The organism is Bacteroides sp. Ga6A2, assembly GCF_000702225.1.
In the GTDB taxonomy this organism is placed as follows: Bacteria; Bacteroidota; Bacteroidia; order Bacteroidales; family Bacteroidaceae; genus Ga6A1.
On the sequence record NZ_JNKX01000037.1, the window covers coordinates 1 to 41592 of the forward strand.

Consider the following 41592-nt stretch of genomic DNA (forward strand, 5'->3'; position numbering starts at 1 on the left):
AGCGTTACTCCGCGGCTCCGAGTTTCATATGACTTGTCGGGTTGCCGCGTCCGTGAGACCTCCCCAGTTAAGAACATACTCTTTCCATCTTATCTCTGCATGATTTACCTTTGCAAGTTCCGGATAACTATTGGGCTTTGTCTTCTTGTGCAGACTCACCACACTTGCACCGGCCTTATATCATGTTCTTGTGCATCAGAGCAGATGTTTGACTCAGACTTCCTTCAGATTCCGCGTCGCCACGGACACCCTTGTCTTTGGCTGTAGCCTTCCCGTTATCAGGGCGGCTTGGGGACTTGCACCCGTTAGAGTATGCCCATGCTGGGCGAACACAAATAAGAGGATGTGCCTATTTTGACACACCCTCTTTCTTTTTACAACACTATTGCAGTCTTAGTTTCTTCTGAAGTTTATTGAAGCCGCTAAGCGTTCTTGCTCCAACAACAGACCATGCCGGCATTTTCTTGATTCGATGTCTGACAAGCGGACGGTCCCACAACACGAATATGGCAATGAACATCAAACATACCCATATTGTCCATCCGTAGAGAATCTTTACGGTTTGGGCAAGAAGCAACTCGACCATGCCTTTCATATACAAGCCCAAATCGAACGGAGACTGTGAAAAATCTACCAGATTTATATATCCGTTGTAGCGTGCAAAGCCATCGGCAACATAATAACCTATGCCCTTTGCAAGTATTGCTCCGCCAATAGAGCCTCCGCCAAACATGTGAAGAAAATTAAATATACACAATGCCTGAAAGAAATGCTCGAACGACATAACTTCGTGCAGACACCACATCAGAGCGATGCACAAAACGGCATATCCAAAGCCACGGCAAATAAGCGGCGGAACCAACTGATAATATCCAACTTCAGGACTTACAAGAAGATAAAATCCAAGGCAATACAGACAGATGAAAGTCATACCTATGCCGATGAGCCGATACTGACTCCACCGCATGAGTTTTAGCCATCCGAGGGAGAACAGGCAGCCTGCATAAACTCCTATGAGCGACCATTGGTTGAGCGTTTCGCAAGTCAAATCGCTATAGTGCATAACTTCCTCGTAATAAATCGTTTCCAGCACATGCTCGACCGACATTATACACTCGAACAAAGCCACGAAGAATATTATTGGCCGGAAGTATCTGTAACGAACAATCTTTGGCGAAATGAATGGCGACGGATGACTTTTCATGCGCATCATATTCACAGCAAGAGTAAGGCAAGCCATGCCAGACATAGCGCATATACGCGAAGAATGAAACCAGTCGAGCCAATCGCCATAATTCAGAAGCCATGCCACTTCGAGCCAGAACGACAGCCACAAAAAAGCTCCAAACCAATCAATTCCCCTAAACGGCACACGGCGGTCGGGTGGCATTGGACAGAATGGTCGCGTTAGCAGAGCCTGAATGATTAGCACGACAAACATCAGCGCAATGACAAGCCAATGCATAAGTCTCCAATGTCCGTAGAAAGCAAATGCAGCGGAAAGCCAGCCTGCTCCTTCGATGGCTGTGAGCAGAATGATGTGAAGCAACGGAAAGAACACGGCAAAATCACGCTTCGGAGTCATCCACAACTGAATGTTCGACATACACTCGAACGTGCCTTGAATTTTCGCCATTCCGCAGACAATACACACCAATCCCATCAACGGAAGCGGCAAGCGAAGCATCGTCAGCAGATTTCCGACGAGAATAACGGTTGCCGACGTCATAAGCAGAAACTTATTTGTGAACCGAAACTTGGTACGAAACAGGACTGGGAACCAGATTGCCATTCCGGCAAGATTGCAATACATCAGCATCGTAACATCCTCGCGATACCACGTATTCTCTCCAATCATATTGTTCATCGCCCCCAAGTAAATGCCTCCGCTGAACTGAAAGCAGAATGCAAGCACTACATAAATCCACGGACGAATAGGCTTTGGAACCCAGTCGTGGTACATTGGCATTGCAAAAGGCGGAATCTTCTCTTCCATCAGTACAGCACCTCACATTCTACATTCATGCCGGCGCGAAGTTTGTCGCGGCAATCATCCTTTGCAAACCTGATGCGAACGGGAACGCGCTGCTCAACCTTCACGAAATTTCCCGTTGCATTATCCTGCGGAATCATAGAATATGCCGAACCTGTGGCGTCACTTATGCGCTCCACCTCGCCCTCGAACTCAACATCAGGAACGGCATCGACCCTCATTCTTACCTTTGAGCCTACGGCAATGTTAGGCATCTGAGTTTCGCGGTAGTTTGCAACCACCCACATATCCGTTCCGTCAACAATATTGCACATTGTCTGCCCCGGCTGGACAAGTTGTCCCTCGTGAATATCTTTATGACCAATAACGCCATCGGCAGTTGCGATAATAACCGTGTATGACAGATTAAGTTCGGCCAAATGTACGGCAGCCCTTGCCGCATCGATGCCAGCCTGCGACTGAGACAGACGATGCCCCTGCTCGTTCTTGACCGATGCCAACGACTCTTTCTGATGCTTTACAGACTCGTAGCGAGCCTTTGCCGCCAGATATGCTGTATGCACACCATCGTATTGCTGACGGGTTACGGCATCTTTATCGAGCAGAGCGGCATATCTGTCATCTTCGCGCTTAGCATTTTCCATCTGCACACGAATTTCTTCGATGCCTGCCGATGTGGCACTTATGTTTGCCGATGTTGTTGATATTCCTGCTGTTGTTGCCGAACTTCCAGCCATTGCGTTGGCAAGATTCGCCTTTGCTTGGGCAAGAGCAAGGCGGAACTCAGCATCTTCGATTATTACAAGCGTATCGCCTTTACTTACATGCTGATATTCTTCGAAACGAATTTCCTTGATGTATCCCGGAACGCGCGAATTTACTGGCGTTATGTGCTGTTCTATATGAGCATTATCTGTAAACTCGACATTGCCAAAATGAACAAAATTCTTAACAACAAGGCACACTCCAACAACAATGAGCGCACCGATAATAAAATTATATGCTATTCTTACAAATTTAGTATTTTCCATAAAACTCGTATATTTTAAATATCTCCTGCTATGTACTTTAAGCGGTACAACGCGCTTACAACGCTTATCCTTGCATTTTCGTACTGAAGTTCGGCATCGAGACGAACGTTTGCAGCATCGGTCATGTCGGTTACAAGAGCCAAGCCCTCGTTATAGCGGTTTGCTATCACGTCGTAGTTCTGACGGGCCAGTTCCATGCTCTTCTCGCGTGTGCGAAGTTCGGCCTGAACGGTCAGCAAAGCAACATAGGCTGCATGAACGGCATCGCCAATACCTTCTTTAGCCACTTGCGTCTGTTCCTCGGCAAATTTTGCGGCAACATCTGCTGAGCGCACCTTCTTCTTGCCTTTGTAAAGCGATGAAATATCGTATTTGACGCCGATGCCAACAAACCAATAGTTAAAATTCTTATCAATTGGCGGAACCTCAATTAGGATTGGACCATTAAGATGATTCTCTGCCACAAGAGCGATTTTTGGCATCAATGCCGAACGTGTTATTTTCTGCTGAATACGGCTCATATCAGCGGCGGTGTAGGCCTTTTTCAGACTGCTGTTCTCGGCAGTTGCAAGAGTCTGCCAATAATCTTCGCATTGCAGAGAACTGATTTCGAAAGCCTCGGCAGGAAGTATCGAGCCGATGTCATCACCGTTATTTAACGCAGTCTTCATCTGCTTCTCAACAATATTCATCTGGTCGTCCAATACTGTTTTCCGAAGAATCATCTGCTCTCTCATCAGCTCATATCGGGTGATGTCGTTTTTCAGCACAACGCCAGCATCGTGTCGGTTTCGAGTGCGCATAATCAAAGTATCTACAAGCGCGATGTTTCGGTCTACCACATCAAGTTGGTTGGCAAGACTGTGACGCTGCAAAAACAATCCGGCAAGCAGCAAGTGAACACCCCGACGGTTTTCTTCTCCGTCAATCAGCGTCATGTCCCTGCCCTTTTCAGCCATGCGAATGCCACCCGAAAGGGCTCCGCCGCTATACACAATCTGCTGCGCTTCGAGCGAGAAGTTATTTCCGAAATGCGGCATATCAGCCTTGGTGTATTCGCCGAATTTTCTGTTCCACAACTGTCCGTCGCCAATATACGAGAACGAGAGCGATGCGTTTACATCGGGCAACCTCTGCGCCTTTGCCGACAACACATCAGCATCAGCCTTCTGCAATGCCGTGCGATAACTGTTTATACTTGTATTATGCTCGTCTGCCGTACGGAAAAGAGCATTCATACCATTCGTCAATGCCTGCGACTGTGCAGACATACCCATACAACGAAGCGTCGCCATGCCTAATGCAAAGCAACGTAACATTGTAGTTCCGCGATGTTTAAATGGGATTTTCTTACTGTAATACTTTCTATTATCTAATAACACAATCTTCAACTTTCCTATAATCTTCGGCATCTTCGTTGATACTTACGAATAAGAAAGCGTTTGCAAAATTACAATTCTTTTTTTTAATATAACAAACGCACATACCAAACTTTTAACATTTATTAACAATTCACAGAAGACAAGACTTACAGAAAAATCGGTAAAAAGTAACTTTCAGAATACGGGATAGGTTCGGGATAGGTTCGGAATAGCAAGATGGTAGCAAGAAGATACCAAGTAGGTAGGTTCGAGATGCATATATTGATACAATTACAAAGAATTCAACAATATTTATTTGGACAAGAGGCATAATATAATGTGAATTCTGCTACTGCAAGTCATTGTTCGTAAAAAAACAAACATTTTCAGCGAAAAGTTTTGCTGTCCGAAATATTGTTCGTATTTTTGCAAACAGAAATCAAAACCAATAACAATGGCGAAGAACAAATATTGCATAAAGGCAGAGACACTCGCACGACTTGCAAAGGCTCTGGGACATCCGGCACGAATTGGAATAATGCAGTTTCTGGCTAAAAGAAACGAATGTTATTTTGGCGACATCTACGAGGAACTGCCGATAGCAAAAGCCACTGTAAGCCAGCATCTGAAGGAGCTGAAGGATGCCGGACTTATTCAGGGCGAGATTGAGCCTCCGAAGGTCAAGTATTGGATAAACCGCGAAAACTGGGAATATGCCCGCGAGTTGTTCAACGACTTTTTCAGCATGGAACTTTGCAAAAAAAACGATTGCAGCGAATAGAACGATATTGTTCGTTATTTTATAAATCACAAACACTTTAAAAGAAATGGAAACTTTCAACAACGTTATTCAGAGTGACCAGCTTACTTTGGTCGATTTTTATGCAACATGGTGTCAGCCTTGCAAAATGATGCACCCGGTTTTAGAACAACTAAAGGAAGAACTCGGCGATAGCATCAGAATCATTAAAGTTGATGTAGACAAGTACGGCGACACGGCTGCACAGCACCACATTCAGTCGGTTCCAACTCTGATGTTATTTAGAAATGGCGAAGCGTTATGGCGACAGAGCGGAGCAATGCCGAAATCTCAACTGAAGCAGATTGTAGGACAGTTTTTGAACAGATGAGACGATGGGCAAATTTATAGCGTGCAACGAGAAAGACCGATGCGTGGCGTGCGGAGTATGCGTAAAAGCGTGTCCGCGCGATGCCATCTCGGTTTACAAAGGATGCTATGCCGTTGTAGATGAGGAGAAATGCATTGGCTGCGGACTCTGCGAAAAGGCTTGTCCGGCTGGCGTAATGCACAAAGTTGCAAGAACGGCAGAAAAATAAAGCATCGGTTTTATTAAAAAAAGGAAAAACTCGACAGACTAAAAAATGAAGAAAAAGAAAAAATGGAACGACTATCTGTGGATAGTCTCGGCAACATATTTCACGCTCGGATTCCTCAACATCGTATTTGCGTGGCTCGGGCTGATATGTTTTGCCATTCCGCTTGCCATGGCGATTTTTGGAGGTACGAAGGGATATTGCAACAACTATTGCGGACGCGGACAACTCTTTCTGCAAATAGGCAACTCGCTCGGATGGTCGAGGAAGAAAGTAGCTCCGAGATGGCTGTCGTCGAAATGGTTCAGAAACGGTTTTCTAGCATTTTTCATGTTCTTCTTCGTACAGATGATATACATCACCGTTCAGGTGGCGCACGGAGCACGCTCGCTCTCGCAGACAATCCATCTGCTATGGACGATGAACGTTCCGTGGCACTGGGCATATCCGGTAGAGATTGAACAGTGGAAGGCTCAGTTTGCTTTCGGACTTTACGGAATAATGCTCACGTCGCTCATCGTCGGAATTGCGCTCACCATCATCTATCGTCCACGCACTTGGTGCGTATTCTGCCCTATGGGCAACATGACTCAAATGATTTGCAAACTTAAAAACAAAGAAAAATAATATGGAAACAAGAAAATTCGATGCTGCCGAGAAGAAAAGATGCGGCTCGCACAACTGCGCACAGGCCGTTCTGTGCTCATACTGCGACCTCACAGGCATTGACGAAGAAACATCGCGCAACATGACAACCGCCTTTGCCGCAGGAATGGGCAACATGGAGGGCACTTGCGGAGCGATTGTCGGAGCTGGCATCGCCCTGAGCCTCATCACCAAGGACAAAGCCAAGGCCGTGAAGGGAATGCGCGAGATTATGACGCGCTTCGAAGAGCGCAATAAGGCTATTCAGTGCAAGCTTCTGAAGGGAGTTGAGACAAAGCAGGTGCTGAGAGAATGTCCCGACTGCGTGGCTGATGCGGCAGAATTTCTTGAAGACATTATAAACACAAAATAAAACATAACATACAAAATGAATTACATTGGACTGATTACGGCCGTGGCAACATTCCTCATCATCGGAGTGTTCCACCCTATCGTCATCAAGGGCGAATACCACTTCGGAACACGCCCGTGGTGGGTATTTCTGCTCCTCGGACTGGCATTCATCACCGGTTCGCTATTTATCGAGAATTCTGCGGCAAGCACTATTCTGGGCGTTATAGGATGTTCTTTTCTGTGGAGCATTCTTGAACTTTTCGAACAGAAAGAGCGCGTTCGCAAAGGTTGGTTCCCGATGAATCCTAAACGCAAGGACGAATACAAACCAAAGAAGCAAAAAGATGAAGATTAAACAACTTTTGCAAGGATTGTCGTTCAAGACGGGAGTGATTATCCTTGCGCTCTGCATTCCGTTCTACATTATTTCGTTCGCGCAGATGGCTCTGTCTATCAGCACCGAGATGAAGGGCGTGCTGTGGTTCGTATTCTTCGGGCTGGCAAAAACTTTCCAGTACGGCGGACTCACGATTCTCGGCGTGGACGGCTGGAAAAGGCTGAAGGCCTACTTCGGCAAAAACGAAGAAACAGAATGATATGCAGACAATCATCTTCATCATAGCCATCGTTTTGTCGGTTGTGGGCATCATCGGCTCGGTGCTGCCTGCCCTTCCGGGACCGCCGATAAACTTTGCAGCACTGCTTCTGGTCTACTTCGGAGCGGACGGAAGCATCGGTACGACAACGCTGATAGTTATGCTGGCTCTGACGATTCTGGTCGTAGCGTTCGACTATGTTGCGCCCGTGTGGTTCACCCATGCCGGCGGCGGAAGCAAACTGGCAACATACGGCTCAACTGCCGGACTGATTGTCGGACTTTTCTTCATGCCGTGGGGAATGATTGTCGGTCCGCTCATCGGTGCAATCATCGGCGAACTGATTGCCGGGAGCAACATCGGCAAATCTCTGAAAGTAGGGCTGTTATCATTCCTTTCGTTCATCGTAACAACCGGAATAAAAGTCGTTCTTTCGGTAATAATGACAATTTACATCGTAAAGGCAGCCATCGCTGCCATATAAACAAAAAAAACAGTTATGAAACAGATTGCAATTCCAACTCGCGACGGCATGGTAGACGACCACTTCGGACACTGTGCCTATTACACAATCTTTCAGATTAACGACGAGAACAAGATTCAGAAGAGCGAACGTCTCGACTCTCCGCAGGGCTGCGGATGCAAGTCGAACATTGCAGGCACTCTTCAGGAGATGGGCGTAAGCGTGATGCTTGCCGGCAACATGGGACAAGGTGCATTCAACAAACTGTCGGAACACAACATCAGCGTTATTCGCGGATGCAGCGGAAAGGTTGAGGACGTGGCGCAAAGCTATCTCAACGGCAGTCTGACTGACTCAGCCGAGATGTGCGACCATCACTCTTGCGGCAATCACGAGCACGAGCACGTGTTCAAGATTTAAAATCCGAGACCTAATGGACATTTTGTTGAGCGAAATGTGCATTAGGTCTTTTTTTTCTTTTTCTGAACGGCGAGTTATTGAAAAAATACACTAATTTTGCCAAGATAAAAAATTTGATTAACCATATTAAACCTAAGAAACAATGAGTAAAATAACTTATATCGGGGTTGACGACAAAGACCTCGACCTGTTCGAAAGTCAGTATGCCGTTCCCGAAGGCATGTGCTATAACAGTTATCTTGTTGAAGGCGAAAAAATTGCCGTGATGGACTCGGTTGACAAGCGCAAGACCAACGAGTGGCTCGACAAACTTGCTGCCGCCCTCAATGGACGCACGCCCGACTATCTGGTTGTACAGCACATGGAGCCAGACCACAGCGGCTCGGTTGCAGCATTCTTGCAGAAATATCCTTCGGCAACCATTGTATGCAGCGTTCAGGCACAGAAATTCATGCTTCAGTTTAACGATAATCTGAAGGCTGAAATACAGATTGTGAAAGAGGGCGACACCATCGACCTCGGAGCAGACACCGTGCTGAAATTCTTCACCGCACCGATGGTTCACTGGCCAGAGGTAATCGTTACGTATCTCGAGAGCGAGCAGACACTCTTCTCTGCCGACGGATTCGGAAAGTTCGGCGTTTACGATGCCGACCCTGACGACTGGGCCTGCGAGGCACGCCGCTACTACTTTAACATCTGCGGAAAGTACGGCAACAATGTTGCTGCCCTTCTGAAGAAGGCCGCCAACCTTAAAATCAGCCGAATCAGCCCGCTTCACGGTCCGGTTCTCGAAGGCGAGAAACTTGCCGAGGCTCTCAGACTTTACTCAATATGGAGCGCATACGATGTTGAGACTCCGGGCGGAGTGCTTGTTGCATACGCATCAATACACGGAAACACAGCCGTTGCTGCAAACAAGATTTCCGAGATGCTGAAAGCCAAGGGCGCAGCCAAGGTTGCAGTTACCGACCTCTCGCGCGATGACATGGCAGAGGCCATCGAAGATGCCTTCCGCATGGGCGCGCTCGTGCTTGCATGCGCAACCTACGACGGCGGAATATTCCCTCCAATGCACAACTTCCTTCACAAACTGACAATCAAGGGCTTCCAGCGCCGCAAGGTCGGACTCATCGAGAACGGCACATGGGCTCCGCAGGCTGCCAAGGTTATGCGCGGAATGCTCGAAGGATTGAAGGATGTAGAAATCGTTGAGCCTGTCGTAAGCCTTCGCAGCAGCATGAAAGAAGAGAACGTGGCACAGCTCGAAGCTCTTGCCGATGCCATTGTTTCAAAATAAACAGAGATGAAGATTTATTTTGCTCCGCTGCAAGGCTTTACCGAAGATGCCTACCGCCGAATCCACAACTCGATTGTTGGCGGCGTTGATGCCTACTACACGCCTTTTATAAGAGTCGAGAACGGAAAAATCCGTCCGAAAGATTTGCGCGACATCCGTGCAGAGTTTAACGATGGCGTGAACGTCGTTCCGCAGGTCATAGCATCGTCGGCGCAGGAGATGCGGCTCACTCTCAGCGCAATTGCCGAGAATGGATACAGGCGCGCCGACATAAACATGGGCTGCCCTTTTCCGTTGCAGACAAGGCACGGACGCGGTGCAGGACTTCTGCCCAATCCGCAGAAGATAGCCGAAATAATGGCGGTGGCAGAGGAGTACGATAATATCGAATTTTCAGTAAAGATGCGCCTTGGGCTCGACGGCAAGGACGAGTGGAAAGAAGTCCTTCCGCTGCTGAACAAGGCTCATCTTTCGCACATCACACTTCACCCTCGCATTGCATCGCAGCAATACAAGGGCGAAGTTGATTTGCAGAGTTTTGCCGATTTTGCAAGCCTGTGCGAGCATCCGCTCGTCTACAACGGCGACATCTGCACCACCGATGACATCAATCGGATAAACCAGTCATTCCCGAATCTGAAAGGCATAATGATTGGGCGCGGACTGCTTGCCCGCCCTACCCTCGCCCTCGAATATCGCAACGGCGAGGAGATGACGCCATCGGCACGAATCGCCACAATAAAGAAGATGCATTCGGCACTTCTGGCTCACTACGAGAGGATAATTCCGGGCGAGGCTCAATGCCTGAACAAAATCCGCACTTTCTGGGAATACATGGAGCCTGAACTGGGCAAGAAAGCGCACAAAAAGATTATGAAGGCAGGAAACATGAAAAACTATCTTGCCGCCATTCAAAATATCTGACTAAAATGAAAGCCGAAGACGTGATAGAAACCATGGAGTCGATGCTCGACAGCGACCAGCGCACCGTTCTGATGCGATTTTTCAGAACGGCGAAGGGCGAATATGGCGAGGGCGACGAGTTTCTGGGAATCAAGACTCCGCAGACAAGAAAGGTTGTGAAAGAATGTAAGAGTCTGCCGATGAGCGAAGTGCCCACTCTGCTGAAAAACAAGTGGCACGAGGTGCGTCTCTGCGGCTTGCTGATTCTTGTAGACCGCTTTGAAGCTGCCTGCAAGAAAAAAGTTGCCGACACCGACGAAGCCACAGCCACACGCGACGAGATTGTGCAGATGTATCTTGCTCACACCGACTTCATCAACAACTGGGATTTAGTCGACCTCACTGCACCGAAAATCATCGGTCAGTGGCTCACGCTGAAATCGAATCTTGGCGACGACGGCTACAAAATCGGCACGCTCGACAATTTAGCAAACAGCAATCATCTGTGGCAGCAGCGCATTGCGATGGTCAGCACCATGTGGACATCGGCAACGGGCAATCCGTTTTTCTGCATAAGATATGCCGAGATGCTTCTGCACCACAGGCACGACCTTATCCACAAAGCCGTTGGATGGATGCTCAGAGAGATGGGCAAGCGATGCGGAACCGACATTCTGCGCGATTTTCTGCGCCAGCACATCGACACAATGCCTCGTACAACGCTGAGATACGCCATCGAAAGACTAAGTCCAAAAGAACGGGCGATGTGGATGAAAATGTAAAACACGAAAAAAGAACGGAATGGCGAGGAAAAAATGAAAAAAACAGCCTCCGAAATTCGTTTAGTTTACGCAAATCATTATCTTTGCGCAGTAATATCATAAAAAAAACAGGTAAATATGCGATACGTACTTTACGCTTTGTTAGCATTTAACATACTAACGTTCATTATATACGGAATAGACAAACTGAAGGCAAAACAGCAATGGAGCCGCGTTTCCGAGGCAACGCTCATCTTGCTTGCCTTGGCAGGCGGAAGCATCGGAGCATGGCTGGGAATGAAAATCTGGCATCATAAAACGCTGCACAATCAGTTTAAATACGGCATTCCGGCAATAATCGTCCTGCAAGCAATATTGGTAGTTTACTTTATGTTTTTCAGGTAACGCACTTGCACAAAGCACCATAGAAGCATTTTATTTTTCGTTTAATCTATATCATCAAAACCAATCTAACAAAATACGAATATGAAAAAAAGCATAATCATCGCAATGATTGTATCCGTATTCGTCAGCATAAACGCAAACGCACAAATCGACATCGTTTCGGTAAACTGGAAGGAGGTCGAGGCGATAGCCAGACAGAAGCCAGACAGCATAAAGAGTCTGGTGAAGAAACTTACCGCCAAGGAACTCGACAACACAATGACGCTGCAACAAAAGGTTCTTGCATACTGCGGGCAGTCGTACATCAGCAAAAGTCAGGAGACGGCAGTTTTCAACGACATGATGCTTGCACGCGACCGAGGCGAAAACGACAAGACCATAACAATGGCGCAGAAGGTTCTGGAAACCAATCCACTGAATCTCACGGCAATAGATGCCATCGTCAGCACCATTCAGAAGATGGAAAAAGAGAAGAAAGACGTCAGTTCGTATGCAAACATAGACAAAAAGCATTACAGAGTTGTACTGAAACGCATACTCAGCACCATTGCCGTAACGGGCGAAGGCTCTAAGGACAAGCCGTTCCAGACAACATCGATAAGCGACGCCAAGGATTTCATGAAATTGCATCTCGAACTCGACACTCCGACATCGCACAGCATAAACACCAAAGGCAAATCGCCCGAGGTAATCTTCAAACTGAAGGAAACGAGCCAATATTACAGCGAGAAAAGCATCTGCTTTGATCTTACTCGCATTCAGGAACTTGACGGAACGGTTACCACACGAACCGAACTTTAATCCGTTCCGTAAATTTGGTAACTTTTACCGAAATACGGGTATAGTCGTTTTACTGATATAACATTACTTTTGCAGAAGAAAAAGAAACATTCTACGCTCATGCTCTTCTGCACACTTTTGGCTGTAAAAAAGCCAGTGCCCGAGTCTTTGAGCAGATGACATAAACCCATTAAAAATCATCGCACAATGAAAGAAGTTTATTTCGACTCGGTACAGAAATACAACGATTACTACGGATTCGAAACCCTGCATCCGCTGGTGAGCGTTGTGCGAATGGACAAACCGTACGTTCAGGAAGAAATGACGATGCGATGCGGATTGTACATGATATTCTTGAAAGAGAACAAAGGCTGCAAGTTGTCTTACGGCCGCACAAAGTACGACTTCGACGAGATGACAGTCACCTCGTTCGAGCCGGGACAAGTTATTCACGTTGAGCAGAACAGCAACATCGTTCCAAAGTGGACAGGACTGATTTTCCACCCCGATTTTCTGGCACGCACCAACCTCGGAAAGCACATCTCGCGCTACGAGTTCTTCTCGTACACAAGCAGCGAGGCCCTGCATCTGTCTGCCGCCGAAGTCGAGATATTCCGCGGAGTGCTCGGCATGATTCAGCAGGAACTAAATCATGCCATCGACAAGCATACGCGCGAACTTATTGTAAGCAATATCGAACTTCTGCTAAACTACTGCCTGCGATTCTACGACCGCCAGTTCATCACGCGCGAGGAGATTAACCACTCGGTGGTGCAGAAATTCGAACAACTCCTGAAAGAATACATCCAGACATCTGCTGAAAAGAAAGGACTTCCGACGGTGGCTTACTTTGCCGACAAATGCAATTTGTCTACCGGATATTTCGGCGAGTTGGTAAAGACAGAGACCGGACGCACCGCCAAGGATTTCATCAGCAGCAGAATCCTTTCGGCTGCGAAGGAATATCTTAGCAGCGACCTCATGACGGTTACGCAGATAAGTGCCCGACTGGGATTTGAATATCCGCAGCACTTCGTCCGTTTCTTTAAAAGATACACAGGAATGACTCCGAGCGAATTCAAGAAAGTTAGTTAGAAACACACAAAAAACATTAAATATGATTATCGAGAAAATAAAGTCGCCTGCCGATTTGAAGAATCTGAGCATCAGCGAATTGAATCAGGTAGCAGACGAGACACGACAAGCAATACTCAACCGCGTGAGCAAGCACGGCGGACACATTGGACCGAACCTCGGATTTGTAGAGGCAACGGTGGCTCTGCACTACGTTTTCGACGCTCCGAAGGACAAGTTTGTGTTCGACGTGAGCCACCAGAGTTATCCGCACAAGGTTCTGACTGGGCGCGCCAGCGGATTTCTTGGCGATGTTGACGACATGAACGCCATCAGCGGATACTCATCGCCAGCCGAAAGCCCTGTTTACGACAATTTTGAGGTTGGACACACTTCAACCTCAGTATCGCTTGCCACAGGTTTGCAGAAGGCGCGCGACATCAACGGAACAGACGAGAACATCATAGCCATCATCGGCGACGGCTCACTAAGCGGCGGCGAGGCTTTCGAAGGTCTCGACACAGCATCCGAACTTGGCACGGGCATCATCATCGTGGTAAACGACAACGAAATGAGCATTGCCGAGAATCACGGCGGCATTTACAAGAATCTTAGCGCGCTGCGCCAGAGCAACGGACAGTGCGAGCACAACTGGTTCAAGGCGTGGGGATTCGACTACAAATATCTTGAAGAAGGAAACGATGTTGAAAAACTCATCGAGGTTTTCAAGAGCGTGAAGGGAACGAAAGTTCCGACAGTCGTCCACATTCACACCGAGAAAGGCCGAGGCTTTGCACCTGCCGTTGAGCACAAGGAGCAGTGGCACTGGGGAATGCCGTTCAACATCGAGACGGGCGAAAGTCTGTTTTCTTCAGACAGAGAAAGTTACGAAGAACTTTTCTCTAACTGGATGCTCGGCGAGATGCAGAACGACAAGACTCTGATTGCCGTAACCGCCGGAACTCCAGCCGCCGCAGGATTCGGCCCGGAAAAGAGACTGAAGGCAGGCAAACAGCACATCGACATGGGCATTGCCGAGGAACAGGCCGTAGCGATGATTAGCGGAATGGCAAAGGGCGGACTTCATCCGGTTTGGACGGTCTATTCAACCTTCATTCAGCGAACATACGACCAGATTGCGCAAGACCTATGCATCAACTCAAACCCAGCCGTGATAAACGTTGTTGGCGGTGGCGTAAACTCAATGAACGACATCACGCACATCTGTCTGTTCGATATCCCTATGCTTACAAGCATTCCAAACTTGCTCTACCTAACCCCAACTACCTGCGAGGAATATTTCGCCATGCTTAGGTGGGCAATAAAGCAAGACAAGATGCCTGTTGCACTGAGAGTGCCAACCAACGGCGTGAACCACACAAGCGAGCCTCAGCCAGCAGATTTTTCGTTCGTTCCTGAATACAAAGTTACGAAGAAAGGCTCGGAGGTGGCGATTATTGCAGCCGGCTCGTTCTATCAGAAAGGCGAAAACGTAGTCAGACTTCTGGCAGACAAGGGCATTGACGCAACACTTATCAATCCGCGCTATCTGTCGGGCATCGATGCCAAGACGCTCGACGCCCTGAAAGCCAACCACAAACTTGTCGTAACTCTCGAAGACGGCTGCAAGGACGGCGGATTTGGTGAGAGAATAGCGGCTTACTACGGCACTTCGGACATGAAGGTGATGGTGGGCGGAATAAAGAAGGATTTGTACGACCGCTTCGATGCTCAGAAACTTTTGGCAGACAACCGTCTGCTCGACGAACAGATTGTTGAGGACATCACAAACATAATCACAAAATAAATCACATCCCTTATTCTGCTGGCAGAAGAATCAGAAAAAAGTTGGCAGATAAGGGATTTTCTGTTTTCAAAAAACAACTATGAAAAGAATTTTTTCTATCATCATCGGCTCGATGCTCGTTGCATCAGCAACATGGGCGCAGAGCAAAGTGTACGTTACGCGCGACCTCTCGCCCGAATCGCTCGTCAGAATCTACCAAGCCGTTGGCAGAAAGGCTGAAGGCAGGGTGGCTGTGAAAATCAGTACCGGCGAGTCGGAAAAGACCGGATATCTCCGACCACAATTCATAAAGCCGCTGCTCGACGAGGTTAACGGCACAATTGTTGAGTGCAACACGGCCTACGGCGGAACGCGAAACACAACCGACAAGCATTGGAAAACAATCAAGCAACATGGTTTTACAAAGGTTGCAAAGGTAGATATAATGGACGAGGAAGGCTGCATGAAGATTGCCGTTCAGGACACAACGCACATCAAATACAACATTGTTGGCAGCCATCTGAAGAACTACGATTTCATGATAAATCTCGCCCACTTCAAAGGCCATCAGATGGGCGGTCTGGGCGGAGTGCTGAAGAACGCATCGATTGGCGTGGCATCATCGTCGGGCAAGGCATATATCCACACCGCCGGATATACCGACGATGTTGGCATTATGTGGAGCCACGTTCAGAATCAAGACGGCTTTTTGGAATCGATGGCTGCGGCGGCACAAGGCGTTCACAACTTCTTCGACAACGGACAGAAAATCATCTACATAAGCGTTATGTACAAAATGAGCATTGACTGCGACTGCAACGGAAATCCGGCTCCGCCGCTCATTGCCGACTATGGAATCCTTGCCTCGCTAGACCCCGTTGCGCTAGACCAAGCGTGCTACGAGATTGTTGAGGGCATTCACAAGGACGAGCACAACAACCCTCAGCCGCTGCTCGACCGCATTGCAAAACTGCACGGCACTCACACTATAGAATGGGCTGAGAAAATTGGTCTCGGCAGCAGAAAATACGAACTTGTGAGCATTGACAAATAACAGCCTGAAGCATCCGCCCCATAAAAAAGAGCGGATGCTTTCTTTCAAAGAAAAGCAGTTATTGCAGGCGGAAAGTTACAGGTACTGTGTATTTTACTCTTACCGGTTTGCCTCGCTGCATTCCCGGAGTCCATTTTGGCATCATAGATATTACGCGGAGTGCCTCTTTGTCGAGATGAGGGTCAACGCTTCGGACAACAACGGGGTCTACTATCGAGCCGTCTTTGTTTACCACAAACTGAATAATCACCTTGCCCTGAATATTACTCTCCTGAGCAATAGCGGGATACTTGATGTTGTTAGCCAGAAACTTCAGACAGGCCGCCATTCCGCCGGGAAATTCGGGCATTTTTTCAACAATCTTAAAGATTTCATTGTCTTCTATCACCTCCTCCGTTATCTTCGAAGGCTCAACCACCTTCGGGGCTGGCGCAACAACCGCCGCTCCAAGGTCTTCAGACGAAATCATGTTGTCGTTCTCTTCATGAGAGTCATCGTCAACCAATATCAACTCATCGGATATTGATTTTGTTACGGCTGGCGGCGGAGGCGGCAACGGCTGCTCCATCGTAGTACTGACAATATCGGCATCGTCGTCGAAAATTTCAGCAAAGTTGTCATAAACGCGTTCAACCACTTCGCGATTTCCGAACTCAAGCGTTGCATAGAATGCGGCAATCACAATTACTAATCCTAAAAGGTAGTTGGTCAGTTTCTTGTCTTCCAAATCTACCACAGATAATTTCTTTACTTCCATGATTCTTATTTTTTTAAAGGTTAATGAATTTTATCGTTCACAGTGCAAATGTACGCACCTCTGTGCAATCGACCTTTATTTATTTTTTTACTATTTTTTTACAGCTTTTTTACTTTTGCTTTACCTTTTACATTTTTTTTGAGTAAGTTTGCGAACCGCAACAAAACGATATAACTGTAATGAACAGAGACAAAAGAATTTACAACATAACGCTGGTCGGAAGCCTTGTAAACGCTGTGCTTATCGTGTTGAAATTCGCCGCCGGAATCATTGGCAACTCGGCGGCTATGATTGCCGATGCCATACACTCGCTGAGCGACTTTATCACCGACATAATCGTCATTCTTTTCGTACATCTTAGCAACAAGCCTGCCGACGACGACCATTGCTACGGTCACGGTAAATACGAAACCATAGCCACATCAATAATCGGCATAACGCTTCTTGTCGTGGGTGTGAAACTCGGCTGCGACGGATGTCTGAAGATTGTCGACTTCTGCAACGGAAAGCCTCTGTCCTCGCCCGGCATCATAGCCTTTGCCGCCGCCGTTACGAGCATAGTTCTGAAAGAATGGATTTACATTGCCACCCGAAAAGTGGCTCGCGAGGTCGATTCTAAGGCGCTCGAAGCAAACGCATGGCATCACCGCAGCGATGCTCTCTCGTCGGTAGGAACAGCCATAGGCATTGGCGGAGCGGTTCTTCTGGGCAGCCAATGGGCGGTGCTCGATGCCGTGGCAGCCCTCGTCGTTAGCGTATTTATTGCACTTACAGCCATCAAACTTATCCGCCAGTCGGCAGGCGAACTTCTCGAAGAAAGTCTGCCCAAAAGCACCGAAAAACGCATAATGCAGATTGCCAACCAAGACTCAATGGTTTCGGACATTCACAACCTGCGCACACGCCGCATCGGCAACCGCATAGCCATAGAGATGCACCTGCGCCTGCCCGGAAAAATCACGCTCGAGGAGGCGCACAACCACGCATCGGGCATAGAGGCGGCTCTGCGACGCGAGTTTGGAGCAAACACGCACATAATGCTGCATCTCGAACCGGTAAAATAAAAGTAAAATGATTATGACACAACAAGACGAAAGAAAAATCCTAAAAAAGATTCGCGGAATCATTGTCTTTTTCATGATTGCCCTTGCCTTGTCGGGCATCACGGCATTTCCCATAGAAACAGAACTGAACACGTTCTTTTCGGTAACAGGCATAAATTCAGAATCAGTAAAAGACTATCCCGAAATTTTCAAATTCCTTCATTATATCAAGGAGAACGTAACAGAAACAAATCAGAAAGCACCGCAATTGGCTTACGGCTGCGACTGGCTGGCATTTGCACATCTGGTAATTGCGTTGCTCTTCATCGGTCCATATCGCGACCCAGTACGCAACAAATGGGTTATCCAATGGGGAATGATTGCCTGCGTATCAATTCTTCCGCTCGCCTTCATCTGCGGCCCGATAAGGCAGATTCCGTTCTACTGGCGACTTATCGACTGCTCTTTCGGAGTCTTCGGCATCATCCCTCTTCTTCTGTGCATGAAATATATCAAGGCTCTTGAGAAAGAAATTTAGAGTTGAGATTTCTTTAGTTGAAAATTGAAAATTGAAAAACCGTGGCAAGAAAGATTCAACATAGAGGCAAGGTACGAAGTAGCTACGGAGTAGGAACGGAGTAGCTACGGGCAAGGTACGTTATAGGTTCGGTGAAGGTACGTTCAAGGTACGAGGAAACAAGCCAAAAGATACGAGGTAGAATGGAGTAGATACGGAGAAGCAAGCCGATAGTAAAGGACAAGCAAGGGACAAGAGATTAAAAAGTCCCCCAAAAATTCGCGTCAAGGTTGATTCAATATAGATTTCCCCTCCAAAAAAATAGAACTCGCAGCCGCACAAAATCAGCGGTTGCGAGTTTTTTATTAAGTCAGAAAAGATTTTTTACTCTTCTCCAGCAAACATAGGGTCCCATGCAGGCAGAAGGATTGGCTTTGTCTTAGACAACTCAATCATCTTTTCTGTAGCATACTTCTTGTTTATAACCAAGCGGAACATATATTCGTTAAACCACTCGTCGGTCATAATCAGATAGCCTTTGTGACCAGACGATGCGCCCCAACTGTTCTCAACCTTCCACTTCTTTGAATTGCCTTTCTCGTCGAGGTCAACGGCAACAAGAGTCATGGCGTGGCTCGAACCGCTGTCGTGGCTCTTCACTCTCTTCTCCTTGTCCATGCCGAAGGTTGTGCCGAACAAAGAGCCGTAGTCGTAGTTGTTAAGGTCGAGCAGACCGCGCTCGCTGTCGAGGAACTTGCCAACGTCGCATGAGAAGTACATCGCCTTACCGTCCTTTATAGATGCAATGGCAGCCTTCTTAATCTCCTCGATTGGCAGATTGAGATAGAGCCAGTTGTGTCCGTCGTATGTGTGGCGGTCGTAGTCAATCTCGTAAGTCTTCCAATACTCGTGCGACGGGTCATTCATCAGCATAATATAGTTGCTGTTGAGATCGTCGCCAATCACCTCTTTATAGAATGACTGCGGAGTATAGTGCTTCTTCTCGCCCATCAGCTTGCCGTTCTTGTCCTTAAAGGCAAAGTCGAACTCAACAGGAGGCTCGCCGTATGCCATTACGAGCATCTTGTAAACTTGCAGAAGCATCTCTTCCTTGCGCTTTATAAGCTTGTCGGCCTTTGCCTTGCTGTCGCTTCTCAGTTCCATACCAAACTCGCGCAGCTTGCTCTTGAGCTGACGGCTGAATGCCGATGTGTGGTTGGCGATGTAAGTCTCGGGCATCACGCTCTGCGGAACAACGCCGTATTTTGTAGTAAGGTCGGCAACGCCTGTGAATGTTCCGCCGTCGCTCAGCGGATTGCTGAACAGCCAATCTACCATCTTGTCGGTCATCGGCTTCTGGCGAGTATCTATAACTCCCTGAAGGAAAAGGTTCGACTTCTCGAACTGATCCCAAAAGAAGAGGTAAACCTGCGAAAAGCGGAAATCATCGAGTTTATTGTCGGCAATGACCTTAGAACGGAGCACGTTCATGCCAGTAAAGAGCCAGCATCGTCCGCTGCTCTTCTGGTCGGTTATACCTTTTACTGAAACCTCATCACTAAAATAGGTATCCATCTCGGCTGCGTTGTCCTGATTCACCGCCAGTTTCTTAATCTCGGTGCTTCCCATCGCGTTGCGGATGGCTTTCTCCGAAGCCGATAGTTTCTGAGTGCGAGCCTTGTTTATAAGCTCTGTCGAAATAGCCTGAGCCGACGCAATCTGCGCCATGCAGGCTATGCTCAAAGTTAGTACTGTTTTTCTCATTTTTTACATTATAATACTTTTGAAAGGTGCAAATATACATAGTTTTTGAATATCGCCAAAACAAACAGTAATAAATGGCTGAGATTTGACCGTTTCTAATAAATACGCAGTTTTTTTTGAAAAAGTTACGTTTGAAACTATCTTGATTTGAAAAATATATTATATTTGCAACGTTTTTAGAAAAAATCAAATAATTTGAAGAAAACAAACGTAAAGTAAAAACAAAATGATTGAAAAATTCGTTTCTAAGGTAAACTTCGACTCGTACGAAGATTTTCTTCAGAACTACAAAGTAAACGTCCCAGCAGACTTCAACTTCGGATACGACGTCATAGACGCATACGCCGAGGAGCAGCCCGACAAAGAGGCTATTCTCTGGGTTAACGACAAAGGCGAAGAGAAACATGTAACATACCGAGCATACAAAAACATAACCGATAAATGTGCTTCTTTTCTTCAGGAGATAGGTATTGAGAAAGGCGACCGCGTAATGCTTATCCTTAAGCGACGCATAGAATGGTGGTACACAATGGTTGCCCTGCACAAAATCGGAGCGGTGGCAATCCCTGCCACTCACATGCTCACCGAGAAGGATATCATCTACCGCTGCCACATGGCGGGCATAAAGTGCATAATTGCATGCGGCGACTCGCAGATTCTAAACAATATTCAGAAGGCTAAGAGATTCAGCCCTACGCTGAGATGCTGCGTCTCAATAGGTCCGGATGTTCCAAACGGATGGTACAACTATTGGAGAGGTCTCGATGAGGCTGAACCGTTCGAAAAGCCTAAGCGCAACAAGATAACAGACAACTTCCTGCTCTACTTCACCAGCGGAACAACAGGAGAGCCTAAGATGGTAATGCACGACTATTCATACCCTCTTGCACACATCATCACAGCCAAATACTGGCACAACCTTCACGACGGCTCGCTGCACCTCACACTTGCCGACACAGGCTGGGGAAAAGCCGTTTGGGGCAAGTTCTACGGACAGATGATTGTCGGAGCAAAGGTTTTCGTATACGACTACGAAGGTCACTTCAAGCCAGAGACGCTGCTCAAGATAATGCAGGACTACAAGATTACTTCGTTCTGCGCACCTCCAACAATCTACCGCTTCCTTATCCGTGAGGACATCAGCAAATACAACCTGTCATCGCTCGAGTACTGCACAACCGCAGGCGAGGCTCTCAACCCAAGCGTTTTCAACGAGTGGAAAGAGAAGACAGGCATCACAATATACGAGTCGTACGGACAGACCGAGACAACTCTCGTTGTAGGAACATACCCTTGGGTTAAGCCGAAACCGGGCGCAATGGGAGTAAGAAACCCACAGTTCGACATCGACGTTGTTGATGAAAACGGCAAGCGCGTAAAGCCTATGGAACACGGCGAACTCATCATCCGCCTTGACAAGGGCAAGCCGCTCGGACTATTCAAGAGTTATTATCGCAACGACGAGATGACCGAGAAGCGCACGCAGAACAACATGTACTACACCAACGATATTGTATATTACGATGAAGACGGATATCTGTGGTACGTTTCGCGTTCCGACGATGTTATCAAGACTTCTGGCTACCGCGTAGGTCCGTTCGAAGTCGAGTCGGCTCTTATGACTCACGATGCTGTTGTAGAATGTGCCATCACGGCAGTTCCCGACGATATTCGCGGAAACATCATCAAGGCAACAATCGTTCTTTCTGATGAGTACAAGAGCAAGGCCGGCGACGCACTCGTAAAAGAACTTCAGGAGCACGTCAAGAAAGAAACCGCTCCTTACAAATATCCTCGAATAATTGAGTTTGTTGATGAACTTCCAAAGACCATCAGCGGAAAGATTAGAAGAGTAGAAATCAGAGACAAGGATAAGTCTAAGAAGTAAAAATAGCCCGAAAAGGTGATGCATAACATATTATTTTGCATCACCTTTTTTTATTTTTCGAAAAAAGACGAAACTTACTTGCATTTTTAAAATATTGAACATATATTTGCCAAACAAAAATACAATATCTTTAGAGATAAAAGAGACAAGATTTGAAAGTTAAAAAAGGATAAAATATTTTCCAATTTTTTATTGATTTATTAATTCATTAAAACATTTAGTAACATGATTAGATCTCTACTTTTCGCATCAGCATTTATTGCTGGAACTTTGACAGTATCTGCCCAGACAGAGAAGTTTATTGCCGTTATCAACGCTGGCACTCCAGAAGAGGCAATAAACGCAAGCCTTCTGGCAACAACAGAATCCGACAACAATATGATTAGCGAATTCAGTACAGCCAATCTTACAGGAAAAATGGTTGCAGGAAAGACCATCAAGACTATCACTCAGGATGCAACTGTTACAGAATGGAACGACGTCAACACAACCATCGTTGCCAGAGCAAACGTCAACTTCTATTTTGTCAACTCCACAGGAAACCCTTATGTTTCTTATGGTGCAGAAGAAGTTGTCAGCAGTTCAAACGAAGTCAGTTATAGACCAACTTACGTTCTCTATTCACCAGAGAACAAGGAACTTCCAAAGTCGGGGTTATACTACACCCTCACCCCTAAGAAAAACGGTACACTGAAGATTGGTGTTTGGGTAAACAAAGGAAACAGAGAGACTTTCCTCGTAAAAGAAAGTACGAAAGAGCCTATCGACTATACTGCTGAAGGCTATGTAAACGGGCAGAATAACGAAGACGGAACAATGAAATTCTTAAGCAACGATGATTTGCTCACATTACATGCCAACAGCGCGTCTGCAGCCAAGTATACTATCGGTCAAGGCAATCAGCCATTCTGGGGCTGGATCACAGCAACAGTAGAAGCTAACGAGACATACTACTTGTTTGTCAGCAGCGCACAGATTGGTTTCCAAGGCTACGAGTTCACTCCAGAGGGCACAACAGGCGTTGCCAAGACAAGCGCAGTTTCAGAAGACGAGGCTATTTACACTATCAATGGCATCCAGACCAGCAATTTGGAAAGTGGTAAAATATACATTAAGGGGGGCAAGAAATTCATTGCTAAGTAAAATCTGAAATTTTACAATATCAAGAAAAGGCAGTACGATTTTCCGTGCTGCCTTTTTTCACATAGAAACCTTACGTTTCAGTTTATTACTGTCCGCTAAACCTGTTTTATCCCCCATATTTACTGCTTTTGTCGCTTGACAAGCCCCCAATTTAAGAGATGACAACGGCTGTCCGCTTAAATTTTTCCCCTCACATGACATAAACCTAACCTTGGAGCGCCATATTTGCTATTTTCAGACAACTTCTGTCACTTTACATCATCCAAATGGATACTTATACGTCCGTTATATCGGCTGTCCGAGAAAAAAGGCGGCCATGTAATCACCAAAGAATTTTAGCGGACACCAATAATTGCAAAATTCAAAATCTGCAAACAAACAACAAAAAAAGCCAGCCCCCTTAAAGGAACTGGCTCGATCAGAAATACTATAAACTTATTTACTTTTTCTTTTTCTGAACAATAGCATCGATGGCTGCGATGGCTGTGATTGTAACAACCTCGCGAACGCTGCTCTCGAAGTCTGTGAAGTGGATAGGCTTGTTCAATCCCATCTGGATAGGGCCAATCACCTCAACATCATTCGTCATGCCCTGAATAAGTTTGTATGCAGTGTTTGCACTACTCAAGTTAGGGAATACGAGCGTATTTACATCCTGACCCTTCAGACGAGAGAACGGATACTTGCGGTCGCGCATTTCCTTGTCGAGCGCGAAGTTAAGCTGCATCTCACCGTCGATAAGTCTGTTGGCATCCTCTTCCTGAAGAATTCTGACAGCCTCGTGAACCTTGGCAGGACTACCAACTTGGTCTGCACCAAAGTTTGAGTACGAAATCATGGCTGTTACAGGCTTCTGGTTGAAGAACTTAACAGTCTCCTCGGCAAGACGAGCAACATCAACCAAAGTTTCTGTGCCCGGATGACGGTTAATAAGCGTATCGGCAATGAAGTATGTACCCTTCTTTGAATTAAGGATGTGCATTGCGCCAAAGTGGTCGTAACCCGGCTTGATGCCTACAACCTCTTTCGCTACCTTTATTGTATTGCTGTACTTTGTATAAACACCAGTGATGAAAGCATCCGCCTCACCAGTCTCAACCATCATCATACCAAAGTAGTTGCGCTCAAACATCTTGTCGTTAGCCTCCTCGTAAGTGTAACCCTCGCGCGCTCTCTTCTCAGCCAAAATCTTAGCATAGCGCTCGCGACGTGGAGCCTCACAGTCCTGACGAAGACTGATGATTTCGATGCCATCGAGATTGAGTTCAAGTTCGCTTGCAATCTCGCGAATCTTCTTCTCGTTTCCAAGAAGGATTGGCTTACAGATGCCCTCGCTCTTAGCCTGAACGGCAGCCTTAAGCATTGTCGGGTGGATACCCTCGGCAAATACAACACGCTGTGGATTGCGACGAGCAGTCTCGTAAAGTTGCTGAGTAAGTTTACTCTCCTGACCCATAATCTGCTTCAGGTGTGCAGCGTATGCGTCCCAGTCGGTAATCTGCTTGCGGGCAACACCGCTCTCCATAGCAGCCTTGGCTACAGCCATTGACACCTCTGTAATCAGACGTGGATCGACTGGCTTCGGAATGAAATAGTCGCGACCGAATGTGAAGTTATTAACGTGATAAACCTCGTTCACTACATCAGGAACAGGCTGCTTAGCCAAATCGGCAATAGCGCGAACGGCTGCCAGCTTCATCTCCTCGTTGATGGCCGTACTTGCAGTATCGAGCGCACCGCGGAAGATGTAAGGGAATCCGATTACGTTGTTAATCTGGTTTGGATAGTCGCTTCGACCTGTTGACATCAACACGTCTGGACGAGCATCCATTGCATCCTCGTATGTGATTTCAGGAACAGGGTTTGCAAGAGCGAATACGATTGGGTCTTTAGCCATTGAGCGAACCATATCCTTGCTCAACACACCGCCCTTTGACAAGCCAAGGAATACGTCTGCACCCTTAACAGCCTCTTCGAGAGTGTGGACATCTGTACGAGTTGTTGCAAACTCCTTCTTCTGCTCGTTCAATCCCGGACGGTCGGCTGTAATTACACCCTTAGAGTCGAGCATCAAGATATTCTCTTTGCGTGCTCCAAGTGCAACGTACAACTTTGTACAGCTGATGGCAGCAGCACCTGCACCGTTTACAACAATCTTCACCTCTTCAATCTTCTTGCCGTTTACGCAAAGAGCGTTAAGCAAACCAGCAGATGAGATGATTGCAGTACCGTGCTGGTCGTCGTGCATTACCGGAATATCAAGCTCTTCCTTCAAACGCTTCTCAATCTCGAAGCACTCAGGAGCCTTGATATCCTCAAGGTTGATACCTCCGAATGTTGGAGCGATAGCCTTTACTGCCTCGATGAACTTGTCTGGGTCTTTCTCGTTCACCTCGATATCGAACACGTCGATGCCTCCGTAAATCTTGAACAACAAACCCTTACCTTCCATAACAGGCTTTCCGCTCACCGCGCCTATGTCGCCCAAGCCCAGAACTGCCGTACCGTTACTGATAACGGCAACCAAGTTACCCTTGCTTGTATATTTGTACGCATCGTCAGGATTCTTCTGAATTTCGAGACATGGCTCTGCCACGCCCGGAGAGTACGCAAGACTCAAATCAGTCTGAGTGCTATAAGGCTTGGTTGGTACAACCTCTATCTTGCCCGGCTTGCCTTGTGCATGGTAAGCCAATGCTGCTTCTTTTGTTATTTTAACCATGGAATTAGTAATTTTTAAAAATTTCGGACAAATTTACAATCTATAATCGAAACAAACAAGAATATTTAGTTTTTTTATGTATCTTCGCAAAAATTATTACACTTTATCATAAATATGTGTTTTTTATGAACGAAAAGATGTTCTTATACATACCTGTGCGACTAATAAAGAAGGGCTGCATAACTTTCGGTCTGATAGTTTTCTTCAGTCTTTTGTTTAAAGGCTTTAACTTTTTTGAGAAGAAAAATCACTTTAAGATAGTAAAGAGCGAATGGATTGAAAAAGAAAAGAACAGCATTTTCCCTGCTGGCGAAAACGAAAAGCCGCTTGCCAACATAAGAAAGCAAATTCTCGAAGGAGACACGACAAACGTAAAAGACGAACTGAAGCCGTTTACACAAAAGGGCAGTCCGTGCTGCGACAAGGCTCAATGGCTTGAGGTTCTTAACTTGCTGAATGCCGAGGACGAAAAGCCGATGATGCAGAAACTGCAAAATCTGGCTGTAAAGGACGGCCCAAATGCCGAGAACGCCCAACAAATCATAAATGAGTTTGTAAAGCCTGAGATTCTGGATAAGAAAGACTGATTTCATTCTTCGGAACTGCGAATTTGCCCAAATCAAGTCCTTCGAGTTTAAGCAATGCTATTTTGTTCTTCATTCCGCCGCCGTAGCCTGTCAGATTTCCGTTTGAACCGACAACGCGATGGCACGGAACGATGATGCAAACAGGATTCCACCCTACTGCTCCGCCAACAGCCTGAGCCGACATCTTTGCCACTCCATGCCGCCTGGCAATCTTGGCTGCAATCTCGCCATAAGTCATGGTCTGCCCGAAAGGTATCTCCGTCATTATTTCCGAAACTTCCTTACGGAACGGGGTGAAGTTTTCTATCCGATAACGTGGCGTGAAATCGGGCTTTCTTCCGCCAAAATAAATATCGAGCCAGCGCAACGTTTCGCAGAAAATCGGCAAATCGCGTTCTTCACATCCTTGCAGAACGACATTCTTCGAGCCTTCGAACAACAAAGCCGTAAGCACCTCGCCGTCGGATTTCAGAATAATATCGTCGAAAGCCTCTGGCGTTTTATATCGGCAGAAATAATTCGGCATCACACAAAATTGACGATATAATGCTGCTTGTTCAGTTTATGGTCGAAATACACGATTCCTGCATCATAGAGGTCGAACGTAATGCAAACGCGCTCGTCATCTTGAAGACGATGCCATTTCTCGGTCACGCTTTTGTCCGAATAGATACCTTCGATAACCATTACCGTGCGCTCCGACGCACATGATACCACGGCATCGACCATCTCCCAAGCCGACGGCACAGAGGCGATGCGGACAAAACCGACACTTCCCCACTCATTCAGCAAACCTTTTGCCAGCGAAAGCATATCGCCTGTCCTATAATCAACCGAGTATGATTTCAGGACATGAGCGGCAGTCTCGTTGCTCTTGGCATCGACCGAGACCATCTCGGACTTCTTCTTTGCGCTCTTCATGTAACAAGCCGTAATGCCTGCGCCCGTTCCGTAGTCGATGATGGTTGAAGGCTGCGAGTCGTTAACCAAACGGAAAAGGAACTTATCCATCTTTACAGAATTACACTTAACACCCTTCGGAGTGAGTTTGCGCAGTTTTTTCAATCCGTCGAAGGCATAATACGGCGTTTTCTGGTTTATAACCTGAGTTATGAGTTGAAAGGCAAACGGCGAATGAACCCCGTAGCCCTTGCGCTTGCGAAAACGCTTAATCCAAATCCACAAAGAAGTAACGACCGACATATTCATTTGTATTGATGCAGATTAAACAAAAAAAGCCAACTCGCAGTTATATGCAAATTGGCCTTATCTCTTGTAGCGCCTACGGGAATCGAACCCGTATACCATGCGTGAGAGGCATGTATCCTAACCATTAGATGAAAGCGCCATTGGTTAGATTTTAAAAAGAATTGTAGCGCCTACGGGAATCGAACCCGTATACCATGCGTGAGAGGCATGTATCCTAACCATTAGATGAAAGCGCCGTACATAAGTGGCGGAAGGTGGGGGATTCGAACCCCCGGTACGGTAACCCGCACGTCAGTTTAGCAAACTGGTGGTTTCAGCCACTCACCCAACCTTCCTGAGCTTTATGTCTGTTGGCATTATTTTCAAATGCGGTGCAAAGATATGCATTTTTTTTGAATCTACCAAATTTTTCAGCTCTTATTTTACATTTTTCTTCATTTAAAGCTCAAGAACCAAGTTCTGTCTTGCTTTTAAAGTTATGTCGCCAGCAAGCGAAACGGACTTTCCGGTGATGACATCGTTGGCACTCTCCTTGCCGCCCAGTACTTCCTTATATCGGCTTGCAGGAATGGTCACTTCAGATGATGTTCCGTTGAGCATAACGACAACCTTTTTGCCGTTGTACGAGCGTGAATAGACGTAAACGCCCTTGAACGGGATGAAGTGTTTCATGTCGCCTTTCGCGATTATCTCGTTGCCAGCACGCCAATGAAGGAGTTTCTTCAGATAGTCGTACATATCGTTCTGTTCCTTGGTTCTGCCGCTGGCATCGAAACAGTTTGCCTTATCGCCCTGCCATCCGCCGGGGAAATCTTTGCGCACATATCCGTCGGATTTCTCCTTTGTGCCGTTCATCAGCACTTCCGAACCGTAATAAAGTTGAGGGATGCGGTGCGTTGTGAGCAGAAGTGTATAAGCCTGCTTCAGAAGTGCAACGTTCTGTCCGTTCTTCAGGAATCTGTCGGTATCGTGATTCTCAATAAATGCCATTATGCACGACGGATTAGGATAGAGATAATCGTAAACGAAATTGTTGTAGATTTTGTTCAGTCCGCCAGCCTGACCGACAGTCTCCTCGGCCATCGCCCTGTCGAGTTTGTCGTAGAAACTGAAATCCATAACGGTTTTCAGGTTGCTGTTCTTTGTGGCGAGTTTCGAATCTTTCTGCCAAGTGGCGGTATAAGGCGGCTCGACAACCCATGTTTCGCCAACCACATTATAGTTCGGATATTCGTCGTTCAACTCCTTCATCCATTTAGCCATGCCATCGGCATAGGCATACGGATAGGTATCCATTCTGATGCCGTCGATGCCTACGGTCTCAATCCACCAGAAACTGTTTTGGATAAGGTATCGCAAGACGTGCGGATTATTCTGGTTTAGGTCGGGCATCGACTTTACGAACCAACCCTCAACAGCCTCGCGCTTGTCAACATCCGAAGCATAAGGGTCGACAACCGGAGTAAGCGTGTACGATGTTTGCAGATAATTATTCTGATAGTCGGGATGATTGAACCAGTCGGGCGAAGGCATGTCCTTGAGCCAGACGTGGTTGCTTCCGCAATGGTTGAAAATCATGTCCATAACGATTTTCAGACCTTTGGCATGAGCCTCATCAATCAACTTTTTGTATAGTTCGTTGCTGCCGAAGCGGGCATCTACATTATAATAGTCGGTTGTGGCGTAGCCGTGATAACTGCTGTACTTACCATTCTCGGCAACCATGTCATTCTCGAGCACGGGTGTAAACCAGAGAGCCGTAATGCCAAGGTCGGTAAAGTAGTCGAGATGCTGGCGGATTCCTTCAAGGTCGCCACCATGACGCAGGCTTGGTTCGTTGCGGTCGCACACCTTGTCAACCATCGTCTTTACAACATCGTTCGATGGGTCGCCGTTGGCAAAGCGGTCAGGCATGAGCAGGTAAAGCACATCCGATGCATCAAAGCCCTTTCTGTCGGCTCCTGCCATAACTCTGTTTTTCAGTTCGTACTGCCATACTTTTTTCTTCTTGCCCTTCAGGAATGTTATGGGCATCTTGCCAGCCTTGGCATCCGAAGATATATTGAGGTACAGAATGACGTAGTTTTTGCTGCCCGGTTTCACAACTTCTTTCAAAGTCACGCCGGGATAGTCGATGCTGAATTGGTCGTACGAAGCCACATCTTCACCATATACCATAAGTTGAAGTTCGGGATTCTTCATGCCGACGAACCAGTTAAGCGGTTCGATTTTTGATACGCCTATAGCATTCGCACCCATAGTCGTGAAGAGCGACAAGCCGGCTATCAGTAATGTTTTCTTTATCATGGTTCAGATTGAATTTTTCAGATTAGTTTGCTTTTATTGAGATTGCGAATCCGCCGCCGCGAGCAGCCTTGAGCTTAAGAACGCTCTTTGACGTAACGACCTGCTTTTTGATTGTGTATGCCTGCGGATTGTTCTGATAATCGGCATTCTTGGCATCGGCATAGATTGTAGCGGTGTACTTCTTGCCCGGTGTTAGGAAGTCGAGTTTCAGTACAGACTGATGTCCGTTTTCGTCGCTTGTGTTGCCCACGAACCAGTCTTCGCTGCCCTTAGCCTTGCGAGCGATGGTGATATAGTCGCCCGGCTCTGCCTCAAGATAAACGCTCTTGTCCCAGTCGATAGCCACATCTTTTATAAACTGGAAGGCATCCATAAACTGCTCGTAATGCTCAGGCATGTCTGCCGCCATCTGAAGCGGACTGTACATTGTTACATAAAGTCCAAGCTGACGTGCGAGTGTGCTGTTCACCTTGCTCGAATTATCGGCAAACTTAGAAATATTCATCTCGAAGATTCCCGGAGTGTAGTCCATCGGACCGCCCTGCAAACGGGTGAACGGAAGGATTGTGGTATGGTCGGGAGTATTTCCGCCGAAAGCCTCGTACTCTGTTCCGCGCGCACTCTCGTTGCCCACCAAGTTTGGATAAGTTCGGCACAATCCGGTTGGGCGGACAGCCTCGTGTGCATTGACCATTATCTTATAGTCGGCAGCCTTCTTGATGGCATAGAGATAGTGGTTTACCATCCACTGGCCGTAATGATACTCGCCTCGCGGAAGAATAGGACCTACATATCCGCTCTTTACTGCATCGTAGCCGTATTTCTTCATAAGCTGATAAGCCTGGTCCATGTGACGTTCGTAGTTTCGTGCCGAGCCTGATGTCTCGTGATGCATCATCAGCTTGACGCCCTTCGAGTGGGCATAGTCGTTAAGAGCCTTGATGTCGAAATCGGGATATGGTGTCAGGAAATCGAAGACATACTCCTTGGTCTTGCCAAACCAGTCTTCCCAACCCTTGTTCCAGCCTTCTACCAGCACCTCGCTGAAGCCATGCTTCGATGCAAAGTCGATGTATCGGCGAACGCTGTCGTTGTTTGCCAGATGCTTGCCGTTAGGCTCGCACTTGTCGTATCTGGTTTCGTCAATCTTCACGTTCGGAAGGTCGGTATAAGCCCATGTGTTCTTTCCTGTAATCATAGCCCACCACACGCCTACATATTTTGTAGGATGAATCCACGAAACATCATCGAGGGCGCAAGGCTCGTTCAGGTTAAGAATGAGGCGCGATGCCAGAGCCTTTGTTGCGCTGTCGGTAATCATAATGGTGCGCCAAGGTGTATGGAACGGAGCCTGAATGTAACCCTTCATGCCTGTTGCATCGGGTGTAAGCCACGATGTGAACGTAAGGTTCTTGTCGTCGAGGTTGAGGTGCATACAAGGATAATCGACCAATGCAGCCTCGTGGATATTGACGTACAAGCCGTCTGGCGTCTTCATCTGGAGCGATGTCTGAACGCCGGTATTGCTGAATGTCGTAGAAGACGAGTTTCCTTCGTGAGCCTTCAGAACCGAAGGCATCTTGCCGGCAATCTCGCTAAGCTTGCACGTTGTATAGCTGTATTCCTGCGTATCGTAGTCGCCGGGAATCCACCACGCCATGTTGTCGCCAGCCATGGCAAACTCGCTCTTCTCTTCTTTTATGAAATAATAGTTAGTTGCCCCCTGCTGAGGAAACTCGTATCTGAAGCCTATTCCGTCGTTAAACACGCGGAAGCAGATGTTCATCAGTCTGCCGTCGTTGTGCTTCAACTCGAGCGTGAGCGAATTATAGTTGTTTCTGATTGAACTCTCCTCGCCCCACACCGGAGTCCAAGTCTCGTCGAATGTAGACGTAACTTCTTTCAGTTTCTCAAAATTATTCTGAAAATCGATTACTTTACGGTCTTGGAAATTCTCATAAAGTTCAAAACCGAGTTTGCTCTTTTTTACGACCTCTCTCTTGTCATAATTAACCTTATAGACAGGCGTGCCGTTCTGCAAATCGACCGAAACAACCAGACGGCCGTCGGGCGACTTTACATCTGTTGCACGCATAACTGCCGGGCACAGAGCAAGTGCCAGCAGAAAACTCTTGTAATTCATACTCTATTTATTCTTAAAATTTCAGTATCATAGCAGTCTGAGCAGGCACGCGGACTTTTCCGCCTAAACATGTTCCTATCTTGCCGCTCAGGTCTATTCTGTTCTCCATGGCAAGGATTGTGTATTCCTTGTTGTCGAGTTCGAGTTCGACGGTCTTCTTGTTGCTGTTCAATACAACGATGAGTTCTTCGGCTGAATCGCCGCCGGCATGACCGGAAATCTTGTAGGCAACAACATTCTTCTCGCCTACCGGAAGGAATGCAAGATGCTTGCGAACCTCATCGGCATTGCCAAGACGGAAGGCCGGATGCTCCTTGCGAAGCTGAATAAGTCCGCGAACATAGTCGAACGCTACCTTGTATTCTTTCTTCTGGTGCCATGGAATAGTGTTTATGCTGTCGGGACTTTCGAACGAATTGTGAACGCCCTTCTTGTTGCGCATCATCTCGTCGCCGGCAAAGATAAACGGAATGCCCTGACTTGTGAAAACCGCCGTCTGCGCCATGCAGAACAGAGAAATCTGTTCGTCGCGGCTTGCCTTCGGGGCAGTAGATTTTATGCGGTCGGCTATGCACATATCGTCGTGACAGCTTACATAGCTAATCATCTGCGTTGGCTGCAAAGCCCAAGGCACTTTTGAGTAGTTAACCTTCGAATAGTCAATCTGCGGATGCTCTATCGCGCCCACGATTCCGAACTTAACGCTCTCCTCGTTGCCCGGCTCGCCTACCAGAAATGCGCCTTCCGCATCGTTCTGCCAGCCGCCGCGCAGTCCGTCGCGCATCTCATCGCCAAAGACCGATATTCCGGGCATGAGATAGGCATTCGACTTCATGGCAAGCTTGGCATCGTCGTACAAAGGCGATGATGCAGCCCAGCCTTCGCCGCCCACATAAATAGTAGGGTCTATCTCGTCGAGTGCCTTACGCACCTCGTTCATCGTCTCGATGTCGTGAATACCCATCAGGTCGAAGCGGAATCCGTCGATATGATATTCCTCTGCCCAATGACGCACGCTCTCGATTATGAACTGGCGGTATGCAGGACGCTCGCTCGCCGTCTCGTTTCCGCAACCCGAGCCATTGGCCCATGTGCCGTCGGCATTCTTTCGGTAGAAATATCCGGGAGCCGTGAGTTCGAGCGGACTGTTCGTGGTATTGTATGTGTGATTGTAAACCACGTCGAGAATCACTCTTATGCCAGCCTTGTGACAGGCCATAACCATCTGCTTGAACTCGCGCACGCGGGCCGTAGGGTCGGCAGTCGTAGTGGCATACGAGCCTTCGGGAACATTGTAGTTCATAGGGTCGTAGCCCCAGTTGTACTGCGGAACGTCGGGCTTGCTCTCATCAACCGAGCCGTAGTCGTACGACGGCAGTATCTGAATGTGTGTAACGCCCAGTTCCTTCAGATGCGAGAGTCCTGACGCGAGGCTGTCGCTCGTAACGGTATTCTCCTCGGTAAGGGCGAGGAACTTGCCGCTGTTCTTCATTCCCGACTCCGTATCCATAGAGAAATCGCGATGATGAAGTTCGTAGACAATCATGTCGGCGAACGATTTCATAGGCGGACGCTTGTCGCTCTCCCACCCTTCGGGGTTCGTCTCGCTCATGTCTGCCACATAGCCGCGCTTGCCGTTTGTCCCGACCATCTTAACAAAGATGCCGGGCGAATGAAGGCGTTCTTCCTTGTCGCCTTGCTGCATCACTCTGAAGTCGTAGTAATAGCCGTGCCAGTTACCTTTCACGTCGGCCTGCCATGTGCCGTCGCTCATCTTGCGTAGTTTTACGATCTTGGGCTTGCATCCGGCCTCATCGTTCTTGTAGATGTAAACGCTCGCGCTCTTTGCCATTGGCGACCACACCGAAAAGTGGGTGGACTTTGGCGAATAGCACATCTCATTGTCGAGTTGCGCAGGCACAGGCCATTGCTGATAGTCTTGCGCCACAGACGAGAGAGAAAGTCCGGCAAGCATACTGAGGAACATTATTTTTGTTTTCATTATCAGAAAATCTAATATCTGCCACTATTGTCAACCATATTTCTCACGCGCTCGTTAAATGCCTTCTGCTTCATCAGTTCCTCAACGCTCAGGTGCATACGGTAACGCCAGTAATGCTTAGGGTTTGCAGGAACGTTGATACGCTCGCTTGCCACATCTTCCTTGCGCAGATTCTCGTCGATGCTGAGCCAGTCTTGGAACGACAGGATGCAGAGCATAGAAGGACTTGCCAGATGCTGGGCCACAACCTCGTTGCAAATCTCGCCTGTAGCCTTCTTCGGAGCATCGCCACCGCGCATCAGAGCCTCGTGATAGTAGTTGTTGGTACGGTTGTAATCTTCTTCCCACCAGCCGCGCAGGGTGCTCATGTCGTGAGTTGATATTGTGCAGACTGAGCGGTAAGGATACTCGCCAAGATGTCCGTAGTTGTAGTTCGGATTCTTTGGCATAGTCTGAATTTCGAGGCTGAGGATGCGGAGGTCGTTCATCGTCCAAGGCACACAGTCGGGCACCATTCCCAAATCCTCGCCGCATACCAGCATACGCGTTGCCTCTGTCAGCATCGGAAGTTTCTTCATCGCCTCGCCATACCAGAACTGATTGTGGCGGCGGTAGAAATAGTCGTTATACAATCGGTTGAAAGCATCTTTCTCGTGCCATACAAGCGTCTGATACACAAAGTCGAGTTGTGCCGAGATGCGTGGATGATACAAATCCTTATTCTTATGGTCGCGAACAAACAACACGTTGCTAATCAGCGCATAGAGTCCGTCTCTTATCCAGATGCTCTTATCGTCGGTCTTGCCCTCGAAGGCTTTTTCTACCTTTCGCTGTGTGTCGTACTCATCGCGCATACAATACAAATCGTCGTGACTCGGCTTGATGTACTTTGCCTTTACTTCATCAACGTTTTCGCCAAATATTTTGTCGAGAATCCAGTCGGTAATGAAAGGTTTTGTCATGTAATCCTCGCGCCACCATAGTCCGTAACTCTCAATCTCCGAAACGCTCATTGGCAGCGACGGAGAGAAATGTCCGAGCAGTCCGTGTACGGCATCGACCGGAATCTCCCAGATGCGGAAGAATCCGAGGATATGGTCAATACGATAGGCATCGAAATACTCCGCCATCTTGCGGAATCGGCGCATCCACCACTTGCATCCGTCGGCAAGCATGGCGTCCCAGTTGTAGGTTGGGAATCCCCAGTTCTGTCCGTTCACCGAGAAATCGTCTGGCGGAGCACCAGCCTGTCCGTTCATGTTGAAGTATCGCGGTTCGGCCCAAGCCTCAACGCTGTTTCGGTTTATGCCGATAGGAATATCGCCCTTTATAATCACGCCGTTCTTGCGAGCGTATGATGCCGCCTCGCTAAGTTGCAAATGAAGGTGATACTGAATGAAATAGTACTCGGCAATAGCCTTGTAGTTCTTGCCTCCAACGGCTGTGAGAGTCTCGACCTCTGCCTTGTTGAACGTGCTGTATTCAGGCCACTGGCTGAATACTGGCGTCCCGAACTTATCCCGAAGGAAACTGAAAGCGGCATAAGGCACAAGCCAGTCGGCATTGTCGTCGAAGAACTTCTTGAAGCCTTTAGTTCTCAGGGTCTTCGCGCCGTCTTGCAGATAGATGAGGTGCAGATATTCGCGCTTGACTTTGTTTACAGCCTCATAGTCAACCTGTTCAAGGTCGTTTAGTTTCTTCTGCTGAGCAACAAAATATGCCATCTTCTCCTTATCGTCGAGCACGCCTACCTTTACAAGATTGGCATACATTGGGTGAAACGCGTAGATGCTTATGCTGCTGTAAGGGTACGAATCAACCCATGTGTTCGTAATCGTCGTATCGTTTATCGGCAGAATCTGAAGCACTCTCTGATGCAGCGATGCCACCCAGTCTATCAGTTTCTTCAAGTCGCCGAAATCGCCCACTCCAAAACTGCTTTCGGTACGGATTGAGAATATCGGAACAACCATTCCGGCTCCGCGCCATGGCGACATCTGAAGATTGACCTCGCCGCCGTCAACAATACGGGTCTCTGTTCCGAACATCGCATATTCGTCTATGCTGTGGTTGAAGCCTTCTTCCCAGCATCCGAACGCGCCGTCGGTATATGCAGCAAACTTATATTCGAAAGGGAAACTGAGTTTGTCGGCATCAAGCACAACAGCCCACTCGTTTATGCCTGTGCAATGGAGCATCTGAGGTTTGTCGGTCTTCCACGCGCCCAGATGTTTCTGGTTGCTGAGGAGTCCGAGTTTCTGCCCTGCCCTGAGTTGAGGGGCTTTCACCTTTATTATAAGCGAATGTTTTGAATACTTAGGCTTTAACGTCTCTGCCTTGTGCGGCTGAATGCACTCGGTAAATGCCGAACTGTACAGATAAGATTGCCACGGTATGTCGCACCAGCGGTCGCTAAGTACATACACGCGCTTTGAATCATCGTCGAGAAGAAGGGTGCGTGTGTTTACCGCCCACTCTTTCCTTACCAACGCCGAATCCCGAAAAACTACATAATTATATTTAATGCTGCTGACATTGTCGCCAGCCTCATACTCCCGAACCCAATGCAATCCATCAACAGTATTGAGCCATGCTTCCTTATTACATACCGAGCCGTCGGCAAATGTAATCTGCATCTGAACTCCAATAATCTCGCCCCATTGGGTGAAATACTCTATATTGAACTGTACTTTCATGGTTTAGAAAATAATGTTTTTATTAATTCCTCTCCAAAAATACGAAATAAGCCAACTATCACAATAAAAATTATTTACATTTATGGCAGAGAGTTGCGGAAACGATTGCGGCGCAACTCTCACATCTGTCCCTACAATCTTTGTCCGAGGTGCTCGCGACACATTTTTCACAAAAAAAATCCTAAAAAGTAATCTGTCGTGACATTTTTTACTTATCTTTGCACCGGAATATTTTCTTAATGATAACTTTTTGATTTACAAATCAATTCAAAGTTTTAATAAAGAAATAGTTTAATATGAGGAAATACATCGTAGCGGTTTTGCTGCTCGCTCATCTCACCATTTCAAAGGCAAGCGAGAGAGAGGTACAGAACGACTCTATCCTGCGAGAGGGCAAGACGCTATACAAATACGAAAAGGCAACATGGCTGGTTTCGGACTTGGCGTACAAGTCGAGCATCAAGAATGAGATAAGACATTCGCTCACCTATGCCCAGAACGATACCATCGTTGTAATATATACCGACAAGGACAAGCAACTCATCTACGAGGGAATGGTGAACAAGGATGGCAAACTGATAAAATCGGGAATGCGATTCAAGCCGCTCACTCGCGAGGAGAGGCATCTGCTGGCGGTACGCAAGAATGCCATTGAGCAGATAAACAAGATGAACATCGTGAAAGCTCCCTCGGGCGGACAACTTAACATCGACATCATTCCGCACAACGGCGGCTATAAACTCTACGCTCTTTCGGGTACTCTTCAGGAGAACATCGTTCCGTTTGGCAACGACTACCTCTTTTATATCGACTACAACGGAAACGTGATGAGTTGGCAGAAATTCCACAACGAATACAATCCGCTCACGCTTAACCAAAAGTCGCAACTCTCAATCCCGGCAGCATCTTGCACCAACGACCCTTACATCACGGCAACGGACATCTGCACGTTCCAACTCTATGCCGACATGTATCCGCAACTGAAGTCGTTCGACGTGGAAACGACGCAGGGGCACAGTTTCCGGTTCGACCGCGAACAGAACAGAATAATGTATGTAAAGAAATAACTTCACAGCAAGGAAAACAAAGAATAAAACAATAAAGATGAACGCAAAAAGCAAAAAAATCTGTCTGTACACAGGCGGAACGACAGTCATTCTTATTGGCATAGTATACTTTCTGTTCTTCTTCGGAGCGTTCCGACCAAAGCAGACGGCAAAACTATGCATCGATGCCGATGACACAACCGACTCGGTATATACAAAACTCGACAAGCAGGCAAATCCCGTTTGTATGCTCGGCTTCAAGACGCTGTGCGTGATATTCAACTATCCCGGACACGTTCACACCGGATGCTACGAGATTCCAAACGGAACAAGCACAATAAGGGTATTCAAGAAACTGAGAAAGGGACAGCAGTCGCCCGTAAGCCTCACTATCCCAAGTGTACGCACGCTCGATAATCTGGCAACCACGCTCTCTAAGAATCTGATGCTCAGCAAAGAGGAGATTATGGCTGCCGTAAGCAACAACAGCTATTGCAACTCGCTCGGCTACGACACAACAACAATCGCGTGCCTGTTTATCCCAAACACATACGAGGTTTACTGGAACATCTCGCTCGACGACTTCATGAAACGAATGGTAAAGGAGAACAAGGCTTTCTGGACCGAAGAGAAGATTGCCAAGGCTGCCGAGGCTGGACTAACTACTAATCAGGCTTACACGCTGGCTTCTATCGTAGACGAGGAGACGGCAAACAATGCCGAGAAGCCGATGATTGCAGGCTTGTACCTTAACAGATTCCATCAGGAGATGCCGCTTCAGGCCGACCCTACAATTAAGTTCGCATGGCACGATTTCACGCTCACCCGAATATACGAGAAGCTGCTGAAGATTGACTCGCCATATAACACATACGTTAACAAGGGTCTGCCTCCGGGTCCGATACGTATTCCGAGCGTTGCCGGCATAAACGCGGTACTCAACCACGCAAAGCACAACTTCATCTATATGTGTGCAAAAGAGGACCTCTCGGGCACTCACAACTTTGCCGTAACGTACGAGGAGCATCTTGCCAACGCCAAGAAATATACCGACGCGCTTAACGCACGCGGCATTGGCGAGCACAAAAATTAGAATTCTTATACTGAATTTTTGACATAACAATGACATCGATAAAAGGCGTGGCACACAAGTCACGCCTTTTTCATTTCAAACCTTGCCAATGATTTTTGATTATTGCTGTCCAGTAAAACTCATGGTTTAGTCGAATATGCCGCCCGCTTGCCCCCTCACAAATGTCAACTGTCTCTATAAATTTAAAATCCCCACCGCTAAAACAAGTAATGCGAAGTCGAAGTGAAGCAAGAATTTCCTCACCGCTGAAAAAATCCGAAACGAGCATGTACCGTTTCTATGCGTAACCTCTTGTCGCTTTGCGACAATGCGAGTTGCAAACTCGCGTTTATTGATGCTGCCGAATTCGGAAATTCGGCAGAACCTAGAGAGTGGCAACAATATTACACATATGCAAATCCTTAACATATTAAAATTACGAATTTAAATCAGAATAAATATGGTCAACATTATAGCTAACCCCACTACAATCTGAAAAATAGCCATTAGAACTCAGCATTTTTATCTTTTCCCTTAATGGCTTTGTTTTGATTTTTAATATCCGATGCTCTGCTGACAACTTATAAAAGTTTATATATTCAACCAAAATATTAATAACTAACATAACATTATCGTCACAGAATTCGATATTCTGAAAAGTAGCATTAACGTCATCCGTACAAACAATGCCCTCTCTAACAATTTCAAACATATAATACACAAAGCCCTCTTTCCAATCAGATATATACATACCATAAATAGGTATATCCTCTTTATTTGAAGGTTTTGCATTCTTATAGGTATTTACAAACTCAATAAAAGCCTTGCCATCATGACATTCAAAAGCTTTTTTCAAGTCACATACATCAACCTTGGATAACAACAAATCTTCGTAAGCAAACGGAAGAACCTTTTTCCCTTCTAAACATTCGAGTTTATGATCAAGAATAACAACAAACGTCATATCTTCCAACACCTTCAAACGCTCATAGTTAGACATAAAAAGTTCTATTAATCTTACGTCAAAATTCCATTTTGGCATATCCTCATTTCCTTTTATTCCAGATATATTTATATATTGGTTCAATAAATCATATAACAAAAAGAATTCATGACTATCAACATCTTGCACTTTCAGAATTTTCACAAAATCACTTGTTACCTGCTCAAACATAACATCATATCCGTTCTCTCTTCCATATTCAAAAACCATAAGATAGTTTTGAACACGATTATGAAAGCCATAAAACGAATTATTTCTATATGCCCCAAGTCCATAGTAAAACTCTTTTGTTTTACCAGTGGTTATCGCTTGATGATATAAATTTACATACATTTTTTTATTTTATTTGTTTTACTTCTATAAAATTAGACAAAAAGTGGTCAACATTACGAAAATGTTTAATTTCCCTTGTTCTGCCGAATTTGCAATTTGGCTGAGAAAAAATCGGGAATTTGCAATTCCCACCGCTGAAAAACAAGTAATGCGAAGCCGAAGGGACGCAAGAATTTCCACCACAGACGCTGAAAGCGTCTCCGCTTAGTAACCGTAGGTTGGAACAACCTGCGGGATAAGTCACAATAAAGTGACAAGTACTCTGAAGGAGTGCCCCAAACTGCAAACAATTCTTCATATAATAGCAAAAATTGAGATTTTTTCACAAAATAAGAGATAAAATGCATTCTTCTGTGCATATTCAGCATTTTTAAGCGACAAATTCGGCAGAACTAAACAGGAGTCATCGACAACTGTTCAGAGGCTGGTTTTGGAACTCAACAAATACTTGTAGCAGAATACAGACTAACAAGTTATTTTTCAAAATCCGGAAAGATAACTCGCAAATTTGCAAAAATTTTACATATTTGGGAGTTTTCTTTCCGAATCTGGGAAGATAAGTCAAAATTGTGTTGCCATACAAAAATGAATTTTACTCCCCGTTCTGCAAACTACCATTTTATCTCACCCTTCATATCCTCAAAGTCTACGGCTTCGTCGGTTTGGAGATTTTCGGCAGAATAGTTCTCTACGGCTTCGGTATCCTCGGTATAGAAGAACATTTCGGCTTGGAGCATATCGGGTGTCCAGAGCGAGAAGATTTTGCCTTTTGCACCGCAGATTGGCAAGAACTCGTTGAAAGCCTTTAACAATGCATCTGTATCTATATAGTCGCTTCCGTCGGGAGTGAATTCGACTTTCTTTCTGCCTTTCTTCAGACTGATGCTGCCGCTCAACGTGTGCTCAACAATGGTGAACTTGCGGACATCGGCAAGCGAGAGAATATCGACAATAAGGTTGGAATAGTCTTCGAGGCTGTCGATGCACTCGGCATCGAGAACACAGGCGTGCTCGATGCGCGCCACCTGCTTTATTTCTTCGAACAACGGAATATCGCTATCTTCGTAGATTGGGGCTGGCTTCTTGTTGTTTACCTTCT

39 protein-coding genes and 3 tRNA genes are annotated in these 41592 nt (G+C 46.8%); 25 read left to right on the forward strand and 17 right to left on the reverse strand.

Translation table 11 applies throughout. The features are described 5' to 3' along the window. Window positions 1–267 (forward strand): hypothetical protein (locus tag T538_RS18945; protein WP_231497097.1); only part of this gene is annotated, 267 nt, incomplete at its 5' end. 115 nt (window positions 268–382) lie between these two features. Here T538_RS18945 and T538_RS0110175 read toward each other — a convergent pair. The 3 genes from T538_RS0110175 to T538_RS0110185 are packed head-to-tail and all read right to left on the reverse strand — an operon-like array spanning window position 383 to window position 4436. Further along, complete coding sequence (locus tag T538_RS0110175; protein WP_034538996.1) at window positions 383–1996, reverse strand: hypothetical protein; 1614 nt, start codon at window positions 1994–1996, stop codon at window positions 383–385. Beyond that, window positions 1996–3024, reverse strand: coding sequence for an HlyD family secretion protein (locus T538_RS0110180; RefSeq protein WP_031533676.1), 1029 nt, complete (start codon window positions 3022–3024; stop codon window positions 1996–1998). The genes T538_RS0110175 and T538_RS0110180 overlap by 1 nt, the downstream gene beginning before the upstream one ends. A 14-nt stretch (window positions 3025–3038) precedes the next feature. Then, a complete protein-coding gene (locus T538_RS0110185) occupies window positions 3039–4436 on the reverse strand; it encodes a TolC family protein (RefSeq protein WP_081834949.1) in 1398 nt (465 codons plus the stop codon). Between the two features lie 403 nt (window positions 4437–4839). On the opposite strand from T538_RS0110185, the gene T538_RS0110190 reads away from it, so the two are divergent. From T538_RS0110190 to T538_RS0110270, 17 genes are all read left to right on the forward strand, one after another. Next, the gene (locus tag T538_RS0110190) at window positions 4840–5166 is read left to right on the forward strand and encodes an ArsR/SmtB family transcription factor (RefSeq protein ID WP_031533678.1); all 327 of its coding nucleotides are present in this window, start codon (window positions 4840–4842) and stop codon (window positions 5164–5166) included. Between the two features lie 46 nt (window positions 5167–5212). After that, window positions 5213–5515 (forward strand): thioredoxin, encoded by a 303-nt coding sequence (gene trxA, locus T538_RS0110195; protein ID WP_031533679.1) that lies wholly within the window; start codon window positions 5213–5215, stop codon window positions 5513–5515. Window positions 5516–5519: 4 nt separating this feature from the next. After that, the gene (locus T538_RS0110200) at window positions 5520–5723 is read left to right on the forward strand and encodes a 4Fe-4S binding protein (protein WP_031533680.1); all 204 of its coding nucleotides are present in this window, start codon (window positions 5520–5522) and stop codon (window positions 5721–5723) included. Window positions 5724–5768: 45 nt separating this feature from the next. Beyond that, entirely contained in the window at window positions 5769–6347 is a 579-nt protein-coding gene (locus T538_RS0110205) for a 4Fe-4S binding protein (protein ID WP_031533681.1), read from the forward strand. A gap of 1 nt (window position 6348) precedes the next feature. Next, complete coding sequence (locus T538_RS0110210; RefSeq protein ID WP_031533682.1) at window positions 6349–6738, forward strand: C-GCAxxG-C-C family protein; 390 nt, start codon at window positions 6349–6351, stop codon at window positions 6736–6738. 15 nt (window positions 6739–6753) lie between these two features. Further along, a complete protein-coding gene (locus T538_RS0110215) occupies window positions 6754–7074 on the forward strand; it encodes a DUF4491 family protein (RefSeq protein WP_031533683.1) in 321 nt (106 codons plus the stop codon). Then, window positions 7064–7315 (forward strand): hypothetical protein, encoded by a 252-nt coding sequence (locus tag T538_RS0110220; protein WP_031533684.1) that lies wholly within the window; start codon window positions 7064–7066, stop codon window positions 7313–7315. The genes T538_RS0110215 and T538_RS0110220 overlap by 11 nt, the downstream gene beginning before the upstream one ends. A 1-nt stretch (window position 7316) precedes the next feature. After that, window positions 7317–7799: a DUF456 domain-containing protein gene (locus T538_RS0110225; protein ID WP_031533685.1), complete on the forward strand. Its 483-nt coding sequence runs from the start codon at window positions 7317–7319 to the stop codon at window positions 7797–7799. Window positions 7800–7814: 15 nt separating this feature from the next. Continuing rightward, entirely contained in the window at window positions 7815–8198 is a 384-nt protein-coding gene (locus tag T538_RS0110230; protein ID WP_031533686.1) for a NifB/NifX family molybdenum-iron cluster-binding protein, read from the forward strand. A gap of 142 nt (window positions 8199–8340) precedes the next feature. After that, window positions 8341–9498, forward strand: a complete 1158-nt coding sequence (locus T538_RS0110235) for an FprA family A-type flavoprotein (RefSeq protein WP_031533687.1) — start codon at window positions 8341–8343, stop codon at window positions 9496–9498. A 6-nt stretch (window positions 9499–9504) separates the two neighbouring features. Further along, entirely contained in the window at window positions 9505–10422 is a 918-nt protein-coding gene (locus tag T538_RS0110240; protein WP_031533688.1) for a tRNA-dihydrouridine synthase family protein, read from the forward strand. A gap of 5 nt (window positions 10423–10427) precedes the next feature. Next, a complete protein-coding gene (locus T538_RS0110245) occupies window positions 10428–11183 on the forward strand; it encodes a DNA alkylation repair protein (protein ID WP_031533689.1) in 756 nt (251 codons plus the stop codon). A 117-nt stretch (window positions 11184–11300) separates the two neighbouring features. Continuing rightward, window positions 11301–11567, forward strand: a complete 267-nt coding sequence (locus T538_RS0110250; RefSeq protein ID WP_031533690.1) for a DUF1294 domain-containing protein — start codon at window positions 11301–11303, stop codon at window positions 11565–11567. Window positions 11568–11648: 81 nt separating this feature from the next. Continuing rightward, window positions 11649–12368 carry a DUF4919 domain-containing protein gene (locus T538_RS0110255; RefSeq protein WP_031533691.1) on the forward strand — a complete coding sequence of 240 codons (720 nt, stop codon included), beginning with the start codon at window positions 11649–11651 and terminating at the stop codon, window positions 12366–12368. A 186-nt stretch (window positions 12369–12554) separates the two neighbouring features. After that, a complete protein-coding gene (locus T538_RS0110260; protein WP_031533692.1) occupies window positions 12555–13442 on the forward strand; it encodes a helix-turn-helix domain-containing protein in 888 nt (295 codons plus the stop codon). Window positions 13443–13464: 22 nt separating this feature from the next. Then, entirely contained in the window at window positions 13465–15228 is a 1764-nt protein-coding gene (locus T538_RS0110265) for a 1-deoxy-D-xylulose-5-phosphate synthase (RefSeq protein ID WP_031533693.1), read from the forward strand. Window positions 15229–15307: 79 nt separating this feature from the next. Further along, window positions 15308–16261, forward strand: a complete 954-nt coding sequence (locus tag T538_RS0110270; protein ID WP_031533694.1) for a DUF362 domain-containing protein — start codon at window positions 15308–15310, stop codon at window positions 16259–16261. 58 nt (window positions 16262–16319) lie between these two features. Here T538_RS0110270 and T538_RS0110275 read toward each other — a convergent pair whose 3' ends face one another. After that, window positions 16320–17018, reverse strand: coding sequence for an energy transducer TonB (locus T538_RS0110275; RefSeq protein ID WP_031533695.1), 699 nt, complete (start codon window positions 17016–17018; stop codon window positions 16320–16322). A 179-nt stretch (window positions 17019–17197) separates the two neighbouring features. On the opposite strand from T538_RS0110275, the gene T538_RS0110280 reads away from it, so the two are divergent. Continuing rightward, window positions 17198–18082, forward strand: coding sequence for a cation diffusion facilitator family transporter (locus T538_RS0110280; RefSeq protein ID WP_031533696.1), 885 nt, complete (start codon window positions 17198–17200; stop codon window positions 18080–18082). A 13-nt stretch (window positions 18083–18095) separates the two neighbouring features. Beyond that, on the forward strand, window positions 18096–18599 hold the full coding sequence (locus T538_RS0110285) for a hypothetical protein (RefSeq protein WP_031533697.1): 504 nt from the start codon (window positions 18096–18098) through the stop codon (window positions 18597–18599). 363 nt (window positions 18600–18962) lie between these two features. Here the strand turns inward: T538_RS0110285 and T538_RS0110290 are convergent, their stop codons facing one another. Further along, window positions 18963–20342: a C1 family peptidase gene (locus T538_RS0110290; RefSeq protein ID WP_031533698.1), complete on the reverse strand. Its 1380-nt coding sequence runs from the start codon at window positions 20340–20342 to the stop codon at window positions 18963–18965. Window positions 20343–20568: 226 nt separating this feature from the next. Between T538_RS0110290 and T538_RS0110295 the strand changes: the two genes are divergently transcribed. Continuing rightward, window positions 20569–22230, forward strand: a complete 1662-nt coding sequence (locus T538_RS0110295; protein WP_031533699.1) for an AMP-binding protein — start codon at window positions 20569–20571, stop codon at window positions 22228–22230. Window positions 22231–22455: 225 nt separating this feature from the next. Further along, entirely contained in the window at window positions 22456–23373 is a 918-nt protein-coding gene (locus T538_RS0110300) for a hypothetical protein (RefSeq protein ID WP_031533700.1), read from the forward strand. A gap of 439 nt (window positions 23374–23812) precedes the next feature. Here T538_RS0110300 and T538_RS0110305 read toward each other — a convergent pair whose 3' ends face one another. Beyond that, window positions 23813–26095 carry an NADP-dependent malic enzyme gene (locus T538_RS0110305; protein ID WP_031533701.1) on the reverse strand — a complete coding sequence of 761 codons (2283 nt, stop codon included), beginning with the start codon at window positions 26093–26095 and terminating at the stop codon, window positions 23813–23815. A gap of 137 nt (window positions 26096–26232) precedes the next feature. Between T538_RS0110305 and T538_RS0110310 the strand changes: the two genes are divergently transcribed. Next, on the forward strand, window positions 26233–26682 hold the full coding sequence (locus T538_RS0110310; RefSeq protein ID WP_155993112.1) for a hypothetical protein: 450 nt from the start codon (window positions 26233–26235) through the stop codon (window positions 26680–26682). Here T538_RS0110310 and T538_RS0110315 read toward each other — a convergent pair. The 9 genes from T538_RS0110315 to T538_RS0110355 form a co-directional block, all read right to left on the reverse strand. Further along, complete coding sequence (locus tag T538_RS0110315; protein ID WP_031533703.1) at window positions 26636–27208, reverse strand: methylated-DNA--[protein]-cysteine S-methyltransferase; 573 nt, start codon at window positions 27206–27208, stop codon at window positions 26636–26638. The genes T538_RS0110310 and T538_RS0110315 overlap by 47 nt on opposite strands. After that, window positions 27208–27885 carry a methyltransferase domain-containing protein gene (locus tag T538_RS0110320; RefSeq protein WP_155993114.1) on the reverse strand — a complete coding sequence of 226 codons (678 nt, stop codon included), beginning with the start codon at window positions 27883–27885 and terminating at the stop codon, window positions 27208–27210. The genes T538_RS0110315 and T538_RS0110320 overlap by 1 nt, the downstream gene beginning before the upstream one ends. 73 nt (window positions 27886–27958) lie before the next feature. Beyond that, window positions 27959–28030, reverse strand: a tRNA-Glu gene (locus T538_RS0110325). A gap of 25 nt (window positions 28031–28055) precedes the next feature. After that, window positions 28056–28127 (reverse strand) — tRNA-Glu (locus tag T538_RS0110330). Between the two features lie 9 nt (window positions 28128–28136). After that, window positions 28137–28226, reverse strand: a tRNA-Ser gene (locus tag T538_RS0110335). Window positions 28227–28329: 103 nt separating this feature from the next. Beyond that, a complete protein-coding gene (locus T538_RS0110340; protein WP_031533705.1) occupies window positions 28330–30195 on the reverse strand; it encodes a glycoside hydrolase family 13 protein in 1866 nt (621 codons plus the stop codon). Window positions 30196–30220: 25 nt separating this feature from the next. After that, window positions 30221–32341 carry a glycoside hydrolase family 97 protein gene (locus tag T538_RS0110345; RefSeq protein ID WP_051656022.1) on the reverse strand — a complete coding sequence of 707 codons (2121 nt, stop codon included), beginning with the start codon at window positions 32339–32341 and terminating at the stop codon, window positions 30221–30223. 13 nt (window positions 32342–32354) lie between these two features. After that, window positions 32355–34343, reverse strand: a complete 1989-nt coding sequence (gene pulA, locus T538_RS0110350; protein WP_031533707.1) for a type I pullulanase — start codon at window positions 34341–34343, stop codon at window positions 32355–32357. 11 nt (window positions 34344–34354) lie between these two features. Next, window positions 34355–37039 (reverse strand): 4-alpha-glucanotransferase, encoded by a 2685-nt coding sequence (locus T538_RS0110355; protein ID WP_031533708.1) that lies wholly within the window; start codon window positions 37037–37039, stop codon window positions 34355–34357. A 296-nt stretch (window positions 37040–37335) separates the two neighbouring features. Here T538_RS0110355 and T538_RS0110360 point away from each other — a divergent pair, with 296 nt between their 5' ends. Then, window positions 37336–38106, forward strand: a complete 771-nt coding sequence (locus T538_RS0110360; protein WP_031533709.1) for a hypothetical protein — start codon at window positions 37336–37338, stop codon at window positions 38104–38106. Window positions 38107–38143: 37 nt separating this feature from the next. Next, entirely contained in the window at window positions 38144–39178 is a 1035-nt protein-coding gene (gene mltG, locus T538_RS0110365; protein ID WP_031533710.1) for an endolytic transglycosylase MltG, read from the forward strand. 415 nt (window positions 39179–39593) lie between these two features. On the opposite strand, the gene T538_RS0110370 is transcribed toward mltG, so the two are convergent. Continuing rightward, window positions 39594–40493, reverse strand: a complete 900-nt coding sequence (locus T538_RS0110370; protein ID WP_031533712.1) for a hypothetical protein — start codon at window positions 40491–40493, stop codon at window positions 39594–39596. Between the two features lie 611 nt (window positions 40494–41104). Then, on the reverse strand, window positions 41105–41592 hold a 488-nt coding region (locus T538_RS18655), incomplete at its 5' end, for a hypothetical protein (RefSeq protein WP_031541165.1).

Coding starts and splice junctions, on each gene's coding strand:
- T538_RS0110175 (WP_034538996.1), bottom strand. CDS start 1,996: ATGGAAGAGAAGATTCCGCCTTTTGCAATGCCAATGTACCACGACTGG.
- T538_RS0110180 (WP_031533676.1), bottom strand. CDS start 3,024: ATGGAAAATACTAAATTTGTAAGAATAGCATATAATTTTATTATCGGT.
- T538_RS0110185 (WP_081834949.1), bottom strand. CDS start 4,436: ATGCCGAAGATTATAGGAAAGTTGAAGATTGTGTTATTAGATAATAGA.
- T538_RS0110190 (WP_031533678.1), top strand. CDS start 4,840: ATGGCGAAGAACAAATATTGCATAAAGGCAGAGACACTCGCACGACTT.
- trxA (WP_031533679.1), top strand. CDS start 5,213: ATGGAAACTTTCAACAACGTTATTCAGAGTGACCAGCTTACTTTGGTC.
- T538_RS0110200 (WP_031533680.1), top strand. CDS start 5,520: ATGGGCAAATTTATAGCGTGCAACGAGAAAGACCGATGCGTGGCGTGC.
- T538_RS0110205 (WP_031533681.1), top strand. CDS start 5,769: ATGAAGAAAAAGAAAAAATGGAACGACTATCTGTGGATAGTCTCGGCA.
- T538_RS0110210 (WP_031533682.1), top strand. CDS start 6,349: ATGGAAACAAGAAAATTCGATGCTGCCGAGAAGAAAAGATGCGGCTCG.
- T538_RS0110215 (WP_031533683.1), top strand. CDS start 6,754: ATGAATTACATTGGACTGATTACGGCCGTGGCAACATTCCTCATCATC.
- T538_RS0110220 (WP_031533684.1), top strand. CDS start 7,064: ATGAAGATTAAACAACTTTTGCAAGGATTGTCGTTCAAGACGGGAGTG.
- T538_RS0110225 (WP_031533685.1), top strand. CDS start 7,317: ATGCAGACAATCATCTTCATCATAGCCATCGTTTTGTCGGTTGTGGGC.
- T538_RS0110230 (WP_031533686.1), top strand. CDS start 7,815: ATGAAACAGATTGCAATTCCAACTCGCGACGGCATGGTAGACGACCAC.
- T538_RS0110235 (WP_031533687.1), top strand. CDS start 8,341: ATGAGTAAAATAACTTATATCGGGGTTGACGACAAAGACCTCGACCTG.
- T538_RS0110240 (WP_031533688.1), top strand. CDS start 9,505: ATGAAGATTTATTTTGCTCCGCTGCAAGGCTTTACCGAAGATGCCTAC.
- T538_RS0110245 (WP_031533689.1), top strand. CDS start 10,428: ATGAAAGCCGAAGACGTGATAGAAACCATGGAGTCGATGCTCGACAGC.
- T538_RS0110250 (WP_031533690.1), top strand. CDS start 11,301: ATGCGATACGTACTTTACGCTTTGTTAGCATTTAACATACTAACGTTC.
- T538_RS0110255 (WP_031533691.1), top strand. CDS start 11,649: ATGAAAAAAAGCATAATCATCGCAATGATTGTATCCGTATTCGTCAGC.
- T538_RS0110260 (WP_031533692.1), top strand. CDS start 12,555: ATGAAAGAAGTTTATTTCGACTCGGTACAGAAATACAACGATTACTAC.
- T538_RS0110265 (WP_031533693.1), top strand. CDS start 13,465: ATGATTATCGAGAAAATAAAGTCGCCTGCCGATTTGAAGAATCTGAGC.
- T538_RS0110270 (WP_031533694.1), top strand. CDS start 15,308: ATGAAAAGAATTTTTTCTATCATCATCGGCTCGATGCTCGTTGCATCA.
- T538_RS0110275 (WP_031533695.1), bottom strand. CDS start 17,018: ATGGAAGTAAAGAAATTATCTGTGGTAGATTTGGAAGACAAGAAACTG.
- T538_RS0110280 (WP_031533696.1), top strand. CDS start 17,198: ATGAACAGAGACAAAAGAATTTACAACATAACGCTGGTCGGAAGCCTT.
- T538_RS0110285 (WP_031533697.1), top strand. CDS start 18,096: ATGACACAACAAGACGAAAGAAAAATCCTAAAAAAGATTCGCGGAATC.
- T538_RS0110290 (WP_031533698.1), bottom strand. CDS start 20,342: ATGAGAAAAACAGTACTAACTTTGAGCATAGCCTGCATGGCGCAGATT.
- T538_RS0110295 (WP_031533699.1), top strand. CDS start 20,569: ATGATTGAAAAATTCGTTTCTAAGGTAAACTTCGACTCGTACGAAGAT.
- T538_RS0110300 (WP_031533700.1), top strand. CDS start 22,456: ATGATTAGATCTCTACTTTTCGCATCAGCATTTATTGCTGGAACTTTG.
- T538_RS0110305 (WP_031533701.1), bottom strand. CDS start 26,095: ATGGTTAAAATAACAAAAGAAGCAGCATTGGCTTACCATGCACAAGGC.
- T538_RS0110310 (WP_155993112.1), top strand. CDS start 26,233: ATGTTCTTATACATACCTGTGCGACTAATAAAGAAGGGCTGCATAACT.
- T538_RS0110315 (WP_031533703.1), bottom strand. CDS start 27,208: ATGCCGAATTATTTCTGCCGATATAAAACGCCAGAGGCTTTCGACGAT.
- T538_RS0110320 (WP_155993114.1), bottom strand. CDS start 27,885: ATGTCGGTCGTTACTTCTTTGTGGATTTGGATTAAGCGTTTTCGCAAG.
- T538_RS0110345 (WP_051656022.1), bottom strand. CDS start 32,341: ATGAATTACAAGAGTTTTCTGCTGGCACTTGCTCTGTGCCCGGCAGTT.
- pulA (WP_031533707.1), bottom strand. CDS start 34,343: ATGAAAACAAAAATAATGTTCCTCAGTATGCTTGCCGGACTTTCTCTC.
- T538_RS0110355 (WP_031533708.1), bottom strand. CDS start 37,039: ATGAAAGTACAGTTCAATATAGAGTATTTCACCCAATGGGGCGAGATT.
- T538_RS0110360 (WP_031533709.1), top strand. CDS start 37,336: ATGAGGAAATACATCGTAGCGGTTTTGCTGCTCGCTCATCTCACCATT.
- mltG (WP_031533710.1), top strand. CDS start 38,144: ATGAACGCAAAAAGCAAAAAAATCTGTCTGTACACAGGCGGAACGACA.
- T538_RS0110370 (WP_031533712.1), bottom strand. CDS start 40,493: ATGTATGTAAATTTATATCATCAAGCGATAACCACTGGTAAAACAAAA.